General features: G+C 66.8%; 40 protein-coding genes and 4 pseudogenes. 14 read left to right on the forward strand and 30 right to left on the reverse strand.

Going from position 1 to position 40,544, the window contains the following annotated elements:
• The first annotated feature begins 281 nt into the window (after positions 1 to 281).
• Positions 282 to 1,522, forward strand: a protein-coding gene (locus tag IE206_RS39585; protein WP_189971224.1) for an IS3 family transposase whose coding sequence is annotated in 2 segments (ribosomal slippage) — positions 282 to 612 and positions 612 to 1,522 — 1,242 coding nt in all. Because the reading frame shifts where the segments join, the coding sequence is not laid out codon by codon here.
• Positions 1,523 to 1,543: 21 nt separating this feature from the next.
• On the opposite strand, the gene IE206_RS39590 is transcribed toward IE206_RS39585, so the two are convergent.
• Entirely contained in the window at positions 1,544 to 2,011 is a 468-nt protein-coding gene (locus IE206_RS39590) for a GNAT family N-acetyltransferase (RefSeq protein ID WP_189971153.1), read from the reverse strand.
• Between the two features lie 590 nt (positions 2,012 to 2,601).
• Between IE206_RS39590 and IE206_RS39595 the strand changes: the two genes are divergently transcribed.
• Both IE206_RS39595 and IE206_RS39600 read left to right on the forward strand, forming a co-directional pair.
• Entirely contained in the window at positions 2,602 to 2,802 is a 201-nt protein-coding gene (locus IE206_RS39595) for a CsbD family protein (RefSeq protein WP_189971155.1), read from the forward strand.
• Between the two features lie 28 nt (positions 2,803 to 2,830).
• A complete protein-coding gene (locus IE206_RS39600; protein ID WP_189971157.1) occupies positions 2,831 to 3,022 on the forward strand; it encodes a DUF6381 family protein in 192 nt (63 codons plus the stop codon).
• Between the two features lie 50 nt (positions 3,023 to 3,072).
• Here IE206_RS39600 and IE206_RS43350 read toward each other — a convergent pair whose 3' ends face one another.
• The 8 genes and pseudogenes from IE206_RS43350 to IE206_RS42980 form a co-directional block, all read right to left on the reverse strand.
• On the reverse strand, positions 3,073 to 3,204 hold the full coding sequence (locus IE206_RS43350; protein ID WP_264198455.1) for a hypothetical protein: 132 nt from the start codon (positions 3,202 to 3,204) through the stop codon (positions 3,073 to 3,075).
• 1,584 nt (positions 3,205 to 4,788) lie between these two features.
• On the reverse strand, positions 4,789 to 5,169 hold the full coding sequence (locus tag IE206_RS39605) for a helicase associated domain-containing protein (protein ID WP_189971159.1): 381 nt from the start codon (positions 5,167 to 5,169) through the stop codon (positions 4,789 to 4,791).
• A 32-nt stretch (positions 5,170 to 5,201) separates the two neighbouring features.
• A pseudogene (locus tag IE206_RS39610) lies at positions 5,202 to 5,434 on the reverse strand (pyridoxamine 5'-phosphate oxidase family protein); the annotation flags it as partial.
• Between the two features lie 125 nt (positions 5,435 to 5,559).
• On the reverse strand, positions 5,560 to 6,375 hold the full coding sequence (locus IE206_RS39615) for an ExeA family protein (protein WP_189971161.1): 816 nt from the start codon (positions 6,373 to 6,375) through the stop codon (positions 5,560 to 5,562).
• Positions 6,372 to 6,650, reverse strand: a complete 279-nt coding sequence (locus IE206_RS39620; RefSeq protein WP_189971163.1) for a hypothetical protein — start codon at positions 6,648 to 6,650, stop codon at positions 6,372 to 6,374. Before IE206_RS39620 ends, IE206_RS39615 begins: the two co-directional genes overlap by 4 nt.
• A complete protein-coding gene (locus IE206_RS39625) occupies positions 6,647 to 8,011 on the reverse strand; it encodes a DDE-type integrase/transposase/recombinase (protein ID WP_189971165.1) in 1,365 nt (454 codons plus the stop codon). The genes IE206_RS39620 and IE206_RS39625 overlap by 4 nt, the downstream gene beginning before the upstream one ends.
• Before the next feature lie 103 nt (positions 8,012 to 8,114).
• Entirely contained in the window at positions 8,115 to 8,699 is a 585-nt protein-coding gene (locus IE206_RS39630; RefSeq protein WP_189971167.1) for a DUF6431 domain-containing protein, read from the reverse strand.
• Positions 8,700 to 8,782: 83 nt separating this feature from the next.
• Positions 8,783 to 9,022: pseudogene (locus IE206_RS42980) on the reverse strand (transposase); the annotation flags it as partial.
• 482 nt (positions 9,023 to 9,504) lie between these two features.
• Here IE206_RS42980 and IE206_RS39640 point away from each other — a divergent pair.
• Positions 9,505 to 10,011 (forward strand): hypothetical protein, encoded by a 507-nt coding sequence (locus tag IE206_RS39640; protein WP_189971169.1) that lies wholly within the window; start codon positions 9,505 to 9,507, stop codon positions 10,009 to 10,011.
• 87 nt (positions 10,012 to 10,098) lie between these two features.
• On the opposite strand, the gene IE206_RS39645 is transcribed toward IE206_RS39640, so the two are convergent.
• The 7 genes from IE206_RS39645 to pip form a co-directional block, all read right to left on the reverse strand.
• Entirely contained in the window at positions 10,099 to 11,112 is a 1,014-nt protein-coding gene (locus IE206_RS39645; protein ID WP_189971171.1) for a methyltransferase, read from the reverse strand.
• A gap of 140 nt (positions 11,113 to 11,252) precedes the next feature.
• Positions 11,253 to 12,881 (reverse strand): hypothetical protein, encoded by a 1,629-nt coding sequence (locus tag IE206_RS39650; RefSeq protein ID WP_189971173.1) that lies wholly within the window; start codon positions 12,879 to 12,881, stop codon positions 11,253 to 11,255.
• A 10-nt stretch (positions 12,882 to 12,891) separates the two neighbouring features.
• Entirely contained in the window at positions 12,892 to 14,118 is a 1,227-nt protein-coding gene (locus IE206_RS39655; RefSeq protein ID WP_189971175.1) for an ATP-grasp domain-containing protein, read from the reverse strand.
• A 1-nt stretch (position 14,119) separates the two neighbouring features.
• Positions 14,120 to 14,800, reverse strand: a complete 681-nt coding sequence (locus tag IE206_RS39660; RefSeq protein WP_226599053.1) for an iron-containing redox enzyme family protein — start codon at positions 14,798 to 14,800, stop codon at positions 14,120 to 14,122.
• A gap of 934 nt (positions 14,801 to 15,734) precedes the next feature.
• Positions 15,735 to 16,724: a phosphotransferase family protein gene (locus tag IE206_RS39665; RefSeq protein ID WP_189971177.1), complete on the reverse strand. Its 990-nt coding sequence runs from the start codon at positions 16,722 to 16,724 to the stop codon at positions 15,735 to 15,737.
• A gap of 166 nt (positions 16,725 to 16,890) precedes the next feature.
• Positions 16,891 to 18,234, reverse strand: a complete 1,344-nt coding sequence (locus tag IE206_RS39670; RefSeq protein WP_189971179.1) for a preATP grasp domain-containing protein — start codon at positions 18,232 to 18,234, stop codon at positions 16,891 to 16,893.
• Between the two features lie 43 nt (positions 18,235 to 18,277).
• The gene (pip, locus tag IE206_RS39675; protein WP_189971181.1) at positions 18,278 to 19,237 is read right to left on the reverse strand and encodes a prolyl aminopeptidase; all 960 of its coding nucleotides are present in this window, start codon (positions 19,235 to 19,237) and stop codon (positions 18,278 to 18,280) included.
• 702 nt (positions 19,238 to 19,939) lie between these two features.
• On the opposite strand from pip, the pseudogene IE206_RS43875 reads away from it, so the two are divergent.
• The 3 genes and pseudogenes from IE206_RS43875 to IE206_RS39685 all read left to right on the forward strand — a co-directional run.
• Positions 19,940 to 20,028, forward strand: a pseudogene (locus IE206_RS43875) (transposase); the annotation flags it as partial.
• 291 nt (positions 20,029 to 20,319) lie between these two features.
• A complete protein-coding gene (locus IE206_RS39680) occupies positions 20,320 to 21,465 on the forward strand; it encodes a glycine amidinotransferase (RefSeq protein WP_189971182.1) in 1,146 nt (381 codons plus the stop codon).
• A 123-nt stretch (positions 21,466 to 21,588) separates the two neighbouring features.
• Positions 21,589 to 22,827, forward strand: a complete 1,239-nt coding sequence (locus tag IE206_RS39685) for an MFS transporter (protein WP_189971185.1) — start codon at positions 21,589 to 21,591, stop codon at positions 22,825 to 22,827.
• Here the strand turns inward: IE206_RS39685 and IE206_RS39690 are convergent.
• From IE206_RS39690 to IE206_RS39705, 4 genes and pseudogenes are all read right to left on the reverse strand, one after another.
• Positions 22,817 to 23,818 (reverse strand): ParB/RepB/Spo0J family partition protein, encoded by a 1,002-nt coding sequence (locus IE206_RS39690; protein WP_189971187.1) that lies wholly within the window; start codon positions 23,816 to 23,818, stop codon positions 22,817 to 22,819. The two genes, IE206_RS39685 and IE206_RS39690, sit on opposite strands and share 11 nt — an antisense overlap.
• A gap of 182 nt (positions 23,819 to 24,000) precedes the next feature.
• Positions 24,001 to 25,161: a cytochrome P450 gene (locus IE206_RS39695; RefSeq protein ID WP_189971189.1), complete on the reverse strand. Its 1,161-nt coding sequence runs from the start codon at positions 25,159 to 25,161 to the stop codon at positions 24,001 to 24,003.
• A gap of 1,884 nt (positions 25,162 to 27,045) precedes the next feature.
• A pseudogene (locus IE206_RS42985) lies at positions 27,046 to 28,122 on the reverse strand (ISKra4 family transposase); the annotation flags it as partial.
• 69 nt (positions 28,123 to 28,191) lie between these two features.
• Entirely contained in the window at positions 28,192 to 28,740 is a 549-nt protein-coding gene (locus tag IE206_RS39705) for a hypothetical protein (protein ID WP_189971193.1), read from the reverse strand.
• A gap of 731 nt (positions 28,741 to 29,471) precedes the next feature.
• Between IE206_RS39705 and IE206_RS39710 the strand changes: the two genes are divergently transcribed.
• The 3 genes from IE206_RS39710 (at position 29,472) to IE206_RS39720 (ending at position 32,013) form a co-directional block, all read left to right on the forward strand.
• Positions 29,472 to 30,842, forward strand: coding sequence for a pre-toxin TG domain-containing protein (locus IE206_RS39710; protein ID WP_189971195.1), 1,371 nt, complete (start codon positions 29,472 to 29,474; stop codon positions 30,840 to 30,842).
• Complete coding sequence (locus IE206_RS39715; RefSeq protein ID WP_189971197.1) at positions 30,839 to 31,216, forward strand: SCO4402 family protein; 378 nt, start codon at positions 30,839 to 30,841, stop codon at positions 31,214 to 31,216. Before IE206_RS39710 ends, IE206_RS39715 begins: the two co-directional genes overlap by 4 nt.
• A gap of 92 nt (positions 31,217 to 31,308) precedes the next feature.
• On the forward strand, positions 31,309 to 32,013 hold the full coding sequence (locus IE206_RS39720; RefSeq protein WP_189971200.1) for a hypothetical protein: 705 nt from the start codon (positions 31,309 to 31,311) through the stop codon (positions 32,011 to 32,013).
• Positions 32,014 to 32,038: 25 nt separating this feature from the next.
• On the opposite strand, the gene IE206_RS39725 is transcribed toward IE206_RS39720, so the two are convergent.
• From IE206_RS39725 to IE206_RS43910, 4 genes are all read right to left on the reverse strand, one after another.
• Positions 32,039 to 32,494 (reverse strand): hypothetical protein, encoded by a 456-nt coding sequence (locus tag IE206_RS39725; protein WP_189971202.1) that lies wholly within the window; start codon positions 32,492 to 32,494, stop codon positions 32,039 to 32,041.
• Positions 32,495 to 32,751: 257 nt separating this feature from the next.
• A complete protein-coding gene (gene mihF, locus IE206_RS39730; protein ID WP_189971204.1) occupies positions 32,752 to 33,066 on the reverse strand; it encodes an integration host factor, actinobacterial type in 315 nt (104 codons plus the stop codon).
• A 691-nt stretch (positions 33,067 to 33,757) separates the two neighbouring features.
• Positions 33,758 to 33,958 (reverse strand): hypothetical protein, encoded by a 201-nt coding sequence (locus tag IE206_RS39735; RefSeq protein WP_189971206.1) that lies wholly within the window; start codon positions 33,956 to 33,958, stop codon positions 33,758 to 33,760.
• 185 nt (positions 33,959 to 34,143) lie between these two features.
• On the reverse strand, positions 34,144 to 34,248 hold the full coding sequence (locus tag IE206_RS43910) for a helicase associated domain-containing protein (RefSeq protein ID WP_226599052.1): 105 nt from the start codon (positions 34,246 to 34,248) through the stop codon (positions 34,144 to 34,146).
• 203 nt (positions 34,249 to 34,451) lie between these two features.
• On the opposite strand from IE206_RS43910, the gene IE206_RS39745 reads away from it, so the two are divergent.
• Positions 34,452 to 34,874: a hypothetical protein gene (locus IE206_RS39745; protein ID WP_189971208.1), complete on the forward strand. Its 423-nt coding sequence runs from the start codon at positions 34,452 to 34,454 to the stop codon at positions 34,872 to 34,874.
• Positions 34,875 to 35,029: 155 nt separating this feature from the next.
• Here the strand turns inward: IE206_RS39745 and IE206_RS39750 are convergent, their stop codons facing one another.
• The 5 genes from IE206_RS39750 to IE206_RS39770 form a co-directional block, all read right to left on the reverse strand.
• Complete coding sequence (locus IE206_RS39750; protein ID WP_189971210.1) at positions 35,030 to 35,653, reverse strand: hypothetical protein; 624 nt, start codon at positions 35,651 to 35,653, stop codon at positions 35,030 to 35,032.
• A gap of 44 nt (positions 35,654 to 35,697) precedes the next feature.
• Entirely contained in the window at positions 35,698 to 36,621 is a 924-nt protein-coding gene (locus IE206_RS39755) for a hypothetical protein (RefSeq protein ID WP_189971212.1), read from the reverse strand.
• Positions 36,622 to 36,973: 352 nt separating this feature from the next.
• The gene (locus IE206_RS39760) at positions 36,974 to 37,183 is read right to left on the reverse strand and encodes a hypothetical protein (protein WP_189971213.1); all 210 of its coding nucleotides are present in this window, start codon (positions 37,181 to 37,183) and stop codon (positions 36,974 to 36,976) included.
• Between the two features lie 162 nt (positions 37,184 to 37,345).
• Entirely contained in the window at positions 37,346 to 37,726 is a 381-nt protein-coding gene (locus IE206_RS39765; protein ID WP_189971214.1) for a hypothetical protein, read from the reverse strand.
• A gap of 474 nt (positions 37,727 to 38,200) precedes the next feature.
• Positions 38,201 to 38,377, reverse strand: a complete 177-nt coding sequence (locus IE206_RS39770; RefSeq protein WP_189971215.1) for a hypothetical protein — start codon at positions 38,375 to 38,377, stop codon at positions 38,201 to 38,203.
• Positions 38,378 to 38,503: 126 nt separating this feature from the next.
• Here IE206_RS39770 and IE206_RS39775 point away from each other — a divergent pair, with 126 nt between their 5' ends.
• Positions 38,504 to 39,112, forward strand: coding sequence for a hypothetical protein (locus IE206_RS39775; RefSeq protein ID WP_189971216.1), 609 nt, complete (start codon positions 38,504 to 38,506; stop codon positions 39,110 to 39,112).
• Positions 39,113 to 39,342: 230 nt separating this feature from the next.
• Here the strand turns inward: IE206_RS39775 and IE206_RS39780 are convergent, their stop codons facing one another.
• Entirely contained in the window at positions 39,343 to 39,504 is a 162-nt protein-coding gene (locus IE206_RS39780; RefSeq protein WP_226599050.1) for a DUF5670 family protein, read from the reverse strand.
• A 250-nt stretch (positions 39,505 to 39,754) separates the two neighbouring features.
• Between IE206_RS39780 and IE206_RS39785 the strand changes: the two genes are divergently transcribed.
• Both IE206_RS39785 and IE206_RS39790 read left to right on the forward strand, forming a co-directional pair.
• Entirely contained in the window at positions 39,755 to 39,928 is a 174-nt protein-coding gene (locus tag IE206_RS39785) for a CsbD family protein (protein WP_189971220.1), read from the forward strand.
• Between the two features lie 248 nt (positions 39,929 to 40,176).
• Positions 40,177 to 40,359: a CsbD family protein gene (locus tag IE206_RS39790; RefSeq protein ID WP_189971222.1), complete on the forward strand. Its 183-nt coding sequence runs from the start codon at positions 40,177 to 40,179 to the stop codon at positions 40,357 to 40,359.
• Positions 40,360 to 40,544: the final 185 nt, after the last annotated feature.

Consider the following 40,544-nt stretch of genomic DNA (forward strand, 5'->3'; position numbering starts at 1 on the left):
GTCTGTCATCCGCTCATGCGGAGAGGCTTTGCAGGTCGCACCAGTGGTGGTGGGTCTTCCCTGCGTCGATACCGGCCCAGATCGCGGCCATTTGGTTCCTCCGTGCATCGAGCTGTACGCATCAACGACAGACGACGTCGCTGTCGATTCCCTACAGAGCGATCTGTTCGCAATTCCTAATTGGCAGCCGAGTCGTCGTGGGGCGACGGGCGGCCAATCATCGCGAGCCATCAGTGGCAAAGCACTACAAGCCACACCCGTCACCCCTGGGAGGGCCAACCATACGAAGGGCTCGCCCTGTCCCGCAGGAGAGCGTAGGGAAGCACTACCCCTCCGAGTTCAAGGCGGACGCGGTCGCGTTGTACCGGTCGCGGCCCGGAGCGACGATCAAGTCGGTCGCCGAGGACCTCGGGGTCAACACCGAGACACTGCGCAACTGGATCCGCGCCGCTGACGGACGCCGCCCCGGTGCCCACTCCGTGCCGTCAGCCACCGTGCCGGCCCGGGGGCAGAGCCCGGCGGACGCGGAGGTGGCCGCGCTGCGCAAGCGGGTCCGCGAGCTGGAAGAAGAACGCGACATCCTGCGCAAGGCGGCCCGGTATTTCGCCGGGGAGACGCGCTGGTGAACCGCTGCCAGTTCGTTGACGACCACCAGCGCCGCTACGGCGTCAAGCGGCTGTGCACCATCCTCGGCATCGCCCGTTCCAGCTTCTACTACTGGCGCAAGACCGCACCGGACCGGGCCGCCCGTCACGCCGACGACGCCAAGCTCGCGGGGCGGATACGTGCCGTCCACGCCGGCTCGGACGGCACCTACGGCGTCCCGCGCATCACCGCCGAACTCCACGACCAGGGCGAGCACGTGAACCACAAGAAGGTCGCCCGGATCATGCGGGGCATCGGGCTGGCCGGCCTGCGGCTGCGCAGGAAACACCGCACCACCATCCCGGATCCGGCCGCCGTGAAGGCCGCCGACCTCATCGGCCGCGACTTCACCGCCGACCTCCCGAACACCAAGTACGTCGGCGACATAACCTACTTGCCCGTGGCCGGAGCGAAGCCTCTCTATCTGGCGACCGTGCTCGACCTCTACTCACGCCGCCTGGCGGGCTGGGCGATCGCCGACCACATGAGGGCCGAACTCGTCATCGACGCCCTCGCCGCCGCCGAGCGCACGCGCGGCAGCCTCAACGGCGCCATTTTTCATAGCGATCACGGCGCCCAATATACGAGTGCCGCGTTCGCTGATGCCTGCACCGCCGCGGGCGTGACCAGGAGCATGAGCGCCGTCGGCAGCAGCGCGGACAATGCCACCGCGGAAAGCTGGAACGCGGCCATGAAACGAGAGACGCTCAAGGGCGCGAAAGCATGGCCCACCACCCGTCACGCGAGGCTCGCGGCATTCCGCTGGGCGAACCGCTACAACACCGTCCGCCGGCACTCCCGACTCGGACAACGCTCCCCACTCGCCTACGAAAACCTCTTCAACGAACCGTCAACTACACTTCAGCAAGCCGCATAACCCCGTGTCCAAACTCCGGGGTCAAGGTCCAACGTCGAGACGATAGATCTGCCGCGAGCCGCCTTCCGGGCCCGGATCGGCGGCCTCGGCCGGGGTGAAACCGAGACGCTCATAGAAGACGCGTGCACCACTGGCAACGGCGCCGGGGTGGTCGGCTCCGAAGGTGACCACCTCAATGCTGCCCGGGCCCAGCACGAACCTGCGCTTTGCCTCAGCCATCAGCGCCCGGCCGATGCCCTTCCCGCGTTCCCTTTCCGAGACGACGAGCCAGTGGGCATGGTAAATGGGGGGCTTGGCGCCGAAGAGCAGGCCGCCGAGGACATCTGATCCCGAGGACACGGCGACGAGCGCCGTGGACCGGCGAATGTGCTTTTCCACGGCGCTATGGAAGCCGGGATCCTCAACCATCGGGCCGAACCAGTGCTCGACCTGGGCTGCCAAGCCGAGAAGTCCAGGGAAGTCCTGCTCTCGCGCGACTCTGACGATCATCCCGGCAGTCTGGCAGACGAGGCAAACGTTGCCTGACACGGCACTAGGGAGCCCAGCTGGCGTCGTGCCCGGGCGCTGACTGGATCTAGGGACCGCAGATTCGTGAGCACTGATTCCTGCGGCGATGGCGTTTTCCGCAGGAGATGAGCACTGTCTGACGGTGCGGATCATGAGCAGAATGCCCGAGTGGGGAGCCATCGGGGGTCGCTCTGCGTAGTACTGGTTCTGTGTTTTCCGCCGGCAGGGATTGAGGTTGTCGGCAGCAGGATCGTGTGGCGGGGCGGCTTGGGGGACGGCACTGGCGGGCCTCCGGTGGGCGCGACCGCGGGCCGTCATCAGCTCCTCCCTGCCGGGTGCGGTTGAGGGCCGGGGGAGTTGTCGGCAGGCGGTTGCGGTGGTGGGGTCCACGCCGGCATCGGGCTCAGTCGCACATGCCGAGTGCGTGCTCCTTGTAGGGGGTCGGTGGCCGGTGGTTCTGGATGGTTGCGTGCGCTTGGCCGTACTCGGGGTGCTGGCTTGTCCTGGAGGACGGAGGCTGTCGGTGGAGGCGCGCGTCCGGTGCGCCGGTTCACCGATACGGGAGTACGAGCATGGGTACGACGGGCAAGAAGATGCAGAACAAGGCGCAGGAAGCGGTCGGGAAGGCCAAGGAGGGCGCGGGCAGGGCGATGGGGAAGGACGATCTGCGGGCGAAGGGGAAGGCCGAGCAGGGTGAGGCCCGGGCGAAGGAGGCCGCCCGCCGTACGAAGGAAGCGGTGACGGAGCGGGTCAAGGGCAAGCACGGCAGTTGATCCCCCTGTCACCGGTCCAGGAGTGCGTGTGAACGTGGAAGAGGAATACCGCGCCCGTGCCCGCGACTTGCGGGCCAGGGCGGGGGAGTGGAGGGCGGCGGCTGGGCAGGCCACGGACCCGGACCAGCGACAGCGCTTCCTGGACACGGCCCGCCGGGTCCAGGAAGAGAGCGAGCAGGCACGGCGCAGGGCCGACCAGTACGCTGCCAGCCCTGCCTGACTGTTGCTCGGGCCGCCGAGGCCGTAGTGGTCGGTGCCGACACCGGGCCGTCACATCTTCGCTGTGAACCCGCCCCATGGCGTGCTCTGCCCGGCGGCACCGATCACTGACGTGATGAAGAGGGCCACGGCGTCCGAGAGGTCCACGAGCAGGCCCTGGTCCGCGAAGAGGCCGAACGCCACGCGATCCGCGCAACTCTGTGCCGTCCCGGGTCGTTGGACAGCGCACTCACAGTGGGCAGGTGGTTGGGCCGTTGACCCGAGACTCCAGGTCAGCGGCTCAACTCGCACCCTGGGCCGCATATTTCTTGGTGGTCTGGAGCGAAGCGTTCCGTCACTGGCGGGGTTGCCAGCCACCCGCCCCAGACCAAGGTCACCCTAACCGTCCTGTGCCCAGTCCGTTCCGAGTTCGGTGAGCTGCGCGAGCTGTACGTCGTGCTCCTGGCCGTCCAGGGTGATCCGTTCGGTGTGCCGACCGGGAATGACGGTTCGCTGCTCACGCTCGGCGTACTGGGCAAGCGCTGCCGGGCCCCGCGTGAACGCCTGCCTATCCCGGGTTCCTCCGGGGCGGACACCCGAACAGACTGGCACCGCCGCTCTCGTGCGCAGAGCCGCTGGCGTAGTTGAAAATGCGTCTGCGGGGGGGAGTTGTGACGTCCGGTTGGTGTCGTGGGCGGGGTTTGGGGAGTAGACCGGGGGGCAGCACGGAGTCCTTGGACGGTGGCTCTTTCTGCGGCGCTGGCTCCCTCGGGGCTGCGGGAAAGTTGCCGGGGATTGTCCCGGGACGGAGTCGGTGTCGTCTGGGGACGGCGGAGGCCACCCGGCTTGCCGGGAGACGGCTGCGTGCGCCCGGGGGAGTCGGCTCCCCTCCGCCCCCGGGCGCACTTCCCTCGGTCCGGCACCTAGAGGCTCGGGGGGAGCCCCCGCCCCGCCCTGGTAAACGGTGACGACCGTTCCGGCGCCGGTTGAGCTGCGGGATTGGCCGGTACACGCCGGGCCGGACCGCTGCGCGCCACCGGAAAGCCTCACCGGCTGTCCGCGCGTGGTGGGGGTGTCCCGGCCGCCGGGGTGAAGGCAGCCCACCCGGGAAGAGGGATGCGTGACGGCGGCCGGGACGGGGACCGGGGCGCACGTGGCCCGGCCCAGTAGGACAACGGTGCCCGGTGGTACCTGCGGTTACGTGGTGTTGGGCCACTCGTGGGCGGGGCGGCGTACGCCCGGTGTCGGGGTGCGGGGCCGGAGTGGGGCGTTGGGGGTGCGGCCGCCGTCGGGGAGGGCGGCGGCCGCGCGCGGCGGGGTACCTCGAGAGGACACCGCTCACGTTCTCGCCTGCCGCCGGTACGCCGTCACGGGGGATTACCGGGGCCGTCGAGGAGTAATGGGAGACCGTCAGCACGACTTCCGGTGTGTGAGCGGGGTTGTGGTGCCGGAGAGGCGGGCGCGTGGGCCGCAGCCGTGGTGGCGGCTGCGGCGGGGGGCGGTGTGGGTGCTGGGTGTGTCGTGCGCGGCCGGCTGGATGTGCGGTGGATACTCCTGGCAAGTCGCTCCCTGTGACCTTGCGGGGAGGCCAGTGGGGCACTGTTGTCTGCTGCGCCCTGCTGGGTCGGCGGCCTCGGCGTCCTGCCCGGGTACGAGGCCGCCGGCCGAGTGTCGGGGCCCTGCCGGCCCCGCGACACCTCTCGGCCACGGGCAAGAGGTGATGCGCAGGGGCCCCGGGGTCTGATGAGCCCCGGAGCCCCTCCTTTGCGTGCTACTTGACCAGCAGGTTCAACGAACGTCCGCAGCCCAGGTCACCCGCGCCCGGTCTGCCTGGACCCAGTCGAGTCCGAGTTCGGCGAGCCGGGCGGCGTTGAGATTGTCGCGGCGGTTCTTCTGGTTGGAGACCCATACTCCGAGGCGTTCGTCGTGGTGCTGGCCGTCCAAGGTGATGTGTTCGGTGTGCTGGCGGGGAACGAGGGTCCGCTGCTCACGCTCGGCGTACTGGGCGAGCGCCGCCAGGCTCCGCGTGAATGCCTCCCCGCCCCGAGCTGGCCCGGACTTCGCCCTGGCGTCCGGGGCCGTCCTGCGGGGCCGTACAGCCGCCTCGACCCCCGTGCACGCCCGTGCCCGTACTCGCCGTCCGTGGGGGGGGCAGGGGTTTGGGGTCACCGTCCCGGCGGCCGGGACGGTGACCTTGTATCTCAGAGGGATCCGACGATCTTGCGCGGGGTGATGCGGACAACGACGCGTTCGGCGTCGTCGGCGGATGCGGGGTTGAAGTCGGCGTAGTCCTTGCCGGTGTACTTGCGGGAGAGCTCGTCGATCAGTTCCTGGCCGCCCTCGGTGGTCATCGTTGCCGTCCCGCGGACCTCGGCGTAGGTGTAGGGGGCGTTGGCCGGACTGGTGAGCTGCTCCCGCGCGGGTCCCGGCGCAGGAGTGTTAGGCGACGCTCGTGGTGTGCATGAGGGCGACGTGGTGGTTGTGGACGGGGTGGGGTGAAAACGACCCCGGCGGCCGCAGGCTGCCGGGGTTCTCGTGGTCATGGTGTCGGGTTGGTGTTCACTCTGTCGCGACGGTCTCGGTGACGGCGGCGCGGGCGGAGGACTCGTCGACGATGCTCTTCTGCTCGGTGAACGCGGCGATCAGGGACTGCCAGGCGATGTTGTTGACGGAGCGGGGCAGGCCGCGGCTGGTGGAGTGGATCAGGTCGATCGCGTCGTCGGAGAACAGCACGTCCGAGCGGCCGGCGATGGTCAGGTGGTGTTTGACGTAGCTGGCGGTCTCGTCCTTGGTCATGGTGGGCAGCTGGTAGCTGACCGCGATCCTCTGTTCCAGGGCCGCCAGGACGCCGTGCTTCATCTTCTTGCGCAGGGTGGGCTGGCCGACCAGCAGCACCGCGAACGGCGTGGTGGAGTCCATGTCGTAGTTGGTCAGCATGCGGATCGCGTCCAGCCGCTGGTGGTCGAGGAGGTGGGACTCGTCGAGCACGAGTGCGGGGGTGCGGCCGCGTTCGTCGACCTCGGCGGCCAGCGCGGCGGACGCCTGGGCGGCCAGGGCCGCGAAGTGGTACTTCGGGGTGCCGCCCAGGCTGGTGACGATGAGGTCGTAGAGGCCGCGCATGCCGGCCTCCGGGTTGGGCTGGTAGATCACGGTGAAGCGGGCCGGGTCGAGGGAGGACACAGCGCCCTTGACCGCGACGGTCTTGCCCGCGCCGACCTCGCCGGTGAACACGCCGATCGCCCGGTGGTTGATGCACCACGCGATGCGGGCCGCGGCTTCTTTGTGGGAGTGGTGCTGGTGCAGCATCGAGGGGGCCAGGTCCCGCCCGAACGGGATCCGGGTGAACCCGTAGTACCCCTGAACGCGGTCGATCATGGAATCCTCCAGGGACAGAAACAGAACTCGGCCTGCCGGGCGGCCTGTTCGTGGGCTTCTGCGATGTCGGCGCGGTGGCCAAGGCGAACGGCGAGAGCGACCGCGCGGAGCGCGGTGCGGACGGCGGAGCCGTCCGGGATGTCGAGCGTCTCCGTGGCCCGTCGGCAGCAGGCGCCTGCCAAGGCGAGGGCCCTCCGGGCGAGTTCGTGCTCGGTGAGCATGAACAGGTCCATCTCGGGGTCGAAGTACAGTTCTTCGGCCCGGGTCGGCTTCACCGCCGGCCGCCCTGGTCGGTGTCCATCAGCGACGAGTAGTTGATGCCCTTGGCGGTGCGGACGCTGTGCTCGGCTTCGAGGATCTTGAGGTAGTCGATCCCGGTCGACGGGACCGGTTCGGCCGGATTCTCCGGGGTCGCCTTGGGGTGGGCATGGCGGCTGACCTGGTGCGGCAGGGCCTTGCCCACCGTCTTGCCCGCGGCGCGTACTTCGATGTCGCTCAGGTCGAACGGGTCGAAGACCAGCTCGACCTTGGTGCCGACCAGCATCGGGTCGACCTCGTAGGTGTTGCCGTGCAGACTGACCGTCCGCGTCTTCCTCACGGTGCGGATCTCCGACCACAAGAACGCTTCGTGCAGGTCGGCCTGGGAGGGCAGCGGCAGCGGTTTCGGAATCGAACTGGGCCATCGTTCGATGGGGGCCTGTCCGGTCTCGGTGTGCACCGCGCGGTGATAAACAGTCTCCACCCACGCCGCGAAAAGCCTGTTCAGCTCGGTGAGATGCTCAATCTCGCCGACCCGTTCGTCGTCGAGTTCGACGAGGAACTGATCCCTCACCGTCCTGAAGAACCGTTCGATTTTGCCCCGGCCCTGCGGGCGCCCGGGCTTGGAATGGGTGAGTTTGATCGCGAGGCTGGCGCAGGCCCGCAGCAGCCACGAGTCCACGAAACAGCTCCCGTTGTCGACGTAGATCGTCTCCGGGACGCCGCGGGCGGCCAGTGCCGGGCGGAGGGCGGCGGCCAGGCGGACGGTGTCCTCGGCGAACCCGAACCGGTGCCCCACGATCGCCCGGGAATGGTCGTCGATGAACGCGAACAAGTATGTCTTGCGGCCGCCGATCTTCGGCCCGTGCAGAGCGTCCCCGGTCCACAGTTCGTTGCCCCGCGTCGCCTCGAACCGGCCGAACGAGGCCGGATGGCCGCCTTCGCCGGTCCCGGTCAGCCCGGTGTTCACGAAGTGCCGCTGCAGGGTCCGGTCGGTCGGCGACCAGCCCTGCGTCGTGCGCAGGATCCGCTGGATCTGCGCGGCCGTCCGCTGCGGGTTCTCCTTCTTCAGCGCGGCCGCCAGGTCCAGCACCTCGATGGGTGTGCGAGGGGTGACCCGCGGTGGCGTCGGCACCAGTGCGGCGAACCCGCCGGCACGGTAGTGCCGCGTCCAGCGGTCCAGGGTGCCGCGGCTGACCCGCACCTGCCGGCCGAACGGGTCGGTGTGTTCCTGGGAGGCCAACTCCCGTGCCATTTTCCCGCGTTGGCGGGTCGTCAGGGTCGTGTCGATCAGTTCCTGGATCAGGCCATAGCGGAACAGGCCCACCTGCCGGGCCCGCTCCGCCCGGCGGCGGTCCGCGTCCTCACTCGGTGACATGAGCAATCCACCTCGCGTCTTGGTCGTCGTCCGCCGCCATCCCGGCGGACACGATCAAGACTCACCTCACCGCCCGGGGCCGCCCAGGGGCGGCCCGTGTTGATCAAATAGTGGTAGAAGGCGAGGTCAGGAGTCTGCCGCCGAGGACCCGGCCGGCGAACTCCCACCGCGACACCGTGTGCATCTGCGGCCACTTCGTCGCGGCCGCCCGATGGGCGGCCGCGACCGCCGACACGGCGTCCGCCACCACCGAGGCCGCCGCCTCCGGCACCACCGGATCGTCCGCGACCGTGACCAGGAGCACGGTGAAGTACCGCCGGACGTCCTCGGCCCGCTGCCTAAACCGGCGCAGCCAGCCGCGGACCGTGCCCTCCGCCCGGCCCAGATGAGCGGCGATCGTCCGGTGGCCCATGCCGAGCGCGGCTATTTCCAGCCCGGCCCCGATCACCTCGGCCGCGTCCGCCCGCCTCGGCACCACCACCTCGGCCAGCAGTACGTGCGTGATCTGGCAGCCCGAGCAGCGCGTACGGCGCGGACGCAGAAACAGCCTCGCCCCCAGATCACCACGGATCTCCCGCGGCCGTCCGTGCCCCCACGGCGCCAGCACCGCCGAGCACGACGGGCACGCCAACCGGCCCTGTCGCAGCTGCTGTTCCACCACTACGAGATCGGAGTCGACGATGAGCACTCGCTACCTCTCCGCTCGTGCACACGATGTCGTCGCACACGAACAGAGACCACACTCCCCATCAAGATCGACACTCATGCACATCAGGAGTGTCGCCAGCCACCTCCCACGTGCTCACACAGAGAGTCGGCTAACACCACGGCCAGGCGCTCACGGAAGTCGGCCAGGACGCTGTGGTGGAACCCGGGATCGTCCAGCTCCATGGACAGGGCGTACTTGAAGTCGATGCGACAGCGCACCGCCTCGGCGACCTGCCGGTCGGACAGTTCCATCAGGAACTGCAGGACGCAGACGGTGGCAAGTTGGGCTGGTGACAGGCCGGGCCGACCGTCCCTTGGCTACCACTCAGCGAAGTCCTCGTCGCTCCACAACCCGTCCAACTGGTCGCGGATACACATAGCGGTGGTGCCCTGGGGATTGCTGGCGCGGGCAACCCGCACCGTCAACTCCGGGATCGACGAGCCAGATCGGGAACGGACAGACATCTCGGATACCTCCGGTGCGGCGGATCCCTCCACGGTCCCGCCGCCCCGGCCACGAGAAGCGAATTTCGTCGAACCGGCCACCACAGCCGCATGGCCGCGCTAGCTACCCAACAGCAGCATCGAACTCCTCGCGCCCTCGCCCTGCATGCGGCGTAGCTTCCAAGATTCCCGACAGACTCAGCTACTCACCGAAGTTGACATAACACCAGGCCACACCCCCTACCACCCCGCCCGAAAACACCCCGGAAAATTCTCACTCAATCCGCAACACCCCAGCCCACCCCCACCCCCACACCCCAACTCACACCAGAGCCGAATACGTGAGCACCCCGAACGGGCGTCACGTCAGCCCTTTGACCTGCGACTTCAAGTTGGCGGAGGCTCAGTGCCACAACTTCCTACAGTACGTCGACGACGTCCGCGCAACCCTCGCCCTGGCGCTGGCTCCGTTGCGGCCGGGCGGGCTGCTCTCGGTGATGGCCCTCAACCGGCATGCAGCCCCGCTGACCGTTGCCGTCCGCGAGATGGACCTCGCCGCCGCGCTGACCGCGCTCGACACCGACCAGTCCCGGACCCAGATGTTCAACTCGGCACTGACCCTGCGCACGGCCGAGGAGATCATTGCGCACCTGGAGGATCTGGGCTGCCGCGATGTGCGGCACCACGGCGTCCGAAGCATCTGCGACTACATCACCGACGACGCCCGCAAGTACGACCCCGCCTTCTATCGCGACCTCGAACGCCTCGAACTCGCCCTGACCGACCGCCATCCGTACACGCACACCGCCTGCGCGCTCCAGCTACTCGCGCGAAAGCACGGGAAGTAATACTGGAGCGCACATCCATGAAGACCGCGATACGGGCCTTGGCGAAGACGATGTCAGCGGTTCGCCTCAGTTCTGGAAGTGTGCTGCTCAGGTTACGGGACGGGCCTCCAGGAGGGAAAGCCCCGATGAACTGATGGCAGTTTGAGCAACCGTGAATCCTGCCCGTTCCAGAAGCTCTTCATACTCTCTGACGGTTCGGTCCGTGCTGCCGAAAAGCACAAGCATGACCATGTCGCGGATGGCCGCTTCCTTTGGATTGCCCTCGTTCATCGCGCGTTCAATGAGTAGGAGGGTGCCTCGACCGTCCATTGCAGTGCGGCAGTTCTCCAGGATCCGCAGCGCCGACTCTTCGTTCCAATTATGAATGACGGACTTGAGGATATAGAGATCGGCCCCCCTCGGCACTTCGTCCAGCAGGCTCCCAGGGATGTACTCGCAGCGGTCGCCGACCTTCTGCTGCTCCAACGACCTGCGGGTGTGCTCGATGACCGAGGGCTGCTCAAAGATGATGGCCCGCAACTCCGGAAAACGGGAGACGAGTCCCGCCACTAGCGTCCCGTCACCCGCGCCGAGATCGGCAACGAGGCCACGTGCCGGGAAGGCGTATAGACCCAGAATCTCGTCCAAGGCCCGCTCGGTGTTCGTCCGCATGGTGCGGGTGAACGCGGCGGCGGCTTCAGCATTTTCGGCGAAACGCCCCCACAGACTGCTCCCGTGATGGTGTTCGAACGCCGATTCCCCGGTGCGGAGCGAGTAGTCCAAGTGAGACCAGGCATCATAATAGTCGCCGCCTGCCATCAGCGCCTGTCCGTATAAGCCGCCGGCGTCGCACTGCAGATGCCTGGCCAGGGGGCCGGCGCGAAACCCGTCCGGTGCGGCCCGCTCTACCACACCCAGCCCCTGAAGAGCGCGCAGGAAGCGTGCAAGTTCCCGCGGCGCGATGCCGGTTTCCTGACTCAGCCGCTGGATGGAGACCGGGCCATCTTTCAGTAGGTCGGGCACCCTGAACCGTACAGCTGAAGCGATCAACTGGGTAGTGATGTGGCCATCGATGATGGCCGCAAGGTGCTGTTTCTCGCCCATCGCTATCTGGGTGCTCATTGCTGCTGATCCTTATGATCGAGGGCACATCGAAGAGCCACGCTCACTTCAGGGACTGGTCTAGCTATTTGATTTTAGTACGCAAATAATCGCAAACTCCTCCACTGGCCCTCATTTTGGCCGCACCCCGCTCAGTCGCATCATGGTCCTCCATGTCTTGCATCGAGAGGACCGACCTTGACGGTCATCACGAGTTCCTCGCGCAGGCTCTCCCACTCACCGCGGTCGGCGTGGTAATAGACCTCGGAATGCCATGCCTCCACAGCTGCAACCGGGCCATCGGGACGGCGATAGGCGGGCAGTGCGCCCCAGCGGTACAGATGGCTTCCCGGGGCTTTCAGTACCCGAAGGCCACGGGGCAACGGGCTCTTGTCCACGCCGGCATTGAGCCGCGCGAAAAAGGACCGCAGATAGTCGGCATGGGCCTCTCGGAAGCCATCCCGGGCACAGGAGAATCCGAAGTCCTCCTTGATCAGGGCGATATCCACCGGCGCAGACGCCCGAAGGAGACACTCATACAACCGTTCGTCTTCGACGCCCCCAAGGGGGAACGTGACGAACGGTTCGCTCGTGAGTCCGCTGCCGAGATCTCGTCCGTACTCACGATCGTGGGGGCTCATCAGGTGGTTGTACAGGCCCCTCCGGCTGCCCTCCGCCGTTACGACTACCCAGTGCACACGAGCGGCCAGCGGACTGTCCCACCAGGCCAGCCACGCTGGGGACCAGCCGCAGCCCGCTAGGACCAGCCCATGCATCACACCGGAAAGCAGCCATGGCGCCCAGCCGAACGCCACCGAGGCCACGTCATCCGGCAGTTGGGCAACAGTCACGGCCAGCACGAGGGCCATGGAGATGTTCTCCCAGAACAGCAACCCTGAGCAGCCAGCCACCACCACGTTGAAGGCCGCTGCGCCAGCCAGGGCCGCGACCAGCGCCCAAGGACCGAAAAAGGCTGCGAGCCCCAGAGCCTCCACCACCAGGGTCGCGATATTGAGCAGCACACGGAACGGCGCCATAGCTTGGATCACACGGGCGACGGCCCGCTCGGGGAGCCAACGTGCCCACCCCCATGTGTAGGACGAGGCAACCAAGGTCTCCGTCCGGTTGCGCATGGCCCAATCCCACGGCCTCCGCCCCAGACGTAGTTTGGCCACGAACGCCACCACGTAGTGCGAGAGCAACACCGTCGAGGCCAGCACAAGCCACGCCGCCGAATCCACGGCGGGCTCCCGGTGCCCGCTCAGTAACAGCGCCACGCTGTCCGCTGCCATCCAGGCGACATACGCCTTCACGAGGCGAAGACTCGCCATTGAGTGATGAGTCCAGGCACCCAGTCGACCGCACAACATCACGACCGCGACCGGCATCAACGGGGGCCACACAAGCGCCCCAACGCAGACCGCCGCAGTCGCCAACCGGTCCCAGCGTTGCCAGTGCAAGTCGTGGGCGATGTCGAAATCCGCGGTGAGGGCCTTCCACAGCACGAGTGCCAGGGCGCACACCGGGACGAGGCCCAGCCCTCCGGCAGGGCGCTGCGGAGCCAGCGCATCCAGTATCACCAGCGGCAACACTGCCGTGACCGCCCTGGCACCCGCCTTCAGCGTGGCCGGGGCTGTCGGGTAAGCGCCGTTGATGGCCTGCTCCGGATACAGTCCGGCTCCAGCCGCGCGGGCGCCCCAGCGGACCGCCGGCGAGACGGCCCACCGATAGAGGACGAAGGCGCCCACCACTTCGGCACACAGCCGGAACAGCTGGCCCTCCGCCGTCATTGTCGCCTCATCACGGCCGGTTCATCTTGGTCACCACGTCCTCCACCGCGCTGAGCAATGCCCGGCACTCCGCCTGGTCCGCGCCTTCAACGATGACCCCGCCGACTACGGCCCCCGAGTGGTCCCGGCTGGTTGGCATCGTCTCGCCGACAGCGAACTCCATCGCCACCTCGACCACTCCGGGCAGCACGCTCAGGTCCGTGGCGGCGACCCGGTTGGTTTGCCCTGGTGTGATGGGCAGGCCGACGTATCCGAAGGTCCCCGTGGAAGGAGTGTGGGCTGGCGGCTTTTCGCCGGTTGCCGCTTTCACCGCACACTCCCAGACATTGACACCTAGCACGTGGCGCATCAGAGAGGGCATCATCTGCCCGCCCGGCCGTGCCGCGAGTTCGCCGGCGGCGAAGGCTCCAGGGGTACCGAAAACCTCGAAGTGGAAGGTGGAGTCGCGCAGTTCCAGTGCGGTGGCCGCGCGGCGCGCGAAGTCGGCCGCCGCGGCGTACCAGGCAGCATGGCCAGCCGGAGGAAGTGAGATTATGCGGACTGGGTTGTCCACGGTGCACTCGATGATCGGCGCCAGAAACCGCGAGAGCATGATCCACGCGATCTCGCCGCCGGACACCATCCCGTCGATGATCCATTCGGTGCCCTCGTTGCGCTCCTCGATCATCAGACGGGCCAGTTCAGGATGTTCCCGCGTCACACCCGCGACCAAGGTGTCGAGCTTTGCGCGATCATCGACGATGAAGGTATTCATCGCTCCAAGACCCGCCACCGGTTTGACGACGAACGGGGCACGCAGGCCGACCCGCTCCACCAGTTCGGCTGGGCTGGCTTCGCACCCAGTGGTCACTATGCGACGGGCCGTGGGGATCCCGGCTTCCTGCCAGGCGCGCTTCTGTATCGCCTTGTCACGACACCGCAGCGCAGTGTCAGGACTGATCGCCCGTGCCCCGAGCAGTGACGCCACCACCGCCGCAGGAACGACTGCCTGCTCGGTGAGGGCGACCACTATGTCCACCCCTTCGGCGATGGCCTTCACGTGATGGAGAGCCGACCACAGTGATTCCACCGTCCTGTACGAGTCGATGACACACATGTGCCTCAGCCGATCCCGGTAGGGAGCGATGCGTTCTCGGTTCTGAGGGGTGTTCTCGAACAGTGCGGTGACTTCGTGCCGGCTGCCGAGCAGGGCGTCGAGGACCTGCGGCCGGGGGCCGCCTACGATGACGACGTGCATCTCAGCGCCCTAGCCCGGTCTCACCGACGAGCTGGTCGAAGAAGCCCGACCACAGCCTCCACATCTCGTCGGCGGCGGCCACCACCTGGTCCTCGTCGGCCTCGGTGAAGCCTTCCATGAGGGTGTGGCCGGCCTCCTCGACGTGGTCGGGTTCCTGCTCGACGTGGATGGCCACCCAGGCGTTGTCTCGCTCGCCGGAAGCTTTCTCCACGGCCGTCCCGATACTGGAGACCATGAGCAGGTCCGTGACCTCGGTGGCATAGATGCCGCCCAGCGCAGTCAGTCGCTCGCCGGACAGTCGTTCGTACCCCCGCAACAGAGCCGAGGTCGCAGGCAGCGGCGCGGCGCCCACGACTGCCTCGCGGTCGAACCCCGCCCGCGTCATGCTCTCCACGTAGATCGACTCGTGGGCGCGCCCAGGTTTGCCGTTCCCGACCTCCTGATCGAGGATCCGGGTGATCGCGCTTTTCGACTTGATATCCGGCAGCACAGCGACACAGCGTGCGAGGAACGTCGGGAAGTAGTGCAACGGGTGCCACCACTGACCGAGGAAGCAAACCGCCTGGCGGACTGTTACCTCGGAGCCCTGTATCCCGCGAAAGAAGGAGTTCGCGACGAAGCGCTGGCGCGCCTCACTCATCTCGAGCCGCTCGGACAGCGGCAACTGGATTAGCTGCGTCATAATTATGCACCTGCCATTCAAATTGATCTGACCGAATATGCGGTGGGCTGCGTTACGCCCTCGGCGTGCCTAGCTGTCTAGCAGGGGCCGCATGCAGACCCACAGGTCAGATGGGGGCAGCTACCGGCGAGCAGCCCCGGCCGGCAGCGGTGAACCGGCCGGGGTTGCGTATCGACTTGTTGATTCAGATCACGCTCAGTGGTTGTAGATCATGGCGGCACCTCCCCTCTGTCAGGTTCTTCATGCACGCCGTGAAATTCGACCGCAGATTCGCAGAAAATTCCACAGACCAGGATTTCCTCGAAGCACAGCGACACTAACTACGGCGCCCTTCCGTGTCAATGGTGTGCTCATTGCACGGATAACAGGACACGGGAATTGACAACTCTCGCACGAGGCAGGTTAATAACCTCCCCGTAGCGTTCGCGCGCTCGAATCGAGGTTTTACACAATCCGGGTCTCCGAAGTGGGCGCCGGGTTCCGCTGTCCGGGGGCGGTGGGGGGCGTGGGGGCTGGTCAGCCAGGGTGTCCGGCATGCCTGGAGCCGGTCGGTCGCCTGTGTAATGTCTTCGGCCCAGCTGCGGTGAGGAAGTCGATGAGGCGGAAGACGGTCAGATCGGAGGCCACCGGCCCGAAGACCTCGGGCTCTGCCCCGGTGGCCTTCCCACTCGTACCTGGCCCCGCGATTTGGGGCATGGTCGGCCCCAGTTGGTTAAAGCTAACGTTTCCGGCCGACGTTGGCCTCGCCTCTGAGGTGGCCGGAGGGCACCTCAGACAATCGTCCGAACGCTTGGCGGAGCCGCCGGTGTCCCAAATCGCGGGTCCGCTGCAGAACGGGTAAGTCACCCAGGGGCAAGCGCAGCGTCGCCGTGTCCGCCAGACAGTCCCCTCCCAGAGCCGTCGCGAGCGCGACCCCCAGGGGGGACCTCCTGGGTCAGTCGGCCAGGCGTGCAATGAGTGCCCGAATCTCACCGTAGGTCTCGGCGATTTCCTTGGCCCAGCCGAAGCGGTGGTACTCCAGCAGTAGTCCTACGGCATGCTTGGCCTCATACACCAAAGCCCGCCATTGGGCGTGCTCGCTGTGCCCAAGCTGACCGTAGTTCTCCCAGAACGCGTCCCGCTCGCTGCCCGGCTTGCGCTGGGCCAGGTAGATCGGCCAGTCGGCCTGTGGATCGCCCCACCAGGTGCGGTCGCAGTCGAATACTCCGGTGATGGTGGGGTGCGCTGCTCCCTGGGCCAGCATCACGTTGCCGACCCACAGATCGCCGTGCAACAGCCGTGGCTCGGCGACTTCGTCGAGCAGGGCACGGTTTCGGTCGGCCACCTCGACCAGCTTCGCTATGTCGCCTGCCTCATGCCCACTGTCGGTCAAGTCGGCAGCAGCCCGGTCGAACCAGGTGAACAGCGCGTCGCTCCACTGTTGGTGCGTGGGGCCGGCGACGCGACCGAACCCCGGTCCGCGTACCTCGTGGACAGCCCGCGCGATGCCGCCGAGATCGCGGAAGAATGACGCGCGTTCTGGCTGTGGGTAGGAGTTGAGGACCGACGCCGCGGGCACCCCGTCGAGCATCGTCTGGAACAGGTAGTCGCGGCCGATGACTTGATGGGTGAAGTCGACCGCGAGGTTGCGAGGCAGCAAGTTGGCCACCGGTGCCAGGTACGGCACGCTGATGTACTCGTTACGCATCAGTTCCGGATCCGCGTGCGACTGCCGCCCAGGTTCCGGGGCGATCCGCAGGATGACTGGTTTTCCCTGTCCAAGGTCAACCCGGAATGTGGTGTTGTAGTAGCCGCCGCCCAGTTCGATCGCGGAGAACACCTCGACGTCCGCGCCGAACGCCGCGCGGACGACCGCTTGGATCTCCGCTGCGCTCACCGGCCGCTGAAAGTCGTCTGCCGCGCGGACGATGGGTTGATAGTCCATGACTCTCTCGAACACCTCAGCTCGGAATCTCTTGGCTGCGCCGCCGCACTGCCGCACAGCCACACCATTTCAGGAACACGTTGTGCGTAGGACCAGTGACGACTTGCCGAAGCAGACGGGCAGTTCAGCGATACTGCGGTCTGCGGCCGCGTTCCGCCGCGTCGGCTTACCCACCGGGAGAGGTGAACGCGCGGGCCAACCGGGCATGCAGGTCCTCGCGCCTCTCGTGGGTGTCATAGACGAGGCAGAACATGAACGCGGCGCCGCCGGCCTCGTCCAACAGCGGAGCTGTGGACACCAGCGTGCCTAAGCGAGTTGACGGGTCGTAGAGGCAACCAGCTGCCCGCGCACCCGCGACAAAGTCGCTGACATGCCGTATGCCCCACTGCTCAGGCACTTCGTACTCGGCGACGGTCCGCTCGGGATAGGTAGAAACGCCGACCAATCGCTCGGCGATCGCGTCGTAGAGGTGCAGCGACCCGGAGACATGCGCGTTGACCTCGGTAAAGACGATCCGGCCATCTGTATCGACGATCGCGTCAGCCGAGAGGTGCCCTCGATAGCCGGTGGCCCGGTATGCCTCGGCCAGCCGTTCGCCTCGGGCTAGCAGGAACCGGTGTGCTTCCTCCCCGATGTCCGCCGGACGTAGCGGGACCACCTGCACGTCGAGCCGGCGGTCCGCATAGCCGAGGATCCCGGCCCCGGTGTGCGCCACACTGTCGTCAGTGACGCGGTACTCGGCGTACACCGAGACCGCACCCGGCACGTACGTCTCGACGACCACGGGAAAGCGACCGCCCGCCGATGCCCAGGTCCACTGCCGCTCCCAGAACTCCCGCACTTCGCCAGGCCCGGGCCCGAGCAGGGAAACGTGCCGGGCGCCGGCGTGTCCGGTGTTCGCGGTCGCACCGCCGAAGACGATGTGGTTGCCGTTGCCGGAACCGTTGTGCGCCTGTTTCACCACCACGGCGGCTCCAGACCGAGCGATCCGCTCGGCCAACGCCTGCTCTGCCTCGGCGCGGCCGTGGCACACCGTACCCTCAGCTATCGCAACGTCGGCGCCTGCCGCGAGGGCGCGGAAGAACGCCTTGGAGTTGACCGGTTCGCCACCTCCTTGCGCGACAAACGCGGCTCCGGGCAGCGTGTGGGCGATGCCGAGCGAGTCCGCGAACCGGGCCACCGAGGCGGAAGGCCACAGCGCAAAGACCTCGCTGACCGCCTCCGGGTCCAGCCTGGCCGCTACCGTGTGCAAGAAATCCGGGTCGGTCAAGTCCTGCGGATCGATGAGCCGCCCGCCGTGCGTCCCCGGCGGCGCCACACATACCCGCAAGGTGGATGGGTCTGTGCCGGTAAGTTCGGTTACGTGCGCCACGTAGTCCGGGTCCGGCGCGGTGGGCAACACCAGCAGGTCGTGGTCGTCCGCGAACCACAGCATCCGCTGCGCGGCCGCGCTCATGTCGCCGACCGCCCGGATCGTCCTGTCGATCTGGTTACCGATCAGAACCCTCATGACTGCTCCCAGTTCGCTGGCCAGAAGTAGCAACGACGAGATGTCACGGCAGGTCGGCGTAGCGGGACGTCGCTTCGAGGATGGCGTCTCGCGCGGACGGGCTCGCCGGCGTGTGGCCAACGCCGGGCAGGGTGCGGAATTCGGCAGTAGGCCATGCCTGTGCCAGCAGCCAGGCCATGTCATAGGGGTTCGCGCGGTCGTCGCGCCCGTGGATGATCATGCCAGGGATACCCATCAGCCGATGCGCCTCGTGCAACACCTGGTTGGGCTCAAGGAAAACGTCGTTGCTGAAGTAGTGCGTGGTGATCCGAGAGAACTGCATCGCGAAGTCCGGGTCCCTGTAGAGCGGAGCAGACCTCCATCCCGGATCCAGGCTGGAAATGATGTCCTCCCACGCACACCAGTTGCTCGCCGCGGCCCGCTGCACCGACTCGTCTGTTGTTTCGTTGAGTAGCTTGTTATACGCACTGAGCAGGTCATCTTCGTTCCCCTCCCCCGCGCCCGCGCAGAACCGCTCCCACTCCGCTGGAAAGTAGCGCCCCATCTCCTGGTAAAGCCAACGGAGGTCGCCGCGGCGGGCGAGCATCATGAACACCAGCACCATGGCACGCACCCGTTCGGGGTGCTGCTGCGCGTAGACAAGCGCCAGAGTGCTGCCCCACGACCCGCCCCACAGCACCCATCGGTCGACGCCGAGGTGTTCACGCAACTGCTCGATGTCGGACACCAGGTGCTGGGTCGTGTTGTCCGTCAGGCGTACCGTCGGGTCAGCCGCGGACGGCGTGCTGCGCCCGCAGTTGCGCTGGTCCATCTGAATAATTCGATAGCGCTGGGGGTCCCACATCCCTCTTTGCCCGGGGCTACTGCCAGTGCCGGGGCCACCGTGCAGAATCAGAGCAGGTACTCCCTGTGGACTGCCGCTGGCCGTCCAGAACACCTTGTGTCCGCCGCCGACATCGAGGTATCCCTCGTCGTGCGGTTCTGTGGTCGGGAAGTACTCCACGTGTCCGTCCTCCTCACCTCAGGCCGTTTATCTCGCGCATCAGCCGCGGCCCACGGTCGAGCGCAGACTCCTGACAGGGTGGTGTGCAACTGAGCGCGACGCTCAGTTGCACACCCCCTGGGGAGCCGCATGCAACACCTAATGACAGAAATAGCGTCTGCGCCATCAGGAGGCAATTCAGCCGCAGCTCCGCGACAAATCCTGCAAACCCAGGATTAGCTTCAAGCGCAACGACACTAACTATGGCGTATTGGGGTGTCAATGGCGCTAATTGCACGGATAGAGGCGGGCGTGGTGTCGATGACGCCGGGGTTGAAAGGTGGGGGTGCCGCCTTGTCTCCCTGGTGCCATGCCGATGGGTATGCGGTATCCGGACGGGGGCGGGCTGCCCGCCGGGGAGCGGGTGAGGCGCGAGGCGGTACGGCGCCAGGCGGCGTGTTGTTCATGGAGGGGGCCGGGCCGCCGGAGGTCGCGCGGCGGCCTGCGGGTGCCGGGGAAGCCCGCCCGTACCCGGCACCAGCTGGGGCGGGCTGGCGGGCCGATGGCATCGGCGCCACAAGGGGCCAGGCGGAACGGTCCGCCGACTGGAGTCCGGTCAACATGCCGGACTGGACGAGGTGTTGGACGCGGGTTCTGCGGCGGTACAGCGAGCGCTACCCCCTGCTCTTCCGTCAGTTCGTAGAGCGTCATGCGAACCGGCCGACCGTACATCAGCTGCCGCCGTATGCCCCTGATCTCAACCCAGTGGAGGCACTGGGCACACCACCGCCGCAGTCTCGCAAGCCTCGCCCCGCTAGCCCCGACGACCTCGCCCGCCTGGCCCGCGGACACTCGCGGGATCCACAGACCAAACCCAACACTCTGGCCGGCTTCATCACCGAAACCGGCCTCACCCCCGATCTCCCGACCCGTCGCCCTGACCTTTCAACCTCGGCAGCAGCGCCAGGTGGACCATCACTGAACGGTTATGTTTGACCAGTCGAAGGCTGTGCTGCACAATCGCCAGCGAATTCCCACTTGCGCCCGGCTGCCAGGTTATTCCTGCATGCCGAGCTATTCCTTCGAATGGCAAGGAAGAGAACGTGAGACTCAACAGCCACAACGAATGGTCTGCGCTGAAAGAGATAGTCGTCGGCTCGGCGGAGAACTACGTCTCGCACGACCGCGAGCTGTCGTTCGACATCTTCTTCCACGAGAATTTGTTCCACTCCGACTGGGCCTACCCCCGGCTGACCCAGGCGACCGAGTCCTCGCTGGAGGCCCGCAGCTACAAGATCAAGCAACGCTACGCCGACGAGCTGCACGAGGACGTCGAGAACCTCGTAGAGACGCTCTCCGGGCTTGGGGTGCGGGTACAGCGGCCACTGCCCCTCCCGCCCAACCCCGAGCCGATAGCCGGGTTCGGTTGGACCGCGCCGCCGGTACCGCCGCTGAATATCCGAGACAACACGCTCATCATCGGCAACGAGATCATCGAGACTCCTCCCGCGATCCGTTCGCGCTACCTGGAGACCCGCCTGCTCGCCCCGGTCTACCAGCAGTACTACGATCAGGGCGCCAAGTGGACGACCATGCCCCGGCCGATCCTCACCGACAGCTCGTTCGACCTGTCCTATGCCCGCGACACCGAGACCACGCTGGGCGGCCCCACCGAGCCCATCGAGGACCCTGCGGCCTCGCCGTACGACGTCGGCCACGAGATGATCCTGGACGGCGCGCAAGTCCTGCGCCTGGGCAGGGACCTCATAGTGAACGTGGCCAACGCCAACCACGTGGCGGCCTGCGGATGGCTGGAGCGGCACCTGACGGACACCCACCGTGTACACCGTGTCCACCGCATGAGCGACAACCACATCGACAGCATGTTGTTGGCGTTGCGGCCAGGGGTGTTCCTCGCCCGCCACGAGGCCATCCGTGACCTGCTGCCGTCCCCGTTCAACACCTGGAAGCTGATCGTCCCACCTGCGCCGGGGGAGGGCCACTTCCCGGTATACGACGACGACGATCTGATCCTGACCAGCCCTTACATCGACCTGAACGTGCTGTCTGTCGACGAGAACCTGGTCATGGTCAACGAGGCATGCGTGGAGTTGATGCGCACCCTCGAGAGCGAGGGCTTCACCGTGGTCCCCGTACGCCATCGGCACAGGCGTCTGTTCGGCGGCGGCTTCCATTGCTTCACCCTGGACACCGTCCGGGAGGGCGAACTGGAGGACTACACCGCCTAATTTACCTACCGTTCAACCGGCCTTGACCAGTGAGCCATCGCAGGGCTGATCACGGGGCAACCAGACGCACAGCAAGACACGGTGCCGTCGCCCCGTGAGGAGCGCGCAACAGAGTGAGTTGGAATGGTTCTCGCAAACACGAACGCCACCCCGGACACGCGTGGCAGACCGCTGCGGCACCGGGCGTTCCGGTGGTATCTGCTCGGCACTTCGGTGTCCCAGCTGGGCAATTCAGTCGCGCCGGTGGCACTGGCATTCGCCGTGCTCAGCTTCTCCGGTAGTACGTACGACCTGGGCCTGGTACTGACAGCGCGCAGCGTGCCGTTGGTGGTTTTCCTGCTGATTGGCGGCGTGGTGGCCGACCGGTTCCCGCGCACGACCGTGCTCATCGTCGCCAACGCGGGGGCCGGGCTCACCCAGGGCGTAAGCGCCTTCCTGCTGATCACCGGTCGGGCAGGGATCGGTGCGCTGGCCGGGTTGGCCGCATTCAACGGCGCCCTGGGCGCCTTCTCGCTGCCCGCGATGCGGGGGATCGTACCGAGGCTGGTCCAGCCGCACGAACGGCAGCGGGCCAACGCGTTGCTTGGCTTGTCTCGCAGCTCCGCCCAGGTTCTCGGTCCCGCACTGTCCGGCGCGATGTTCGCGGTCGTCGGCGGCGGCTGGGCCGTGGCGGTGGACGCTGTCACGTTCGGGTTCGCTGTGTTCTGCGCGCTCATGCTGCCACGTACATCCGCCAAGCCCGCCTGCGGCCGGCGCAGCCCCTGGGCGGACTTACGCGAGGGTTGGTCTACCTTCCGCGGCATCGCGTGGCTGTGGAAGGCGGTGTGCTCGTTGTGCGTGGCCAACCTGCTCGTAGCTGGCACGTGGGGCGTGCTCGGCCCCGCAATCGCCGCCACCACGATCGGCGCGGGTGCGTGGGGGCTCGTGCTCGGCGCGCGGTCGGTCGGTCTCTTCCTCACCACCGCACTGGTCTACCGGATGCGGATCGCCCGACTGCTCCTAGTCGCTCAGATGGGCTTCGCCATCACCGCACTTCCGTTACTCGCCCTCGGACTGTGGCCAGCCTTGCCGGTCCTCCTAGCGACCTCGTTCGCAGCGGGGCTCGGCTCAGGCGTGTTCAGTCCTGTGTGGCAGACCCTGTTGCAGGACCAGATACCCGAGCATCAACTGTCTCGGGTATCCGCCTACGACGATCTTGGATCCTCACTCGCCGTCCCGCTCGGCCAGGTCCTGGCCGGCCCGGTCGCCGGTGCGCTCGGCGAGCAACCCACTGCGGCATGGGCCGGCGTGGTGTTCCTGCTCGCCGTTCTGGCACCCCTGGCATCCCGGTCGGTGCGCGAGGTGCGCGCTCTCAACCAGTGACCTGGCCATCGAGCTTTCTGGCAAGAGAGCGCCAGGCCCGCGCGTAGCGTTCAGCCAGCTCTGCCACCACCGGCGCGCAGTGCGCCGGGATCGTCTCGACATGAACCGACCAGTCGGACGCGGGGACCATGTGCGAGTTCAGCCACTCCAATAGCGCGCGGCCCCGGTTGTTGTATCTCAGCGCCGGATCGCGCTGCAGCATGGCCAAGAGCTGCGACACCTCCCCTACTGACACCTCGGCAGGCGGCTTGCAAGCCAAAGACTTGCGCGGAGCCAGCACAGGCGACTGCCCTTTACGGGTCCGTTCCCGAACGTCGCGGGCGGTACCAACGGAGATGCCGGCGGTGGCTGCGATCTCCCGCAGTGACGCGTCCGGACGGGTGGCGATGAACTCGCTCGCGCGGCGCCTGCCTTCTGCTGTGGAAAGCGGCCGTACGCGGCCATCCCGGCCTACCCGGGTGTTCGACTGAAGCAAATCATCAGTTCCACGCATGCGCACGGAGGCGACGGCCTGGGCCGATAGACCGGTAGCCGCAGCGATCGATCGGTCCGACCAGTGCGGATGGGTGCGCAGGATCCGCTCCACTGCCGCGGAGCGCTCGGCTAGCGACAGCGGAAGCCCGTGCGCGATGTTCATCTGGACCGAGAGTAAGAACGCGTCATCCTCGTCGACGTCGACGAAGCACACCACCACCTCGCGGCTCCCCTTGAGTTGAGCCGCGCGTAGCCGGTGCATGCCATCGATGACTCGCATTGTCCCCCGATGTACGAGGATGGGAGGTAACGCGGAGTCAATGGCTGCCAGCACCTTGACGTGTTCTGCATCATCGCCGCCAACCCGAGGCGAGTCAGCAGGCAGCAACGACTCAATCGGCACCGTGACTGGCGCACCGAAATCCGCAGCCCCTTCCAGGCCGGCGGCCGCACGCAACGCGTCACCGCGACGGCGCACCACCTGCTCCGCAGAGTTGACACCGCTGTCGTAGCTCATAGCAAATCCCTCGTCTCCCTTTCCTTTACGTTCAGTAGAGACACCTCACCTCTGAGGTAGGCAGCTTTCGAGATACTTCGTTCCATAGGGGCACACTTACACGCCCCGAGGCGGGGGTCGGAGAACCCGCTGAGTTCACATATGAGTGGCATCGATGCACAGGGCCGAGGCCACAGGCCGGGCTACTGCCGGAAGGTGACGGGCAATGCTGCAAGGCAGCGCACGGTCGCCGTCGAGCGGCGGGTCGGGTCACCCGCGAGACGCAGCGGCCGAGGGAATTCCAACAGTCCGGCCACCAGGGCGCCGATGGCCAATTCGCCGAACATCTGACCAAGGCAGGCGTGCGGCCCCCAGCCGAACCCGAGATGCTGGTTGGGCTTCCGGTCCAGAATGATCTGGTCAGGAGTCGGGAACTGTTCCGGATCCCGGTTGGCAGCGGCTGTGAGGGTCAGCACGGTCTGGCCGGGCTCGATCACCTGGTTCTGGAGGACCGTCCGCCTCATTGAGAAGCGACTCGTGCCCTGAGCGGGGCCGTCGAACCGGATCAGCTCGTGCACACCGGGAGCGAGCATACTCTCGTCCTGGAACTGGGCAAGTGCGTGGGGGTGTTGCAGCAATGCCAGTGCGACATTGCCAGCCGTGGCATACAAAGTGCCGAAGCTTGCGTTGAAGGTGACGGCGGTGGTGTTCCGCACGTAATGGTCGGGCACCCTGGCCCGGTCCGCCTCGGCTCTGATCGCTTTCAGGGCTCCCGGACGGTCCTGAGTCTCAAACCACGAGTCGACGATCGCGTTGAACTTCTTCCGCGCTTCATCTCCCGGAGGGGCGGCCTGGGGGCGCAAGCCAGCATCCATGCGGTATGCCAGCGCCTCCGAGACCGCGACGTAAGGGCGCAACTCTGGTTCTTCGACACCCATCAGTTCAGCTGTGATGCTCAGCGAAACGGGCGCGGCGACCTCCAGCATCCAGTCGAACTGTTCCTTGTCAAGGTTGCGTTCGAAGATCCGGGCAACCTGTCGCCGCGCGCGGTTCCCAATGGACGCGGTGTCTTGCGCGTGCAGAGTGTTGACAAAAAGGCTTCGCAGCGGCTGTTGGGTTGGCGGGTCGAGTGTCTGGACGCTCTGCTGGAACTCGGGCACCTCCTGGCCCACGCGGCGGCCGTCCCGAGCGAAGAGCTCATTGTTTCGCAGCACTTCTCGACAATCACGGTACCTGGTCACAACCCACGACTGCATCTGGTCATGCCAGAAGATCGGCTGCCTCTCACGCAATTTGGCATAGAGCGGATACGGGTCTGCCAGCGCCTCCGGACTTAACGGGTCGTATTGAAGTGGAAATGCCATGAGCTGTCCTCGCTAGATCTTGATCTGGTTTATGGTGTGCTCAGCTTCGTTTCTTCTTTTGCATCAGGGGTGGCCGAAGGCAGGTGGCCTGCCGCTGGCGGAGCCGCCGGCCAGGCGGTGGAGAATCTGGCCCTTCTTCTCCGAGATGGAGCCGGAATCCGCCGTCTGAGCAGATAGACGTCCCTGCGATGGCTGGAGTACGCCCTGCCTGCGCTCAACGCGCCGGGCCGGGACCCCTAACCCAGGCGCCACTCGACATTTACTTCTGCCTGGACCGCGGTCTGGATCTTTTCCCCGGTTCCGTCCGCAGGCCAGCGTCGACGCCGGTCACGAGATGGTCTTCCGCGATTGATTGGAGGTTCCTGGAAGACTTTGGGGCGGCGAACCTCGACAGAGAAGCTGGAAGTATTCATTGTGGCAGCTTAATGCTCTGATTAATGAGACTGTCAGGTGGAGGATAGGACCTCAGTCGGGTCGTTAGAGGTTTCCAAGGAATCCAATTATTGTGCCCATTCGAGCAACATCCGGCGGTGTTGCGCGTCCGGCACGTCCCGTACGGAAACGCATCGACTACGCGCATCTCTATGCTCAGTGACTGCAGGCCACAGCTACCCCTTTCTTATCTTTTGAAGCTTCCTGCGTTTGCAATTTTCCGGAGACTCTAGATCTGACGTTTCCTCAACTCTTTACAGCGAACATGAAATTGGCCGGCTTGGACATCGAAGGGAAGCTGGCGAGAATTCGCGGATCTGCGGTTACGGATCACGCTGCACCTGACACCCGGGCACGGTCCCGAACTTTGCAACGCAGGCAACGCCAACCCCGCATCCTCCGCGCCTACTTCGGAGCCCTCGGGCGCCCTTCTCCTTCTCGAAGACCGTCGCCGCAGCAACGTGCCCTGCGATGGGCGGACGCCATCTGAACAGCGGCATGCGGGACGACGCGGCCGCCGCAGACGGCCCGCCCTACAGGAGAGTGGGACAGCATCTGGCCGCGGATCGAGTAACCCCGGCAAGCCTCCCTGTCACTGCAGTTAGACAGGCTCCGTGGTCTCGTTCACCGAGCATGCATCACACCTCCCGCTCAGTACAATGTCACACGTCGGATTTCACTGTAGCCAGTTCCGTAAATGTGATCCACTGCACAACGGGAGTGGTCGGGCTGGATGGCCGGAGGTGAGCAGACGCAAGACGCAGGTAGGCCCACGAGTCAGGCGAAACTCGTGTACCACTGGTCGGCGGGGCTCCGCCCGCGGTACGACGTCCGGCGTTGCGAGGAGGCGGGGGTTCTTCACGCCCACCAGCGACACCGTCCCGTCAGAGCCACGCCCAAGCGGTTGGTCACGCTACAGGCCGAGAAACAGAAAAGCCCCAGATCAACTGGGGTCTCTACTTGTGCCTGAGGAGGACTTGGACTCTCCTCTCGAGCACTAGCCCCAACTGCTCGGACCTGAGGAAAAGCCCGTCGACCGGCTCGATTTCAGCGAGCGTCTCTCCTGTTCTTCCCTGCTTGTGCGCGGTCAGCGGGGCATCCGGGATAGCGGACATCCCAGGTCTGGTTGGGCGGACAGCCCATCTCCCGTCGCGGTATGACTATTCGTCCCTCAGGTGGGGATCTGCCCCGGGCCCCGTTGTTGAGCTTCGGGGCTTGGCGGTTGGCTGATGTGGCGGGCTTCGTGCTTTCGCCCGCGGTGGTGAGCAAGGGGGGCGCTGTGCTTGGGCAGGGTCGGTCGGAACCGTGTCATCGCCCCCGTGACCACAACGTTCCCCCCCTGTCGAACGGATGACCTGGGGGGTGGTGTCACCGGGCCCGAGAGGTGCCGTCGGAGACGCTGATGAGAGGTCCGGCCACCGCCCGGTCCGGCGCAATGCCGGACAGCTCGCGGGTCCACACGTACTCACTGACGTGGACGAAGTCGAGGAGCACATAGACGGTGACGCCGCGACGGACGGCCTCGGCGTGGATGAGGTCGAGCTGGTGGCGGGCGCCGTCGACCAGCACGATCCAGGTCCGCCGGTGGTGCGGGTCACGGGCCTCGGCCTGGTCGAACGCGTCGGCGACGACCTGCTCGGGCGGGTGGATGAGGGAGGCGGTGCACCACTTCCGCTGGGCCTTCTGCCCCGGACGCGGTGCGCGAGCGGTGCTGCGACCGCCGGGCGGATGGATCACATCGTGCGGCCGCCGCGGTGCCGGGACGGCGTCGAAGACGCAGGCCGCGGTCGCCATGCGCTTCCGGTTCGGCTTCTCGCCCGGCGCGAGCCGACTGCGGTGGGCACCCGGGTCCGATGCGAGCTGGGCCCGCAGGGTGGCCGGCCGCAGCCCTTCGGGCCTCATCACCACCCCCTTCCCGTCGACCTGGAGGACCAGCAGAACGTCCCGGCTGGACGGGACAGGGATCATCTGCCGGTAGAATGTCGATGTCGCCGGAGGCTTCGGCCACGAGATGTTCGAGTCGCCGCTTGCCCAGCACTCTTCCGCAGCGCCGCTCGATCGCCTGCTGGGCCTGGTCGAACGAGCCCCGCACCGCCTCCAGGGCGGCGAGCCGCCGCAGTCCCATCGAGTGCCGGCCCGCGGGCAGCGACAGGGCCGCATCGGCCGGATGGACGTTGGTAGTACCAGGTCCCCGGTGAGCGACCCGTTCCACCCGCACCAGGCCGAACAGACAGGCCAGCCAGCGTGCGTGGCCCGGCTCCCGCCAGGGGCGCGGGTGCCCGTCCGGGCCGAACACCGGCGGATGCGCGCCGGATCGCACCGCGTCGTGTTCCCGGCGGGCCCGCAGGTCCAGATGATCCTGAAAGAGCTGCCGCAGCAGCTCCCGCCCCGCCTCATCCAGATGTTCTTCCAGCTCAGCATGGGTCCACGAGCGGGCCGCATCGCCAGACAGGGGCGTGTCAGGGACTCGAAGGCACTGACTGAGCGGGCAAAGGGGTCAGCACTCGCGGGAGGGGCATATGGTTCCATCCCAGGGCTCTTCTCGTACTGCGTCGCTTTGGTTGGCACCTACGGCTGTAGACGTGAAGAGCCCGCCCGCTACTGGGAGTTGGGCGATGCACCTGTCCGGAGGCTGGCCGGGGTGAACAGGCCGGGATTGTCCTCGGCCAGCCATCCGCGCTCGACCAGCCGCTTCAGTTTCGAGCGGGTCCCCTCGATCCGGCCGGCCGTGGTCGCCAGACCGATCCTCGGCACGATCTGCTTGGCCCGCACCGGCCCCGGCGCGTCCGCGACGACCTCCAGAATGCCCTGGTACACCCGCGGCAGGACATCCGCCCCCATCCCCGGCCGCCACCTGGGCACGGACAGCACCCCCACCACCTGGCGCTCCGCCCTCGCGTACGGCGACGACACTTCCTCGCCGCCCCCTGGCTCGGCTTCCGGCTCTTCCTCCGGCGCCGCCGCGGCGTCCGCGGACATCTCAGCCATCACCACGGCCACCGTCTCCCGGGCGATCCGCAACCGCTCCAGCCCCTCCCGAGCCACTTCCAACTGCCCAGTCAGATCTGCCAGTTCCACCTCAAGCTCTTCCACCCGACCCCGGGCAGCCGCCTCCCGGGCCTCCAACTCCTCGAACAACGAGCCCATCCGGCACCCCTCCTCCACCGCCACGGTAGAGACCGACAGGCCCGAGCACACCCCAGTCAGCGTCCTCCCAACTCAACGCTTTCCCTGCAGAGGAACCGCACCCAGCTTGTATCCGCCCCCGTGGCGTGCGGGGGCGACCTTCTGTGGCCCAGTGCTGACGGCCTCGGGGACCTGGCGCAAGGACTTGTGAACTTTGCTGGACTCCGTCTGGACGCCGCGGGCTCGGCAGCAGGGCGCAGCGCGGGTCTTCTTGCGGCAAGCGCACCGATAGCGGCAGAGGCGACCGTCTGCGGGATGAGCCGTTCTCGGCGTGAGGGAGCAGCGGCCGTCCGGGTGCGGCTGGTTGGGGCGCAGCAGAGGCTTTTTTCGGGTCGGGGTGGGGCGTTGTCGCGGGGTGTGGCGCGCGGCGGGCCGGGTCCGCTGCGCTTCCCCGGCCTGCCTCACCGCATGCCCGGTCTCGCTTCGGGCCGAGCGCTGTGCGCTCTCAGGCGCTGCGGAATGTTGGGTTTGCGTGCATGTCTGTCTCCGCTCATGCCTAGCTGTCTGTCCCGTTCGCCACCTTCCTGTCCGATTCCTCAACTGATGAGTATTGAGTGGCGAGATGACTTGTATGATCATTTTGCGCGCTCAGGGGGGTGTGTCCTGATGTCAGTGCGGCAGCAGTTCTCTGCGGCAAGGTCGGTCGACCTACCTCCTTCAGCGCTTGAATGGCCCTGCACTGGAGAGGTTTGATGAAGCACCGCTGGAAACTCAGGATTGTCGCGCTCATGACTGCGCTGGCTGTTGTGCTGACGGGAGGCGTGAGCGCGGCCACAGCTGCCTCCGCCTCGGCGAGCAGGCCCCGGACCACATGCGATGACACGCCCCTCGCGCAGCGGATCACGTGTATTGCCAAGTTCGGCGAGGTTTCCATCTATGGAATCCCCGCGATCATCATCGTCGCGCATGCGGTACGGCAGGAAGTTCGGGATGGCCGCACCCAGACATGGGCAGACGCCGACATCGAGAAGCACATCAATCAGTATGTAAATTACCTAATTGCCTCTAGCAAGCTTGAGGCGAGCGGGAAGGTCCCCCCGCAGGTCCAGGCGGAGATCGACCGCTTGAGGAATGAAGCCAACAAGGAGTTGCGGCAGATTCTCCTCGGTACCGGAAAGGTCATTGAGAACGCTGCCACTCTCGCCCGGGGACTGGATGCCGCAACACATCTGATAGATGCCATGTCGGACTTCATTACCAGCCCCGGGTTGCACCAGGGCATGGCCGACATGAACGCGGGCTTCGAGGCGATGAAGTCGAGCCTCGACACAATGAACTCCGGAGTCAAGGAGATCAACGAGGGCCTCGACCAGATGAACCGGGGCGTGAACAAGGCCAACAGCGGCATGGACCGCATCAACCAGGGGATCGATCAGTCGAACAAAGCCATGGCCAATCTGAATAAGGCTGTGCCACAGATCGGAGCCGCCGCGCTGAAGCTCCGCGAGCTGCCGGTCCTGAAGGACTTCGACTTCTCGGAAGCGCTGAAAGACTTCAACAACGGCCGCTCTCCCCTGGAAGACAAGGTAGTTCAGACGAAGTTCGGCGCCATCCTGGATCTCCTTCCCGCGATCGGCGACGGCAAGGGCATCGTCCAGGCGATCACCGGCCAGGACATGGCCACTGGTGATCGCCTGGGTGTCACCGAACGCCTGATGGGTTCGGTGATCCTTCTGCGCTGGATGAAGGCCGGCAAGAGCGTCATCAAGGTCGAAGAGCTCAACAAGGCCATCAAGGCAGAGAAGGCCACCGGAAAGATCGACGGATGGCTGGCCCGTGAAGCCTACGACAAGGTTCCCTCGAAGCTGAAGGGGTTCGAGACCGTCAACAACAAGGGGGTCGGCTACCGTTGGAACGACGGTAAGGGCAACGGAATCCGGATCGACGAGGGGAACCTCAACAACTCTCAGAAGTATCAGCAGGTCGACCATGTGGTAATCAACTCGGGCGGAAAGATTCTTGGCCGGGACGGAAAACCGATCGAGGGTTCCATCAAGGAGAATCCCGAGTCGCATATCCCGCTCACGGACTGGCTCAAGTGGAAGGAATGGAACAAGCCGTGAAGCCTGCTCAGGTGAGGTTGCCGGAGATGAGGGCCGAAGTCATCTCAGCTCTCAGGGCACTGTCGGACCCGGATTATCAGCAGCGGGTATGGATCGACCGGATCTACCCGAAGCCGAACTTCTACGACGACTTCACGCTCAACGTGAACACTCTCTACGACGACACGACCGTGCTTGCGGACCCTGAAGCCGCCCTCGGGTACACGCTGGCGACGGAGGACGAGGTAAGGGCCATGACGGCGCTGGCTGACGCCCTGGACTCTGCGCTGGACACGGTTGGCCGCGCTGCATCGGATGCCGAGTTCATGGCTTCTGAGTCCTGGCCCGGCGTCGTGGCGTCCGCTCGGGATGCACTGGCCGCACTGACTGAGTAGAGCGAGTCCGCTCGGCTCGCCCAGCACGCGCAGGCGGGCCGAGCGGCATTCCGGGGGAGCTGCCGTCTCCAACTGCTGGGAGCTCCACCAGCTTGTCTGCAAGGTTAAGTTCGCTGTCCAACGAGACCCTCTACGCGCATTGCCGGATCCTCCAGGGCGCCTTGCGCGACGCCGAGGCCGCCATCGGGGAGACGGCCTTCCGCCTCTTCACCCGCTACGAGCAGGAACTGGACACCCTGGCCACAAAAATCCTCGACCAGCAGCTCCTGGACGGCGCCACCACCGCCGCAGTTCGCCGGATCCGGGTCCAGGACTTCCTCACCGAGAAGTCCGGCGGCTACGCACCGCCCAAGCGCACCGTCGACCTCCTCCTGGCCCGGCCCGAGCTCAAAGCCCCCAAGCCCCGGCCCGGGCGGATGGCCGGACGGCCAACTGCACTTCGGCTGACAGCCGTGACGCCGGCCCGCAGCTTGGCGGGCCGGCCTCCCGCGACTGCGGACACAACATCAGGACAGGACGGCCATGTTGGGACACGTGACATCCGGCCGAACGGTCATCGCGGCCGGAATCGCGGAGCAGGGCCGTGGCACCTCCGGCGATCTGTCTCGCCGGTGGGTGGACGGTGGTGTGTGTGCTTGGCCCGGGTGTGTCTGCGCCCCCACGGCGCCGTTCTGAGCCTGTACCAAGTTGTCCGCGAGCTGCAGTTTCTCCTCGCCACTTGGGCCGGCGCCTGCCGTCTGCCACCGCGACATTCCAGGACACAGCCGAACACTTGGATCGCGGGCAACGTCGGCTAACCGACACAAGCCCTGGAGGACGGTCTCACTGACCCCACGGTTGCAGGGCACTCCAGGTGCCGCCGGCTGCCGCGAAGACCAGTTCTGACCCATCAAAGACTTCTTCGGAACTCGCGGGCGGTGGGCCGTCGAAGCGTTCGGCGCAAAGATCAACCTGCAACAGTCCATTGAAGTGTGTGAACTGAGGTGGATCGTAGAGTACCCAGCTGAACCCGATGCTCTCGTCGATGCGAAACCGTCGCACGTCTACGAGATCCAGGCACACGGGCTCCCAGCGCTGCTCATCGCCGACAACCCGGGCATCGATCACGAGCCTGACAAGCCGTCCTCGTGCTGCCCGGGCACCGTACTCCTGATCAAGAATGACGCGGCGGAGGCAGGAGTCACCGAAGGCATAGCGGGACAGCAGGGATGCAATTCCGTCCTCGTTCAACGGATAAGGCCCAAGCTTTCGCTCCGGAACTGGCGTGGTGAGCTCCACTGTCCTCCTCATCAGTGCTGCAAGCGTAGGAGGGAGCCCCTGCTCCGGCCTCATCGGCCCCGCTAAGTTCCCTCATCTGGCAGCCGCCGCGATAGAGAGACCTGGGGACATGCCGCCGCTCGGTCCACCTGACCAAGCCCTACTACCCACGGATCGAGGAAGGCTCTCACCGGCGCCGTGCGCCCGGCTCCGGTGACGAACTCGACGCGCTGGGTGCGGAGTACCGGGTCGCACAGACTGTATTCCAGCCCTGACGGTCAGTTGGCGTGGGGCGCGAACCGTTCGAGGAGACGCTCCCTCTGGGCGTTGCCCAGGCGTACCCGGCGGCTCTCTGAAATCTGCATCTCGTCGAGGATTTTCTGGGCGCGTACTTTGCCGACGTCGGGGAGCGCTTCGAGCAGCGCCCGGACCGGCAGTTTGCGGACCGCTTCAGAGGTGCTGTCCAGCACGTCACGCAGCGACAACTTCCCGTGCTTGAGCGCCTCCTTCACGGCGGCGCGCTCCTTGCGGGCGGCGGCCGCCTTGCCGAGCGCGGCCTGGCGCTGCTCAAGGGTCAACGGGGGCAGAGCCATGAGGTGTTCCTCTCATTCCTGCGGAAAACGGAGTGGCCCCATCATGACCTTGTGACCGCGGCTTTGACCAGCGAGTTCAAGGCCTGGTCGGGATGGCGGGGGTAAGCCGGAACTGCCCGGGCGCACTGCCGGCCGGCCAGCGCGGGGGCGTCCCCGAACTCACGGCTCCCTTTCCCTGGCCGGTCTGGTCCGTCAAAGGGGTGCACCTCGGCCTACGTAAGCACCGGCAGGCTGCTGATGGTCACGGACCCCCTGGTGATCGAACGCCGGGTACGGGAGATTCCGCCGCCCCGGCCGGCACACACGGTGCCGTGAAGGGGTGTCCGGCTGGGATGATGGGGTGTCAGCGGCGGGCGTTTTGACCTTGGTCGGCACTCCGCCCGCCGCTACCTCGCTTTCGCCTCAGCCCCGGGCCTGGAGCGGCGTCGTCGTCCAGGAGCTGATCGCGCGCGGCTCCCGCGGCCGCCGTGCTCCCGGTACGCGATCCAGCACGCGAGGCCGGGGCCTGGTGGCCTTTGGCGGGCCGGGAACTGCCGCAGGGCCCTGTCCCATCGCGAGGCCCTGCGATCGGTGCGCCTACCTGGGGGGAAAGGCGGGCTGTTCAACGAGTCGGCGCCGGATCGGTTCGTCGCGAACCCGGGCAGGACCGGTGGAGGAACGTATGCCACCGCTGTGTCGTGCGGGTGGGTGCTCAGAACAAGGCGTCCTGGTCAGGCTCATCGCGGGGCAGCGGGGCGACGTCTTCCCCCTCCCATTTCGCCTTCAGGAAGGCGCGCCAGTCCTTGGGGGGAGGCCAGGGGATGCCCCACTCGGCGAGCTGCTTCTTCGACCAGCCGCCGTTCGGGCTCTGTGCGGCGGCCACTTCATCAGGCGAGGGTACGTAGTTGACCATGATGTCCAGTCTCGCTGAACCCTGAGCGGTCCTCACTGGTGTTTGGTCGCTTTCGGCTGAGTGGCCTCGGAGGGCGGTAATGGGACGGGCGTGGGCGCCCGCCTCCAGGGGTGCACGGTCAGGATGAGGGGCTGGAAGTCCTGTGAACTGTGAACTCAACGAATTCCGGGCCCGGCTGTCGGGGTTCAACGGGCCCATTCGAGGCCGAGCTCGGCGAGCTGCGCGCGTTGTTCGGGGGTGAGCTTGTCGCGTCGGCTCTTGGTGTTGGTGATCCATACGCCCAGCTTCACCACAACCGTGTCTGTCTGGTCCGCCGGCGGCGACAGCGGGAACAGGCGGTTCGTCCGGTGTCCTGCGGACGGGTACGGTCCCCGGCAGCAGTGTCGAATCAGAGGAACGGCCGTGCTGGCCGGCGTGGTGAGGCGGCGGCGGGAGAAGTGCGTCTGCCGCACCGGCAGCCGTTCCTCGCAGCCCGATGGTGAACGGCTCGGCCATGAGCGATGACCTGACGGCCATGTGTGATCTCTGCCTGGGCGAGGGGGCCGAGGGCGACGGCGTGCTCGAAGTGGACACCGCGGCCGCCGACAGCGCGTTGCGCGCCTGGCGGGCGAAGGCAGGCGCGGACCCGCATGCCCTGTTCCACCTGACATCTGGAGCTCGGCCGGTGAAGTGGAGGGTGCGCCACCACAGTTGCGGTACGGGACCGCGGTTCGCGTACACCATCGCGGTGGAGCGCATCCGGTCGTGGACGGCCGCCGTGGACTGGAGCATCCACCTCACCGACAAGACCTTCCTGGCCGCGACCGACTGGTTCGACCTGCTCGACCGGGCGCTGCACCCGCGCCGCGCCGCGGTCAGCGGCATCCTGCCCCGCATCCCGAGGGATCTGAGCGGCGGCCCGGTCGGCGACACCTAGTACCGCAACCGCATCTGGGGTGTCTGGCCTCGGCGTTTGTCGTGGGAGCGGCGGGCTCGGGGCGTGGCTGTGCGGTGGAGGTAGCGGGTTCGAATCCCGCCTCACGATCGCCGGACCGATCTCGATTTCGGGCGTATCTTCATTCCGGCGAATCGTCAGGTCTTGCGCACGGCGCCGGTGAAGCCGGCGATGAACAGGGTGGCCAACGCCCACGCGGCCAGCTGCAGCAGCCAGCCCGCGACGGTGAGGGTCTGCCCTGCAGGGGTACCGGTGGGGGCGCACAGGCCAGCCGCCCCCGTCTTGACCACCGGCAGACCCAGATCCAGACCCACGCCGACCCGCTCCACGACGCTGCAGGGCGTCGTGGGTGTGCTTGCGCGGGTGGTGTGCTCCAGGCCGCCGCCCGGCCTGCCGAGGACGACCGCCAGCGCGACCGAGCCGGCGAGGACGGCGAACAGCAGCAGCAGCGCTCGCCAGGGTTGATAACCGAAACCGAGGGTCAGCCCGGTGAATCGGGCCCAGGCCCGGTCACGCCGCCGAAGCCCGCCGCGGTCGATCTGGTCCCGCCGCTGCGCCATGAGAATGTCCCGCACCTCGCTGTCGTGACCGGCCGCCCGGTGGACGGCGGCCAACTGCTGGTACGGCTGAGCGGAGTAGCCGGGCGTGTGGTCACGCAACAGCTCCAGCCACCGGGACAACCCGACCGGTGCCGGCAGGTCCGCGTAGGTCAGCCCGTCGATGGCGACCAGGGCCCCCGTGGCCTGACCCGACCGAGTCACCCCGCTGGTGTCCAACCACAGCGAACCTTCGACCGACACGCCGTTCAAGGCGAGCACGGAGTGTCCGGCGCCGGTTGCCCGGAACCCGGCCCGCAGGAACACGGCCCGGTCGACCCGCAGACCGTCCGCGTGCAGGGCCGGTCCGGACATGTTCTCCAGCCGCGCCCCGTCGCAATCCAGCAGACCGAGGTGGGCATCGACCAGCTGGACCGCGCCGGTTGCCCGGAACCCGGCCCGCAGGAACACGGCTCGGTCCACCCGCAGACCGTCCGCGTGCAGGGCGGGACCGGAGGTGTTCTCCAGCCGCGCCCCGTCGCATGCCAGCCGACCGAGATGGGCGTAGGCGAACCGGACCGGACCGTGCCCTGTGCGCCGACGCCAGTGGCCCGGAACCCGTCGCGGAGGGACACGCTGTGATCGACCCGCAGAAACTCGGCGTGCAGTGCGGGACCGGACGTGTTCGCCAGCCGCGCCTCGTCGCAATCCAGCAGGCCGAGGTGGGCGCCGAGGAACCGGACCGCGCCGGAAGGTGTGTCGGCGTTGGCAACCGCTCCGCGCATCGTCATCGTCGGCGCGGTGAAGCGTGCGGCGTCAACCGGTGGGTCGTACGAACCTGCCGAATGCCCGAAACAGGAACCGTCCAGCACGAGGCCGGGCAGCTGGCTGTCGCACAGGTTCAGACCGTCGGGGACGAAGCAGTCGACCAGCTGGACCCGCAGATCGCTGGTGATGTTCGCCAGGTCGACGCGGCCGGTGATGCGCGCCCCGCGCAGCCGCAGCCCGTGCGGGTCCGCCTCGATGTCCCGGCGGCCGCGGACCAGGTCGCGGATCAACGCCGCCGAGACGGTGTGGGCGTCGCCCCAGGACCGCATCGCGGCCTCGTCGACCGGCCCGTCACCGGCCAGGTCCAGCATCTCGCCGTCGCGGACCGCGTCGAGCAGGCTCTGCTCCAACCCATCGGCTGCCATCCGAGCATGCTGGCCTGCCCCACCGCACGACGGCAAGCACGACGAGGCATCGTTCAGCTCGCTGGGCCGCCTTCCGGGTAAGCCTTCCAAGTACCGGGCTTTCACCGGCCGACCGGAGGGAGGCCGAGCATGACACCGGGCTGTCGTCTCGGCCGTACGGAGCGGGTGCCAATTTCGGCCACGTCTGCTGCATGGTGACGCTGTACCGGCGGGCGGTATGGCAGTGTGATGGCTCCGGCCCGCCAGGCTCCCCCGTCTTGGCGGGCCGGACCCCGAGGCGAGACGGGCAGCAGCCCTGCCCGGCACGTCCGGAACACACGTCCTCGATCCCCCGGGTGATGCGCGGCTGCGGCTAGGCGACGTCTCCTTGGACCATGCCGGTCTGCTGCGACCAGGACTTGATGACCGCGTACCGGCCGTCGGTGGTCTCTTCGGCCAGGCGGATCACCGTGTCGCCGGAGCCGTGGATGCCGACCTGGCCGAGGAACTTGTCCTCGGCCACCTCCCGGTCATTCCAATAGCCCTCGGTACCGGCGCCGTCGGGTCGGAACTGGGTGGTCACGCGAAATCTGCCGGGGTTCATGGACCGAGAGCCTGCCGCGGGACGGGGAAGCGTCCGGTGCTGGCGTGTGGTGAAGCCGCGGTGGCGCCTGGGGCAGTGTGCGCGAGGGCGGATGCGAAGAGCTCCCGGAGTACTGGCCGTCGGGCCGGCGGCGCGGCTGGACTAGCGGTGGATGATGGCGCAGGGGTTGTCGCCGGGTGCCTTGTTGAAGACGATGCACAGTCTCGTCCCGTCGGGGAAGGTCTGCCCGCCCTTCCAGTACCAGTGGACGATCGAGGTCTTGGTCAGGCCCCAGGTGTGGTGGGTGGCGTTCTGCCAGCCGGTGATGTTGTGCGGGGTTGATCGTGCGGCGAGGGTGTAGAGCTGGGCGCGGGTGCCGGCGGGTTGGCCGTCCATGTAGCCGTCGACGGTGTCGATGCGCAGGCCGTGGCCTTTGACGTGGATGCCGACCTTTCCTTCTTCGACGGTGGCGTTGGCGTGCGCGGGGGTGGTGCACAGGCTCAGCACGGCGGACGCCAGGACGGCGGGCAGGGTCTTCTTCACGCCGTGGTCAACCCGCTCACGGTGGAAAGGTCACCAGGCCGTACACAGGCACGTCCGGCCTTGTGGCGTGAGGCCCCGGGGTGCGGCGTTCCGTCACGCCGGCATAGGGCCGGCCGCCTGCGCTGGGGCGGGTGCAGCATGGCACGTACCAGTGGTGCGCAGCAGGGCGATCTGCGGCGTTGGCCGAGAACTTCACTATGGGCAGGCCTTGTTCGACGCGTTGTCATCCGTCGGGGTAGCCCCGGCGGCCCGTGTGGCGGATGGGTGTTCAGGCTGCAGGGCCGGCGATGAAACCCGCACGCTGCCCTGCTGCCGGAGGAAGGTCAGTTGCAGGGAGCAGTGTGTGCGCTCTGCGGTCTTGCTCATGTTGATGAGGCGGCTGCCGAACGGCCTCTTGTGGTTGACCGTATGAGCGATCAGCGATTCGCCGCACCGTTTTCGCTCCCGTCATAGTGCTTGCATGACCTCACCCGGTCACAGCCAGGTGCGCTCGCTGCTCAGGGCGACGGCGTGGGAGGTGCGGTGGCTCTGGAGCTGCTGTGCCGGGCTCCAGGCGGTGCCGTCGAAGGAGTTCCAGTAGATGCCGCCGCCGTTTTGCCCGATGTGGGCGCAGTACAGCTTGCCGTTGAAGGCGGTCAGGGCTGGGGCCACGGGGCTGGTGAAGGAGTGGATGCCCCGGGACGCTACCCGCCTGCTGCCGGTCTTCGGCTGACCGACCCACTCTCACCACCCGCTAGCTGCTCCCTGACACCCAAAAGGTTGTTCTACGCTCGTTGCATGGGCGTGTGCATGGAACTCCTGATCGTCAACTGCACGTACGTTGAAGCGGTGTCAGCCGAGTTGAGGGCTGACCTGGTCGAGACCGCTGCGTTCGGCAGCGATGACGACTGGAATGACCAGCCGGAAGGCTGGACCTGGCCTGATGGCATCAGCGTCCCTTGGTACGCACGCTACGAGTTCCGCAATACCCTCACCTCGTACAAGCCGCACTTCTGGGCCGGTGAACGCTGGGACAAGATGCGAGCATTCGTTCCCCCCGAACTCCGCACGGCACTCGACGAGTTCAGTGCTCCACTGTTCTGGGGCGAATACAACTGGGAGTCCGCGGATCCTCCCTTCACCCCTGCCGTCCCCGGGCGTGAGAACCACTGGTGCCCAAATGCCATGCGATGGCTCCTTGCCGAGGATGTGGCAGCCCTCCATCACTTCTGGACCCAGGTCGAGCCCGGCCTGGCGTCCCTACACGCCCCCTTCGAACAGCACGTTGCCGAGCCCGCGGGTTGGATCAACGACTTCTCGTCGTTTGCCGCTCTCGTCGCCGAATGGGGGGAGGTAATCACCGAAGCCGCTGAGCGCGGGTGGGGCATCATCGGCCTGAAGTGCTGACACAGATCCCGGGCGGCGGCTCAGTGATCGCGGCGGCGGCTTCCTGGGGGCGTGGTTCCGGTGTGCGGAGGCCGGCGCTGCGGTCGTTGAATGCTGGTACCCGGGAATCGGTGGATGACCCGGGCTGCGTCCGTGCGGGTTTCTCGGCGCCTACGTGGATATGCGTGTGGGGGGCTGCCCGTCCCGTCGGGATGGGCAGCCCCCCACATGGTGATGCTGTGCGGTGGTGTCTACCAGCGGTACCAGCGGGCGCTTCCGCCCTTGGGGCGGGCGATGAACCCGACCAGCCAGGCAACGAGCACGATGACGGCGATCCACCACAGTGCCTTGAGTGCGAAACCCGCACCGAAGAGGATCAGGGCCAGCAGAAGAACGAGAAGCAGGGGAACCATAGTTATCAACCTCCGAACCATCGAATGCCCTGGCGCTGCAGGTCTACACAATGCAGATGCGGCTGTTTATAGGATTCTTGACCGGGAATCTGTTTGCGTCCTTCCGTCGACGGGATGAGTCGTGTGGCCGGTCCTGGCTGCTGTCCGGCGTCCTGGGAAATCGGTGCCGGTTGTTGTTTGCGGCGCGGCGTGGGGGATATCCGTGCTGTGAGCGGAATCCCCTTTTGTGTTGCATGAGGAGTTGAGTGCTGTGGCTGGCGACGAGAAGGCGAAGTCGAAGGTCGAGCAGGCCAAGGGCAAGGTCAAGGAGACGGCAGGCCGGGCGGTCGGCAACGAGCGTTTGGAGGCCGAAGGCCGCGCCGAGCAGGCCAAGGGCGACGCCCGCGAAGCCAAGGAGAAGGTCAAGGACGTCTTCAAGGACTGACCGGCACCGCTCCGCAGATTCACCCCCTGGCCGGGGCCGCACCAGATGGTGCGGCCCCGGCCAGGGCCGTGAACGACACCCGGTATGCGCCCGCTGTCCACCCGGCTGCATGCAGGGCCTGCGGCCGGGGGAGGCGTACCGGTTCCATGCTCTTGGCGGAACTCCGGATGCTGGTGGGCCTGGGATCGCTGAGGCTGTCAGCGATGGCGCGCGTCCGCTGCGCCGAATGGCTACCAAGGAGTACAGCTATGGCCAAGAAGATGCAGGGCAAGGCGCAGGAAGCAGTCGGCAAGGTCAAGGAGACCGCCGGTAAGGCCACGGGTAGGGACGATCTCCGGGCCAAGGGCAAGGCCGAGCAGGGCGAGGCCAAGGCGAAGCAGGCTGCCCAGCAGACGAAGGACACCGCCGCGCAGAAACTCAAGGGCAAGTAAGCCGGCCGCCCCCTGCATCGCTGGTGTGGAAGGGGCCCCGACCACGAACGTGGTCGGGGCCCCTTCCACACCCTGTCGAAGCTGGGCTGTGGCTCTGTATACGTAGCCACAGCCCGGTGGCGCTCCGTCTAGTAGTACTCCGTTAGGTCTTCCGGTCGGGCGTGTTCGGGAGCATGGTGGGTGGG

Origin of the sequence: Streptomyces violascens (genome assembly GCF_014649955.1) — a bacterium.
Taxonomy (GTDB): domain Bacteria; phylum Actinomycetota; class Actinomycetes; order Streptomycetales; family Streptomycetaceae; genus Streptomyces; species Streptomyces violascens.

What these genes read in the sequence shown, in the direction of transcription:
- IE206_RS39745 (WP_189971208.1), top strand. Translation starts at nt 34,452, where the DNA reads ATGAGCGATGACCTGACGGCCATGTGTGATCTCTGCCTGGGCGAGGGG.
- IE206_RS39650 (WP_189971173.1), bottom strand. Translation starts at nt 12,881, where the DNA reads ATGACGGCGGAGGGCCAGCTGTTCCGGCTGTGTGCCGAAGTGGTGGGC.
- IE206_RS39615 (WP_189971161.1), bottom strand. Translation starts at nt 6,375, where the DNA reads ATGATCGACCGCGTTCAGGGGTACTACGGGTTCACCCGGATCCCGTTC.
- IE206_RS39665 (WP_189971177.1), bottom strand. Translation starts at nt 16,724, where the DNA reads ATGGACTATCAACCCATCGTCCGCGCGGCAGACGACTTTCAGCGGCCG.
- IE206_RS39705 (WP_189971193.1), bottom strand. Translation starts at nt 28,740, where the DNA reads ATGGGCTCGTTGTTCGAGGAGTTGGAGGCCCGGGAGGCGGCTGCCCGG.
- IE206_RS39775 (WP_189971216.1), top strand. Translation starts at nt 38,504, where the DNA reads ATGGGCGTGTGCATGGAACTCCTGATCGTCAACTGCACGTACGTTGAA.
- IE206_RS39710 (WP_189971195.1), top strand. Translation starts at nt 29,472, where the DNA reads ATGAAGCACCGCTGGAAACTCAGGATTGTCGCGCTCATGACTGCGCTG.
- IE206_RS39755 (WP_189971212.1), bottom strand. Translation starts at nt 36,621, where the DNA reads ATGGCAGCCGATGGGTTGGAGCAGAGCCTGCTCGACGCGGTCCGCGAC.
- IE206_RS39595 (WP_189971155.1), top strand. Translation starts at nt 2,602, where the DNA reads ATGGGTACGACGGGCAAGAAGATGCAGAACAAGGCGCAGGAAGCGGTC.
- IE206_RS39670 (WP_189971179.1), bottom strand. Translation starts at nt 18,234, where the DNA reads ATGAGGGTTCTGATCGGTAACCAGATCGACAGGACGATCCGGGCGGTC.
- IE206_RS39660 (WP_226599053.1), bottom strand. Translation starts at nt 14,800, where the DNA reads ATGACGCAGCTAATCCAGTTGCCGCTGTCCGAGCGGCTCGAGATGAGT.
- IE206_RS39625 (WP_189971165.1), bottom strand. Translation starts at nt 8,011, where the DNA reads ATGTCACCGAGTGAGGACGCGGACCGCCGCCGGGCGGAGCGGGCCCGG.
- IE206_RS39590 (WP_189971153.1), bottom strand. Translation starts at nt 2,011, where the DNA reads ATGATCGTCAGAGTCGCGCGAGAGCAGGACTTCCCTGGACTTCTCGGC.
- IE206_RS39690 (WP_189971187.1), bottom strand. Translation starts at nt 23,818, where the DNA reads ATGAGCTACGACAGCGGTGTCAACTCTGCGGAGCAGGTGGTGCGCCGT.
- IE206_RS39790 (WP_189971222.1), top strand. Translation starts at nt 40,177, where the DNA reads ATGGCCAAGAAGATGCAGGGCAAGGCGCAGGAAGCAGTCGGCAAGGTC.
- IE206_RS39695 (WP_189971189.1), bottom strand. Translation starts at nt 25,161, where the DNA reads ATGGCATTTCCACTTCAATACGACCCGTTAAGTCCGGAGGCGCTGGCA.
- mihF (WP_189971204.1), bottom strand. Translation starts at nt 33,066, where the DNA reads ATGGCTCTGCCCCCGTTGACCCTTGAGCAGCGCCAGGCCGCGCTCGGC.
- IE206_RS39685 (WP_189971185.1), top strand. Translation starts at nt 21,589, where the DNA reads ATGGTTCTCGCAAACACGAACGCCACCCCGGACACGCGTGGCAGACCG.
- IE206_RS39735 (WP_189971206.1), bottom strand. Translation starts at nt 33,958, where the DNA reads ATGGTCAACTACGTACCCTCGCCTGATGAAGTGGCCGCCGCACAGAGC.
- IE206_RS39645 (WP_189971171.1), bottom strand. Translation starts at nt 11,112, where the DNA reads ATGAGCACCCAGATAGCGATGGGCGAGAAACAGCACCTTGCGGCCATC.
- IE206_RS39780 (WP_226599050.1), bottom strand. Translation starts at nt 39,504, where the DNA reads ATGGTTCCCCTGCTTCTCGTTCTTCTGCTGGCCCTGATCCTCTTCGGT.
- IE206_RS39655 (WP_189971175.1), bottom strand. Translation starts at nt 14,118, where the DNA reads ATGCACGTCGTCATCGTAGGCGGCCCCCGGCCGCAGGTCCTCGACGCC.